Origin of the sequence: Mycobacterium sp., assembly GCF_019247635.1 — a bacterium.
Classification (GTDB): domain Bacteria; phylum Actinomycetota; class Actinomycetes; order Mycobacteriales; family Mycobacteriaceae; genus Mycobacterium.
In genome coordinates this window covers 1-57,671 of record NZ_JAFBAR010000018.1, presented here as the reverse complement: position 1 = coordinate 57,671, position 57,671 = coordinate 1, and the positions used below count along the sequence as shown (strand labels likewise).

General features: G+C 67.0%; 41 protein-coding genes and 1 pseudogene (1 of these 42 running past the window's edge). 23 read left to right on the top strand and 19 right to left on the bottom strand.

Annotated features, from left to right (window positions below; translation table 11 throughout):
- Positions 1-331 carry the 5' end (the start) of a cysteine desulfurase-like protein gene (locus tag JO236_RS02970; protein WP_293324510.1) on the bottom strand. Its footprint begins 866 nt before the window's first position, so 331 of the gene's 1,197 nt are visible here — the first part of the coding sequence; it begins with the start codon at positions 329-331; its stop codon lies off the left edge, out of view.
- Positions 332-447: 116 nt separating this feature from the next.
- Between JO236_RS02970 and JO236_RS02965 the strand changes: the two genes are divergently transcribed.
- The 5 genes from JO236_RS02965 to JO236_RS02945 all read left to right on the top strand — a co-directional run bounded on the left by JO236_RS02965 (position 448) and on the right by JO236_RS02945 (position 5,559).
- Positions 448-2,415, top strand: coding sequence for a DUF6541 family protein (locus JO236_RS02965; protein ID WP_293324508.1), 1,968 nt, complete (start codon positions 448-450; stop codon positions 2,413-2,415).
- 106 nt (positions 2,416-2,521) lie between these two features.
- Positions 2,522-2,980: a bacterial proteasome activator family protein gene (locus JO236_RS02960; RefSeq protein WP_293324544.1), complete on the top strand. Its 459-nt coding sequence runs from the start codon at positions 2,522-2,524 to the stop codon at positions 2,978-2,980.
- Positions 2,980-3,825 carry an ABC transporter ATP-binding protein gene (locus tag JO236_RS02955; protein WP_293324506.1) on the top strand — a complete coding sequence of 282 codons (846 nt, stop codon included), beginning with the start codon at positions 2,980-2,982 and terminating at the stop codon, positions 3,823-3,825. Before JO236_RS02960 ends, JO236_RS02955 begins: the two co-directional genes overlap by 1 nt.
- Positions 3,818-4,729: a glycosyltransferase gene (locus JO236_RS02950; RefSeq protein ID WP_293324504.1), complete on the top strand. Its 912-nt coding sequence runs from the start codon at positions 3,818-3,820 to the stop codon at positions 4,727-4,729. Before JO236_RS02955 ends, JO236_RS02950 begins: the two co-directional genes overlap by 8 nt.
- Positions 4,729-5,559 (top strand): ABC transporter permease, encoded by an 831-nt coding sequence (locus JO236_RS02945; protein ID WP_293324502.1) that lies wholly within the window; start codon positions 4,729-4,731, stop codon positions 5,557-5,559. The genes JO236_RS02950 and JO236_RS02945 overlap by 1 nt, the downstream gene beginning before the upstream one ends.
- A 10-nt stretch (positions 5,560-5,569) precedes the next feature.
- Here JO236_RS02945 and JO236_RS02940 read toward each other — a convergent pair whose 3' ends face one another.
- The gene (locus tag JO236_RS02940; RefSeq protein WP_293324499.1) at positions 5,570-6,328 is read right to left on the bottom strand and encodes a hypothetical protein; all 759 of its coding nucleotides are present in this window, start codon (positions 6,326-6,328) and stop codon (positions 5,570-5,572) included.
- A gap of 406 nt (positions 6,329-6,734) precedes the next feature.
- Here JO236_RS02940 and JO236_RS02935 point away from each other — a divergent pair, with 406 nt between their 5' ends.
- The 8 genes from JO236_RS02935 (at position 6,735) to JO236_RS02900 (ending at position 16,581) form a co-directional block, all read left to right on the top strand.
- Positions 6,735-6,959, top strand: a complete 225-nt coding sequence (locus tag JO236_RS02935; RefSeq protein WP_293324496.1) for a hypothetical protein — start codon at positions 6,735-6,737, stop codon at positions 6,957-6,959.
- A 28-nt stretch (positions 6,960-6,987) separates the two neighbouring features.
- The gene (locus tag JO236_RS02930; protein ID WP_293324494.1) at positions 6,988-8,124 is read left to right on the top strand and encodes an SPFH domain-containing protein; all 1,137 of its coding nucleotides are present in this window, start codon (positions 6,988-6,990) and stop codon (positions 8,122-8,124) included.
- A 118-nt stretch (positions 8,125-8,242) separates the two neighbouring features.
- The gene (locus JO236_RS02925; protein ID WP_293324491.1) at positions 8,243-8,740 is read left to right on the top strand and encodes a GreA/GreB family elongation factor; all 498 of its coding nucleotides are present in this window, start codon (positions 8,243-8,245) and stop codon (positions 8,738-8,740) included.
- Between the two features lie 47 nt (positions 8,741-8,787).
- Positions 8,788-9,207 (top strand): GtrA family protein, encoded by a 420-nt coding sequence (locus tag JO236_RS02920; protein ID WP_293324489.1) that lies wholly within the window; start codon positions 8,788-8,790, stop codon positions 9,205-9,207.
- Between the two features lie 32 nt (positions 9,208-9,239).
- Positions 9,240-10,634 (top strand): FAD-binding oxidoreductase, encoded by a 1,395-nt coding sequence (locus tag JO236_RS02915; protein WP_293324486.1) that lies wholly within the window; start codon positions 9,240-9,242, stop codon positions 10,632-10,634.
- Complete coding sequence (locus JO236_RS02910; protein WP_293324483.1) at positions 10,635-11,399, top strand: decaprenylphospho-beta-D-erythro-pentofuranosid-2-ulose 2-reductase; 765 nt, start codon at positions 10,635-10,637, stop codon at positions 11,397-11,399. It abuts the gene before it with no gap.
- Positions 11,400-11,401: 2 nt separating this feature from the next.
- Complete coding sequence (locus tag JO236_RS02905; RefSeq protein ID WP_293324481.1) at positions 11,402-13,303, top strand: galactan 5-O-arabinofuranosyltransferase; 1,902 nt, start codon at positions 11,402-11,404, stop codon at positions 13,301-13,303.
- Positions 13,303-16,581, top strand: coding sequence for an arabinosyltransferase domain-containing protein (locus JO236_RS02900; RefSeq protein WP_293324478.1), 3,279 nt, complete (start codon positions 13,303-13,305; stop codon positions 16,579-16,581). The genes JO236_RS02905 and JO236_RS02900 overlap by 1 nt, the downstream gene beginning before the upstream one ends.
- Positions 16,582-16,586: 5 nt before the next feature.
- Here the strand turns inward: JO236_RS02900 and JO236_RS02895 are convergent, their stop codons facing one another.
- On the bottom strand, positions 16,587-16,886 hold the full coding sequence (locus JO236_RS02895) for a hypothetical protein (protein WP_293324476.1): 300 nt from the start codon (positions 16,884-16,886) through the stop codon (positions 16,587-16,589).
- 82 nt (positions 16,887-16,968) lie between these two features.
- The gene (locus JO236_RS02890; protein ID WP_293324474.1) at positions 16,969-17,190 is read right to left on the bottom strand and encodes a hypothetical protein; all 222 of its coding nucleotides are present in this window, start codon (positions 17,188-17,190) and stop codon (positions 16,969-16,971) included.
- Between the two features lie 165 nt (positions 17,191-17,355).
- On the opposite strand from JO236_RS02890, the gene JO236_RS02885 reads away from it, so the two are divergent.
- Positions 17,356-17,979, top strand: a complete 624-nt coding sequence (locus JO236_RS02885; protein WP_293324472.1) for a maleylpyruvate isomerase family mycothiol-dependent enzyme — start codon at positions 17,356-17,358, stop codon at positions 17,977-17,979.
- A 2-nt stretch (positions 17,980-17,981) separates the two neighbouring features.
- On the opposite strand, the gene JO236_RS02880 is transcribed toward JO236_RS02885, so the two are convergent.
- Positions 17,982-19,124 carry a BTAD domain-containing putative transcriptional regulator gene (locus tag JO236_RS02880; RefSeq protein ID WP_293324469.1) on the bottom strand — a complete coding sequence of 381 codons (1,143 nt, stop codon included), beginning with the start codon at positions 19,122-19,124 and terminating at the stop codon, positions 17,982-17,984.
- 230 nt (positions 19,125-19,354) lie between these two features.
- Here JO236_RS02880 and JO236_RS02875 point away from each other — a divergent pair, with 230 nt between their 5' ends.
- Complete coding sequence (locus tag JO236_RS02875) at positions 19,355-22,696, top strand: arabinosyltransferase domain-containing protein (RefSeq protein WP_293324466.1); 3,342 nt, start codon at positions 19,355-19,357, stop codon at positions 22,694-22,696.
- Positions 22,693-25,893 (top strand): arabinosyltransferase EmbB, encoded by a 3,201-nt coding sequence (gene embB, locus JO236_RS02870; RefSeq protein WP_293324464.1) that lies wholly within the window; start codon positions 22,693-22,695, stop codon positions 25,891-25,893. Before JO236_RS02875 ends, embB begins: the two co-directional genes overlap by 4 nt.
- 18 nt (positions 25,894-25,911) lie before the next feature.
- Here embB and JO236_RS02865 read toward each other — a convergent pair whose 3' ends face one another.
- Complete coding sequence (locus JO236_RS02865; protein WP_293324461.1) at positions 25,912-26,658, bottom strand: AIM24 family protein; 747 nt, start codon at positions 26,656-26,658, stop codon at positions 25,912-25,914.
- Between the two features lie 456 nt (positions 26,659-27,114).
- Between JO236_RS02865 and JO236_RS02860 the strand changes: the two genes are divergently transcribed.
- Genes JO236_RS02860 through JO236_RS02850 form a run of 3 tightly spaced genes read left to right on the top strand, consistent with a single transcriptional unit; the run spans position 27,115 to position 30,184 of the window.
- On the top strand, positions 27,115-27,624 hold the full coding sequence (locus tag JO236_RS02860) for a hypothetical protein (protein ID WP_293324459.1): 510 nt from the start codon (positions 27,115-27,117) through the stop codon (positions 27,622-27,624).
- A 40-nt stretch (positions 27,625-27,664) separates the two neighbouring features.
- Positions 27,665-29,458: an acyl-CoA dehydrogenase family protein gene (locus tag JO236_RS02855; protein ID WP_293324456.1), complete on the top strand. Its 1,794-nt coding sequence runs from the start codon at positions 27,665-27,667 to the stop codon at positions 29,456-29,458.
- A gap of 12 nt (positions 29,459-29,470) precedes the next feature.
- On the top strand, positions 29,471-30,184 hold the full coding sequence (locus JO236_RS02850; RefSeq protein WP_293324453.1) for a DUF6597 domain-containing transcriptional factor: 714 nt from the start codon (positions 29,471-29,473) through the stop codon (positions 30,182-30,184).
- A gap of 85 nt (positions 30,185-30,269) precedes the next feature.
- Here JO236_RS02850 and JO236_RS02845 read toward each other — a convergent pair whose 3' ends face one another.
- The 11 genes from JO236_RS02845 to glf all read right to left on the bottom strand — a co-directional run bounded on the left by JO236_RS02845 (position 30,270) and on the right by glf (position 49,374).
- Positions 30,270-31,844: an acyl-CoA carboxylase subunit beta gene (locus JO236_RS02845; RefSeq protein WP_293324451.1), complete on the bottom strand. Its 1,575-nt coding sequence runs from the start codon at positions 31,842-31,844 to the stop codon at positions 30,270-30,272.
- Between the two features lie 8 nt (positions 31,845-31,852).
- Positions 31,853-37,189: a polyketide synthase Pks13 gene (pks13, locus tag JO236_RS02840; protein WP_293324448.1), complete on the bottom strand. Its 5,337-nt coding sequence runs from the start codon at positions 37,187-37,189 to the stop codon at positions 31,853-31,855.
- Between the two features lie 10 nt (positions 37,190-37,199).
- Complete coding sequence (gene fadD32 / locus JO236_RS02835; RefSeq protein ID WP_293324445.1) at positions 37,200-39,089, bottom strand: long-chain-fatty-acid--AMP ligase FadD32; 1,890 nt, start codon at positions 39,087-39,089, stop codon at positions 37,200-37,202.
- 169 nt (positions 39,090-39,258) lie between these two features.
- Positions 39,259-40,299: a cutinase family protein gene (locus JO236_RS02830; RefSeq protein WP_293324443.1), complete on the bottom strand. Its 1,041-nt coding sequence runs from the start codon at positions 40,297-40,299 to the stop codon at positions 39,259-39,261.
- A gap of 137 nt (positions 40,300-40,436) precedes the next feature.
- A complete protein-coding gene (locus tag JO236_RS02825) occupies positions 40,437-41,327 on the bottom strand; it encodes an esterase family protein (RefSeq protein WP_293324441.1) in 891 nt (296 codons plus the stop codon).
- 158 nt (positions 41,328-41,485) lie between these two features.
- Positions 41,486-42,523 carry a diacylglycerol acyltransferase/mycolyltransferase Ag85A gene (gene ag85A / locus JO236_RS02820; RefSeq protein WP_293324439.1) on the bottom strand — a complete coding sequence of 346 codons (1,038 nt, stop codon included), beginning with the start codon at positions 42,521-42,523 and terminating at the stop codon, positions 41,486-41,488.
- A gap of 357 nt (positions 42,524-42,880) precedes the next feature.
- Positions 42,881-44,851 carry a terminal beta-(1->2)-arabinofuranosyltransferase gene (gene aftB, locus JO236_RS02815; RefSeq protein ID WP_293324437.1) on the bottom strand — a complete coding sequence of 657 codons (1,971 nt, stop codon included), beginning with the start codon at positions 44,849-44,851 and terminating at the stop codon, positions 42,881-42,883.
- Positions 44,838-45,746 carry a decaprenyl-phosphate phosphoribosyltransferase gene (locus tag JO236_RS02810; RefSeq protein ID WP_293324435.1) on the bottom strand — a complete coding sequence of 303 codons (909 nt, stop codon included), beginning with the start codon at positions 45,744-45,746 and terminating at the stop codon, positions 44,838-44,840. Before JO236_RS02810 ends, aftB begins: the two co-directional genes overlap by 14 nt.
- The gene (locus tag JO236_RS02805) at positions 45,739-46,275 is read right to left on the bottom strand and encodes a phosphatase PAP2 family protein (protein ID WP_293324433.1); all 537 of its coding nucleotides are present in this window, start codon (positions 46,273-46,275) and stop codon (positions 45,739-45,741) included. Before JO236_RS02805 ends, JO236_RS02810 begins: the two co-directional genes overlap by 8 nt.
- Complete coding sequence (locus JO236_RS02800) at positions 46,268-48,163, bottom strand: glycosyltransferase (RefSeq protein WP_293324431.1); 1,896 nt, start codon at positions 48,161-48,163, stop codon at positions 46,268-46,270. Before JO236_RS02800 ends, JO236_RS02805 begins: the two co-directional genes overlap by 8 nt.
- Entirely contained in the window at positions 48,160-49,374 is a 1,215-nt protein-coding gene (glf, locus tag JO236_RS02795; protein ID WP_293324430.1) for a UDP-galactopyranose mutase, read from the bottom strand. Before glf ends, JO236_RS02800 begins: the two co-directional genes overlap by 4 nt.
- Before the next feature lie 250 nt (positions 49,375-49,624).
- Between glf and JO236_RS02790 the strand changes: the two genes are divergently transcribed.
- The 3 genes from JO236_RS02790 (at position 49,625) to JO236_RS02780 (ending at position 54,354) form a co-directional block, all read left to right on the top strand.
- Entirely contained in the window at positions 49,625-50,638 is a 1,014-nt protein-coding gene (locus JO236_RS02790; RefSeq protein ID WP_293324429.1) for a PirG, read from the top strand.
- A gap of 148 nt (positions 50,639-50,786) precedes the next feature.
- Complete coding sequence (locus JO236_RS02785; RefSeq protein WP_293324428.1) at positions 50,787-52,418, top strand: LGFP repeat-containing protein; 1,632 nt, start codon at positions 50,787-50,789, stop codon at positions 52,416-52,418.
- A gap of 10 nt (positions 52,419-52,428) precedes the next feature.
- Positions 52,429-54,354, top strand: coding sequence for an alanine racemase (locus tag JO236_RS02780; protein ID WP_293324426.1), 1,926 nt, complete (start codon positions 52,429-52,431; stop codon positions 54,352-54,354).
- Here the strand turns inward: JO236_RS02780 and JO236_RS02775 are convergent.
- Positions 54,340-55,578, bottom strand: coding sequence for a PE-PPE domain-containing protein (locus JO236_RS02775; RefSeq protein ID WP_293324419.1), 1,239 nt, complete (start codon positions 55,576-55,578; stop codon positions 54,340-54,342). The genes JO236_RS02780 and JO236_RS02775 overlap by 15 nt on opposite strands.
- Positions 55,579-55,718: 140 nt before the next feature.
- Positions 55,719-57,272 carry an HNH endonuclease signature motif containing protein gene (locus JO236_RS02770; protein ID WP_293324416.1) on the bottom strand — a complete coding sequence of 518 codons (1,554 nt, stop codon included), beginning with the start codon at positions 57,270-57,272 and terminating at the stop codon, positions 55,719-55,721.
- Between the two features lie 176 nt (positions 57,273-57,448).
- On the opposite strand from JO236_RS02770, the pseudogene JO236_RS02765 reads away from it, so the two are divergent.
- Positions 57,449-57,628, top strand: a pseudogene (locus tag JO236_RS02765) (helix-turn-helix domain-containing protein); the annotation flags it as partial.
- Positions 57,629-57,671: the final 43 nt, after the last annotated feature.

Genomic DNA, 57,671 nt, shown 5'->3' with positions numbered 1-57,671 from the left:
TGACGATCACCTCGTACCCGAGGCCGGCACGCGAGGAGGACGCCTCGGCCAATGAGGACAGCAGGATCGCGCGGTCGGCACCCAGTACGACGCCGGCCGGATCGGCGTTGAGCAGATCGGCCACCGCCGCCCGTGCCGCCTCCAGGACGGCCGCGCTGCGCCGCGCCGACGGATGACTACCCGCGGTACTGGCGCTGGACCGGCGGAAGGCCGTCGACACCGTCGTCGCAACCGAATCGGGAATCAGCATTCCGGCAGGCGCGTCGAAGTGCGCCCACCCGTCACCCAGCGACGGATGCAGGCCGCGCACCCGGGCGACGTCGTATGCCATGACAGCCACCTTAGAGCTTTCGCCATTCCGCGAAATTGTGACGGTAGCGGGCGTCCAAAGGATCCGGCCCTCGCAGGCTTTCGGGCCCATGTCACCCGGGCAGCCATACTAGTCGAGTGGGCTTGTGCTTCGGAACGCTGATCGCATTGCTTTTGCTGATCGCCCCGGGGACAATCGTCGCGCGTGTCGCTCAGCTAACTTGGCCGACAGCCATCGCAGTTGGCCCGGCGCTGACCTTCGGCATTGTCGCGTTGGCGATCATCCCTTACGGCGCGGTCGGAATCCCCTGGAACGGTTGGACGGCAATGGCCGCGCTTGCGGTCGTGTGCCTGCTGACGACGGGTCTGCAGCTACTGCTCGCCCGGTATCGCGACACCGAGGCTGAAGCCCTGGCACCGCGCGGTTGGCCGGCGGCCACGGTGGCCGCGGGGGTGCTACTGGGCGCCCTGCTGGTCATGTGGGCGGTCTACCGCGGGATCCTGCACTGGGAGTCCATCCCCAGTACGTGGGACGCGGTCTGGCATGCCAACACCATCCGCTTCATCCTCGACACCGGCCAGGCGTCGTCCACCCACATGGGTGAGCTTCGCAACGTCGAGACCCACTCGGTCCTGTACTACCCGTCGGTATTCCATGGGCTGGCGGCGGTGTTCTGCCAGCTGACCGGGGCGGCGCCTACCACGGGCTACACGCTGACCTCGGTGGCGGCCTCGGTTTGGCTGTTCCCGTCGAGTGCCGCCATTCTGACCTGGCGGCTGGCGCGGCCGGTGACAACGCAACGGCGGGCCGCTGGGGCGTCGGCCGTCGCCGCGGCACTGTCGGCGTCGTTCACCTCGCTGCCCTATGTCGAGTTCGGCGTCGCCGCGATGCCCAACTTGGTTGCCTACGGGGTCGCGGTCCCCACGATGGTCTTGATCACCTCCACGTTGCGGCATCGCGACCGCATTCCGGTGGCCATCCTGGCGCTGGTGGGCACCTTCTCGCTGCACCTCACCGGCGGCTTCGTCGTCGTGCTGTTCCTGGTGTTCTGGTGGCTTTTCGACGGGCTGCGGCATCCCGTGCGCGGCCGCCTCGGCGACGTGCTGATCCTGCTGGCGGTGGCGGTCCCGACCGCGCTGATTTTGGCGCCGCAATTCATCGGGGTGCTCAGGCAGGCCGACATCATCGCGGGTCACACGTTTCCGGCCTTCAAGTCCAGAAGGCAGTACGTGATCGACGCCGTGCTCCAGCACACGCGCCACCTCAACGACTTCCCCACTCAGTACTGGCTGGTCGCATTAGCGGGCATCGGGATGGCGATCCTGCTCTACAAGAAGGTCTGGTGGCCGCCGGCGCTATGGCTGTGGCTGGTCGTGGCGATCGTGTACTCGGGCGCCCCGTTTCGCGGCCCGATCGGTCGGGCCATCGAGGAGTTCAGCCAGTTCTTCTACAACGACCCGAGGCGGCTGACGGGAGTAGTGGCGATGCTGTTGGAGCCGATGGCCGGCGTCGCATTGTTCACTTTGGTCGGTGTGGCGGTGAAGGGCTTGGCCGCCGCCGCCGAGCGACTCGGCAGGCCGCTGCCCGCGCCCGCCTGGGTCGCGGTCACCGTGGTGCTGCTGGTGGTGACCGCCGTGGCCACGGCCCGGCATTACCTGCCGCGGCACCGCGTGTTGCTCGGCGACAAATACGACTCGGTGATGATCGACCAGAAGGACCTGGACGCGATGGCCTACCTGGCAACGTTGCCCGACGCGAAGAACACCCTCATCGGCAACTCCAACGTGGACGGCACGGCGTGGATGTACGCGGTGGCCGACCTGCACCCTCTGTGGACGCATTACGACTTCCCCCAGCAAACCGGTCCGGGCTACTTCCGCTATGCCTTCTGGGCCTACGCCAACACCGGCAATCCCTGGGTTGTCGAGGCGGTTCGGGTGCTCAACATCCGCTACATCTACACCAGCGAGCCCACGGTGCGCGGGTTCAAGGTGCCCGAAGGGCTAAGGTCACTGGAGAAATCCAAGGCGTGGGTAGAGATCTACAACAACGGCGGTGCCCAGATCTGGAAATGGCGCGGAAACCCCGAGCAAGCCCACTCCTAGCAGGCACGCAGGAGGATGGTGACTTCGATTGACTAACGGCAGAGATGCCTCAGACGGACCCGACGACGACGGCATAGAGGTGATCGGCAACGTCGACCCCCGGATCATGGCGCTCCACGATTCCGCGGGCGACGGCGACCCCGACGAACGTTCCCTGACCGACCTCGTCGAGCAACCCGCCAAGGTGATGCGGATCGGCACCATGATCAAGCAACTGCTGGAGGAAGTGCGTGCCGCGCCGCTAGACGACGCGAGCCGCAACCGGCTCCGCGAGATCCACGCCACCAGCATCCGCGAACTCGAGGACGGGCTGGCGCCGGAACTACGCGAGGAACTCGATCGCCTCACCCTGCCGTTCACCGAGGGCAGCGTGCCGTCGGACGCCGAACTGCGAATCGCTCAGGCACAGCTGGTCGGCTGGCTGGAAGGACTGTTCCACGGCATCCAGACCGCGCTGTTCGCCCAGCAGATGGCCGCCCGCGCACAGCTGGAGCAGATGCGCCAGGGCGTGTTGCCACCGGGAATAGGTAAGCCGGGCCAGTCCGGGCACGGGCAGTATCTGTAGTGTCTGGGCCGCACTCACCTCGTATCGAGACCCGCGACGCGTGGGTGGAATTCCCCATCTTCGACGCCAAGTCCCGATCGCTGAAAAAGGCCTTCTTGGGCAAGGCGGGCGGCACGATCGGGCGCAACACCTCCAACGTCGTCGTCATCGAGGCGCTGCGGGACATCACCATGTCGCTGAGCCTGGGCGACCGGGTGGGTCTGGTCGGCCACAACGGGGCGGGGAAATCGACTCTGCTGCGGCTACTTTCGGGCATCTACGAACCGACCCGCGGGTCGGCGACGGTGACCGGCCGGGTGGCGCCCGTCTTCGACCTCGGGGTCGGCATGGACCCGGAGATCTCCGGTTACGAGAACATCATCATCCGCGGCCTGTTCTTAGGGCAGACGCGAAAGCAGATGCTGGGCAAGGTGGATGAGATCGCCGAGTTCACAGAACTGGGCGACTACCTGTCGATGCCGCTGCGCACCTACTCCACCGGTATGCGGGTAAGGCTGGCGATGGGCGTGGTCACCAGCATCGACCCGGAGATCCTGCTGCTCGATGAGGGCATCGGGGCCGTGGACGCCGATTTCCTGAAGAAGGCCCAATCCCGACTGCAGAGCCTGGTCGAGCGCTCCGGAATCCTGGTTTTCGCAAGCCATTCCAACGAGTTTCTGGCCCGGCTGTGCAGGACCGCGATGTGGATCGACCACGGAGTTATCAAGCTGACCGGCGGCATCGAAGACGTGGTGCGCGCCTACGAGGGTGAAGACGCCGCCCGGCATGTGCACGACGTGCTGGCCGAGACGCAACCGGGAAGGCCGGTGGCACAACAAGCTACCGGGACCGCACAGGATGACTGAGTCGGTCTTCGCCGTCGTAGTCACCCACCGCCGCCCCGACGAACTGGCCAAGTCGCTGGACGTGTTGAGTACCCAGACGCGGTTGCCGGATCACCTCATCGTCGTCGACAACGACGGACCCGGTGATGGCCGGGTGAAGGAACTTGTTGCCGCCCAACCGGTTCCCACGTCCTATCTGGGATCGCTCCGAAACCTCGGCGGCGCCGGCGGTTTCGCGCTGGGCATGTTGCATGCGTTGGCGCAGGGCGCCGAGTGGGTGTGGCTGGCCGACGACGACGGACGCCCGCAGGACACCCGGGTGCTGGCGACCCTACTGGCTTGCGCCGAAAAATACGGCCTGGCCGAGGTGTCACCGATGGTGTGCAACATGGACGACCCGCAGCGGCTGGCTTTCCCCCTGCGCCGGGGTCTGGTATGGCGAAGGCGTGCAAGCGAATTGCGCACCGAGGCCGATCAGGATCTGCTGTCCGGGATAGCGTCGCTGTTCAACGGCGCGTTGTTCCGGGCGTCCACCCTGGAAGCCATCGGGGTACCGGATATGCGACTGTTCATCCGTGGCGACGAGGTGGAGCTGCATCGGCGACTGGTGCGGTCCGGCCTGCCATTCGGCACCTGCCTGGACGCGGTCTATCTGCATCCGTGTGGATCCGACGAATTCAAGCCGATCCTGGGCGGTCGCATGCACACTCAATATCCCGACGATCCCGCGAAGCGGTACTTCACCTACCGCAACCGCGGCTACGTGTTGTCGCAACGGGGCCTGCGCAAGCTTCTGCCACAGGAGTGGCTCCGCTTCGGCTGGTTCTTCCTGGTGACCCGCCGCGACCCTAAAGGCTTGGTCGAGTGGATTCGGTTGCGGCGCTTGGGGCGTCGCGAAAGGTTCAGCAAGCCGGGAGGGTCCTGATGACGTTCATCGACGCGGCGGCCCAGTCCCGGACGCTGGCCCGGGCCCGGGGCGATCTGGCCGACGGTTTCCACCGCCACGAGTTGTGGCTGCACCTGGGCTGGCAGGACATCAAGCAGCGCTACCGTCGCTCGGTGCTGGGGCCGTTCTGGATCACCATCGCCACCGGTACCACCGCCGTCGCGATGGGTGGGCTGTATTCGAAGCTGTTCCACCTCGATCTGGCGGTCCATCTGCCGTACGTCACGCTCGGGTTGATCATTTGGAACCTGATCAACGCCGCCATCCTGGAGGGCGCCGACGTGTTCGTCGCCAACGAGGGGCTGATCAAGCAATTGCCGACCCCGCTTTCCGTGCACGTCTACCGGTTGGTGTGGCGGCAGATCATCCTGTTCGCGCACAACATCGTCATCTACCTCGTCGTCGCGATCATCTTCCCCAAGCCGTGGTCGTGGGCCGATCTGTCAGTGCTTCCGGCGCTGGCGCTGATCATGCTCAATTGCATATGGGTGGCGCTGTGTTTCGGCATCCTGGCGACCCGCTACCGCGACATCGGCCCGTTATTGAATTCCCTTGTGCAGCTGCTGTTCTTCATGACACCGATCATCTGGAACGACGACACCCTGCGGCAGCAGGGCGCCGGACACTGGGCGCAGATCGTCGAACTCAACCCGCTGCTGCATTACCTCGACATCGTGCGGGCGCCGCTCCTGGGGGCGCACCAGGAACTGCGGCACTGGGCGGTGGTGGTGGTGCTGACCGTCGTCGGCTGGGTGCTGGCGGCGTTTGCCATGCGGCAATACCGCGCGCGGGTCCCCTACTGGGTCTAGCCGGCGCGAACTATTCGGTGACCGTCATCTCGTTGCCGCCGGTGGCCCAGGACTTGGCGAACAGCTCGATGGGCACCACCTCGTCGCGGCCCTCCCGGGTGCCGCTGTCGTTGAGGTGCACTGTGCGATTGGCGACGTCAATGCCCGTGACGACCACGGCGTGATCGGCCATCGGGTCGCCCGCGCGGTCCTTGACTTCCACCGGCTCGCCCCAGATGAGCTCCGCGTTGACCCCGACGATGACCATGCGACCGGCGGCAAGGTAGTGCTCGAGCGCGTCGATGCCGCTGCCGGCGCCGTTGGCGCTCGGGGAGTCGGAGTCTCCCGGGGTGGAATACGCGGCGGTGATGCCGTACTGCGCGAATAGCACCGGTAGGTCACTCGGGTCGGTGCCGTGTCCGGTCCGGTTCGGGTCGTTCAGGTCGCTCGGCAGGGTGTAGATCGGGCCGCGGTGGGCCTGGCTGGGCAGCCGTTGGGCCACCGCGATGATCTCGCTTTCGGTGGGCTCGTGCCCGGTCAGCTGGCCAATCACGTCGGCGGCGGCCATTAGCGCGCAGTCGTCGAGTGACTGTTTGCGCCAGTACGTGGCGGCCGCGGTGGGGTCACCGTACATCGTGACCGGCTTGAGGGCGCTGGCGTGCACCTGCGTTGCCGGAGAGGCGTGCGCCATCCCAGTGCCCAGGCCGAACGCTACCGCCGCTCCCACGGCGGCCAGGCCGGCGGCCCGTGCGGCCCTGCCAACTCCGAAGCCAATCTTGCTGGTGCCCACTACATTTCCTTTTCTCGTCTGCCACTTGGGGGCTGGGTGCGTGAGAAAAGGTTCTGCTACCGCCCTTCCCAAAAGCTCCACGGATCCTTGGAGGGGCGGGCGTGCTTGTCGCGGGATCCCTGGAGCGCGCGCCGCCAAGGATCCTTTGAGAAATCTTCAAGGCTGCGTTCAGAGGATCTGTCCGTGCAAGCGCGAATTGTCAGCGCTGCCAGGACAAGTGAAGGAGAACAAGGAAAACCACACTGATGGCGGGAGACGTCCTCAGCTCACAGTGTTCGAGTTGTGTGCCGAATGGGGCATCATCGATCCGCGGATCATGGGCAGCACCGGAACCGGGCGCGCGGCGGCCTGAATGTTTGCGACAAAACATGTCACCCGGACCGCGCAAAAGGAGGAGTATGCCATCGTGAGCGACGCCTCGCCGATCGGTTGCGTTGGGACGTTGATCGTGGCGACCCGTGGTGACCGCGGTGCCGGTGAAGTACTGCTGACCGTCCGGGGATCCAAAGAGGCTTTCCTGGCGTGGTCGGACGAACCGCTGCCTAAAGGCACCGAGGTGCTGGTGGTCGAGGTTCGGGGCGCGCGGACGGTGGTCGTCGAGCCGTGGAGCCATCCCACCCAGATTTCTTGATAACAGCGAAACACTAAGGAGTACAACAATGCTCGGTTACAAGGTGCCCGATCCGGACGAGGCGATGCTGATCTCGGGCGGCCGCGCAAAGGGCAACGCACCGTTCCGCGTGGTGACCGGCCACGGCGCCTTCGTCATCCCGTTGCTGCGCAAGGTCCGATTCCTGACGCTGGCCATGTGCGAGGCCGAGGTCGCCGAAAAGTGCGTCACCCAGCAGGGCATCACCCTTAACGTGCGGGCGGTGATCGCGTTCAAGGTCGGCAACGACACCGAGAGCATCATCAGCGCGGCACAGCGGTTCCTGTCCGAACAGGACCAGATGTCGGTGCTCACCGGTCGGATCTTCGCCGGTCACCTGCGCTCGATCATCGGCTCGATGACCGTCGAGCAGATCATTCGGGAACGCCAGAAGCTGGCAACCGAGGTGCTCGACGGGTCCAAGGAAGAGATGGCCCGGATCGGCCTGAACGTCGACGCCTTGCAGATCCAGTCCATCGATGACGACGGGCTCGGTTACATCACCGCGATGTCGGCGCCGCACAACGCGGCGATCCAGCAGCAGGCTCAGATCGCGCAGGCGCAGGCGAACCAGGCGGCCGCCGAGGCCGACCAGGAATCGCAGCGTAAGCAGGCGGAATTCGGCCGGCAGACCGCGATCGTCAAGGCGCAATACAAGGCGGAGGTCGACAAGGCCCAGGCCCAAGCCGCACAGTCCGGCCCGCTGGCCGAGGCACAGGCTCAGCGCGAGGTGCTCCAGATGCGCACCGAACTGGCCGAGCGGGCCGCCGAACTCCGCCAGCAGGAGCTCGTCGCCGAGGTGGTCAAGCCGGCCGAAGCCGAAGCCGAACGCGTCCGGATTCTGGCCGTCGCCGACGCGGAGAAGATGAAGATCCTGGCCGAGGCGGCGGCATCGCACAACCGGGTGGCACTGGACAAGGCGCTCATCGACCAGCTGCCCGACATCGTGGAACGGGCGGCCGCGGGCCTTGCCGGGGCAAACCTCACCGTGCTCAACGGCGCCGACGGGCTCAGCCAGGTCGCCAGCGGGCTCGTCGCGCAGGGCAAGGCCATCTTCGACGCGCTGCGCGGCGAGACCTTCGATTACGACGACGTCCAGGACAACGCCGTGCCGCCGCTCACCGGATTCGCGAAAGATGGTGCCTGACATCGCGACTAATAAAATCGCCGGCTTGTGGGTATACACGTGACTAATTGTCCGTTGCTGGTGTGCACCGGACGGGTGACCAGCAAAGGGGCCTAGGAGCGTGAAAGGTCGGCGGCACGTGAGTCAGGACAGCAAGAGCCGCGAGTCGACGGGTCTGGCGGACGCGGCGCGAAGCAACCTCGCGGCAGAGCTGGATCGGCTGCGGCAGCGGCACGATCGCCTCGAGGTCGAGGTCAAAAACGATCGCGGCATGGTCGGCGATCACGGAGACGCGGCCGAAGCGATTCAGCGAGCCGACGAGCTGGTCGTGCTGGCCGACCGGATCAACGAACTCGACCGGCGGCTGCGGGCCGGGCCGCCGGCGACGCCGAACGGGTCCGAGCAACTCCCCGGCGGAACCGAGGTCACGCTGCGGTTCCCCGACGGCGAGGTGGTCACCATGCACGTGATCTCCATCGTCGAGGAGACGCCGGTCGGTCGCGAAGCCGAGACGCTGACCGCGCGCAGCCCGCTCGGGCAGGCGCTGGCCGGACACCAAGCCGGGGACACCGTGACCTACTCGACCCCTCAGGGCGAGAACCAGGTCGAGCTGCTCGCTGTGAAGTTGCCCACGTGAGCCGCAACCAGACCCCGGCCGCACCGCCCTCGATAGACTGCCACGCGATGATCCCCCCAGAACCCGGTGCGGCGCAGCCACGGCACCATGTGCACCTCACCACGCAGGTTTGGCGTTTCATCGTCACCGGCGGGCTGGCGGCCATCGTCGACTTCAGCGTCTACGTGACGCTGTTGAAGCTGGTGCACTTGCAAGTAGACCTGTCAAAACTCATCAGCGTCATCATCGGCACCATCACCGCGTATCTCATCAACCGCCGCTGGACGTTTCAGGCGCCACCGAGCAGCGCCCGCTTCGCCGCGGTCATGGTTCTCTATGGGTTCACCTTTGCCGTCCAGGTCGGCATCAATCACCTGTGCCTGTTCCTTTTCCACTGGGCGATACCCGTCGCATTCGTCGCCGCCCAGGGCACCGCGACAGTGATCAACTTCGTCGTGCAGCGGGCCGTTATCTTCCGCATCCGCTGAGCCGAACCGCGTAAGCGGTACCCTCTGTGACGATGTTCAGCAGCGATATCCCGACCACCGCGACCCGGCTCACGGGCTTTGGCCGTACCGCACCGTCGGTGGCGCACGTGCTGTCCACGCCGGACCCCGAGGTGATCGCCAAGGCGATCGCCGAAATGGCCGACTCGGTAGGCCAGAAAGGCGCCCGAGGCGTGATCGCCCGCGGACTGGGCCGTTCCTACGGGGACAACGCCCAGAACGGTGGCGGTCTGGTGATCGACATGACGCCGCTGAACAACATCCACTCGATCAGCGCCGACACCTGCCTTGCCGAGGTCGACAGCGGGGTGAGCCTCGACCAGCTGATGAAGGCGGCCCTGCCGTTCGGGCTATGGGTCCCGGTCCTGCCGGGCACCCGGCAGGTCACCGTCGGTGGCGCGATCGCCTGCGACATCCACGGCAAGAACCACCACAGCGCGGGCAGCTTCGGCAACCACGTCGCCTCGATGGACCTGCTGCTGGCCAACGGCGAGTTGCGGCGCCTGACGCCCGACGGTGAAGACGCCGAACTGTTCTGGGCGACCGTCGGCGGCAACGGCCTGACCGGGATCATCCTGCGCGCCACCATCGCGATGACGCCGACCGAGACGGCGTACTTCATCGCCGACGGCATTGCCACCAAGGACCTCGACGAAACGGTGGCCGTTCACATCGACGGCAGCGAAGACCGGTACACCTATTCCAGCGCCTGGTTCGACCTGATCAGTCCGCCACCGAAGCTCGGCCGGGCCGCGGTCAGCCGTGGCAGCCTGGCGAAGCTGGATGAACTACCCAAGAAGCTTGCCAAGAACCCCCTGAAATTCGATGCGCCGCAACTGTTGACGGTTCCAGACATATTTCCGGTCAGTGCGATGAACAAGCTGTCGTTCATGGCGATCGGCGAGGTGTATTACCGGCTGGGGGGCACCTACACCGGCAAGATCATGAATCTGTCGCAGTTCTACCACATGCTCGACTTGGTCAGCGGCTGGAACAATGCTTACGGGCCAACGGGTTTTGCCCAACACCAGTTTTTGGTACCACCGGACGCGATGGACGAGTTCAAGGCCATCATCCGCTGGATCCAGACCCGCGGCCACTATTCGGCGCTCAACGTGTTCAAGCTCTTCGGGCCTGGCAACAGAGCACCGCTGAGTTTCCCGATGGCCGGGTGGAACGTCGCGATGGACTTCCCCAACAAACCTGGCGTCAACGAATTCCTCAACGAACTCGACCGCCGGGTAATGGAATTCGGCGGCCGGGTGTACACCGCCAAGGACTCCCGGGTCACCGCCGACAGTTTTCACGCCATGTATCCGCGCATCGACGAATGGATCGCGGTGCGCCGCAAGGTGGACCCGAACCAGGTGTTCGCCTCGGACATGGCCCGACGTTTGGAGCTGCTGTAAATGGTGCTCGACGCGATGGGTAACCCCCAGACCATCCTCCTACTCGGCGGCACCTCCGAGATCGGGCTGGCCATCTGCGAGCGTTACCTGCAGAACGCCCGTGCGCGAATCGTGTTGGCCTGCATGCCCGAGGACCCGGGACGAGACGACGCGGTGGCGCAGATGAAGGCCGCCGGCGCGCGGTCGGTGGAGATGATCGACTTCGACGCGCTGGAAACCGACACCCACCCGAAGGTGCTGGATCAAGCGTTTGCCAATGGAGACGTCGACGTGGCCATCGTCGCGTTCGGGTTGCTCGGCGACGCTGAGGAGCTGTGGCAGGACCAGCGCAAGGCCGTACAGATCGCCGAAATCAACTACACCGCCGCGGTTTCCGTAGGCGTTCTGCTGGGCGAGAAGATGCGCGCCCAAGGCTTCGGCCAGATCATCGCGATGAGTACGGTCGCCGGAGAACGGATTCGGCGGTCCAACTTCGTCTACGGCTCCACCAAGGCCGGTCTGGACGGCTTTTACCTCGGACTGTCAGAGGCGCTGCGCGAGTACGGCGTTCGCGTCCTGGTGATCCGGCCCGGCCAGGTGCGGACGCGGATGAGCGCGCACATCAAGGAAGCCCCGCTGACCGTCGACAAGGAATACGTCGCCGACCTTGCGGTGACCGCAGCCGCAAAAGGTAAGGAATTGGTTTGGGCGCCAGCAGCATTCCGCTACGTGATGATGGTGTTGCGGCACGTCCCGCGCCCCATATTCCGCAAGCTGCCGATCTGAGCATGCGCAATGTGCTGGCCACCCTCGGCCAGATGGCACTGGCCGCCCTGATCGCGGTCGCGGTATCGGTAGCCTCACTGATCGCCATCTCCAGGGTGCAGTGGCCGGCCTTCCCGTCGTCCAATCAGCTGCACGCGCTGACCACCGTCGGCCAAGTCGGCTGCCTGGCCGGGCTGATCGGCGCCGGCTGGGCGCGGCGCCGGTTCGCGCGCCTGGCCCAGCTCGGCGGGTTGGTGTTCGTGTCAGCGTTCTGCGTGGTGACGCTGGGCATGCCGCTGGGAGCCACCAAGCTCTACTTGTTCGGCATCTCCGTGGACCAGCAGTTCCGCACCGAATACCTGACCCGGCTCACCGATAGTCCGGCCTTGCACGACATGACCTACCTCGGGCTGCCGTCGTTCTACCCGCCGGGCTGGTTCTGGATCGGCGGACGGATCGCGGCGCTGACCGGGGCCCCCGCCTGGGAGGCCTATAAGCCCTGGGCCATCACCTCGATCACGATCGCGGTCGCGGTCGCGCTGGTGTTGTGGTGGCGGATGATCCGCTACGAGTACGCGCTGATCGTCACCACCACGACCGCGGCGGTGACGTTGGCCTACAGTTCCCCGGAGCCCTACGCCGCGATCATCACGGTGCTACTGCCGCCCGTGCTGGTGTTGACGTGGTCGGGCCTGCGCGCGGGTGCCCGCGAATTGGGGGCACCACCCGGTGGCGAGCCACCAGCCCGGGGCTGGGGCGCGGTGGCCGGGGCCGGCATATTCCTGGGCTGCACGGCCACCTGGTACAACCTGCTGCTGGCCTACAGCGCTCTGACCGTCACGCTGATGGCCCTGGCGGTGGCCGTATCGCGCTGGCGGAGCTCGGGCATCAAGGCCGCGATGGACCCGCTGCGCCGGCTGGCCGTCGTGGGCGTCATCGCGGCGTCCATCGCCGCGCCCACCCTGCTGCCGTTCCTGTTGCGGGCGGCTCATGACCCCGTCAGCAACACCGGCAGCGCCTATCACTACCTGCCGGCCGACGGCGCCGAGCTGACCTTCCCGATGCTGAAGTTCTCGCTGCTGGGCGCGATCTGCATGGCGGGCACGCTGTGGTTGATAGTGCGCGCCCGCACCTCGGTGCGCGCGGGGGCCCTGGCCACCGGCGTGCTGGCCATCTACCTGTGGTCACTGTTGTCGATGCTGGCCACGCTCGCGCGCATCACGCTGCTCTCGTTTCGACTGCAACCGACGCTGAGCGTGCTGCTGGTCGCCGCGGGGGCGTTCGGCTGCATCGAGAGCACGCGGGCGTTGGCCGCCCAGAGCCGGGCCGTCCTTCCGGTGGCCGGCGCGATCGGCCTGGCCGGCGCGATCGCGTTCAGCCAAGACATCCCCGACGTGCTGCGCCCGGACCTCACCATCGCCTACACGGACACCGACGGCTATGGCCAACGCGGGGACCGACGCCCGCCCAGCTCGGAGAAGTATTACTCCGCGATCGACGCCACCATCCGGCACGTCACCGGCAAGCCGCCCGATCAAACCGTGGTGCTGACCGCCGACTACAGCTTCCTGTCGTATTACCCCTACTGGGGCTTTCAGGGGTTGACGTCGCACTACGCCAACCCGCTGGCCCAATTCGACAAGCGCGCGGCCCAAATTGAGACATGGTCCAAGCTCAAGACGGCCGACGAGTTCGTCCACGCGCTGGACACCCTGCCGTGGGCCCCGCCCACGGTGTTTCTGATGCGCCGCGGGTCGAGCGGCACTTACACCCTGCGGCTGGCCGAGGACGTCTATCCCAACCAGCCAAATGTCCGCCGCTACACGGTGGACCTGAAGTCCGAGTTGTTCGCCCAACCGCATTTCATCGTCCAGACCATCGGCCCGTTTGTGCTGGCCATCCGCACACCCGTGGCGGGTAGTTGATGGCCACGCATACCTCTCCCACCCCACCTGACGTGGGAGAACTACCATCTACCTCCGTGAGCGACGCGGCCCCTAACCACCGGATCGCCCGGATAGTCGCTGTGATCGCCGGACTGCTCGGGGCTGCGCTGGCGCTGGTCACCCCGCTGCTGCCGGTCAACCAGACCACCGCCCAGCTGAACTGGCCGCAGAACGGCGCCTTCGGCAGCGTCGAGGCGCCGCTGATCGGCTATGTGGCCACCGACTTGACCATCAACGTCCCGTGTGCGGCCGCCGCCGGCCTGGCCGGACCGCAGAGCAGCGACAAGACGGTGCTGTTGTCCACGGTGCCCAAACAGGCGCCCAAGGCCATCGATCGCGGGCTGTTGCTGCAGCGCGTCAACGACGACCTGGTGCTGATCGTGCGCAACGTTCCGGTGGTCGCCGCTCCCTTGAGCCAGGTCCTCAGCCCCGCCTGCCAGCGGTTGACCTTCACCGCGCACGCCGACAGAGTCACCGCCGAATTCGTCGGCCTGACCCAGGGGCCGAACGCCGAACATCCCGGCTCGCCGCTGCGCGGTGAGAAGAGCGGTTACGACTTCCGGCCGCAGATCGTCGGCGTGTTCACCGATCTGTCGGGACCGGCGCCACCGGGCCTGAGCTTCTCGGCGACCGTCGATACCCGTTACAGCAGCAGTCCCACGCCGCTGAAAATGGCCGCGATGATCCTCGGGGTGCTGCTGACCGCGATCGCCCTGATCGCCCTGCACGTCCTGGACACCGCCGACGGCACCCGGCACCGGCGCTTCCTGCCGGCACGGTGGTGGTCGATCGGCGGCCTGGACGCCCTGGTGATCGCCGTGCTGGTCTGGTGGCATTTCGTCGGCGCCAACACCTCCGACGATGGCTACATCCTGACCATGGCCCGGGTGTCCGAGCACGCCGGCTACATGGCGAACTACTACCGCTGGTTCGGCACGCCCGAGGCGCCCTTCGGTTGGTACTACGACCTTTTGGCGGTGTGGGCGCACGTCACCACGACCAGCGCCTGGATGCGGCTGCCCACTTTGGCGATGGCGCTGACGTGCTGGTGGGTCATCAGCCGCGAAGTCATCCCGCGGCTGGGTCATGCCGTGAAGAAGAGCCGGGCCGCCGCCTGGACCGCGGCCGGCATGTTTTTGGCGGTCTGGCTGCCGCTGGACAACGGGCTAAGGCCCGAGCCGATCATCGCCCTGGGCATCCTGCTGACCTGGTGCTCGGTGGAGCGCGCCGTGGCCACCAGCAGACTGCTGCCGGTGGCGGCGGCCTGCATCATCGGAGCGCTGACCCTGTTTTCCGGGCCGACGGGAATCGCCTCCATCGGCGCGCTGCTGGTCGCGATCGGCCCGCTGCGGACCATCCTGCATCGACGCTCCAAACGGTTCGGCATACTGCCGCTGCTGGCGCCGCTGCTCGCCGCGGCCACCGTCACCGGGATCCTGATCTTCCGCGACCAGACACTGGCGGGCGAATACCAGGCCAGCGTCCTCAAGCGCGCCGTCGGGCCCAGCCTCAAGTGGTTCGACGAACACATCCGCTACGAGCGGTTGTTCATGGCCAGTCCCGACGGGTCGGTGGCCCGTCGCTTCGCCATGCTGGCGCTGTTCGTCGCGCTCGGGGTAACCGTGGCAATGTCGTTGCGAAAGGGGCGTATTCCAGGCACCGCCGCCGGTCCGAGCCGACGCATCGTCGGCATCACCATCATCTCGTTCCTCGCGATGATGTTCACCCCCACCAAGTGGACACACCATTTCGGGGTGTTCGCCGGGCTGGCCGGATCGCTGGGCGCGTTGGCCGCCGTCGCGGTCAGCGGTACCGCGATGCGCTCCCGACGCAACCGAACCGTGTTCGCCGCACTGGTGCTCTTCGTGATGGCTCTCTCATTCGCCAGCGTCAACGGCTGGTGGTATGTGTCCAACTTCGGTGTGCCGTGGTCGAATTCATTCCCGAAATGGCGCTGGTCGCTGACCACCGCACTGCTCGAACTCACGGTCCTGGTGCTGCTACTGGCGGCGTGGTTCCACTTCGTGGCCACCGACAACGGTCCGCCAAAAACCCGGCGTGGGGCGCGTCTGTCACGAATCACTCAGTCCCCGTTGGCCATTGCTGCTTGGCTGTTGGTGGTCTTCGAGGTGGTGTCACTGACTCAGGGGATGGTCACCCAGTACCCCGCGTGGTCGGTGGGCCGGTCGAACCTGCAGGCACTCACGGGCAAGAACTGCGGACTGGCCCAGGACATCCTGGTCGAGCAGGATCCCAACGCCGGCATGCTGCCGCCGGTGAGCGCGTCGGTGGCCGACGCGCTGGGAGCGGGCCTGTCGGAAGCCTTCACGGCCAACGGTATTCCCGCCGACGTCTCTGCTGACCCGGTGATGGAACGCCCGGGTGACCGCAACTTCATCAACGACGACGGGCAGATCAAGGGTGGCGAGGCCGGCACCGAGGGCGGCACCACCGTCGCGCCGGGCATCAACGGATCGCGTGCCATGTTGCCCTATTCCCTGGATCCGGCGCGCACGCCCGTGCTGGGCAGCTGGCGATCCGGTATACAGGTGCCCGCCACGCTGCGTTCGGGCTGGTACCGGCTGCCTCCGGCGGATCAACGAGCGAAGGCGGGACCGTTGCTGGTGGTCAGCGCGGCCGGCCGGTTCGACCCCCGTGAGGTGCAGCTGCAGTGGGCCACCGATCAGGAAGCGGCCTCCGGAAAGCCGAGCGGCTCAATGCAATTCGCTGATGTCGGAGCGGTGCCGGCGTGGCGCAACCTGCGGGCGCCGCTGTCGCAGATCCCAGACAGTGCCACCCAGGTCCGCCTGGTCGCCGACGACCAGGACCTGGCGCCACAGCACTGGATCGCGGTTACGCCGCCGCGGATTCCACAGCTGCGCACCCTGCAGGACGTCGTGGGCTCCCAGGACCCGGTCTTCCTGGACTGGTCGGTGGGTCTGGCGTTCCCGTGCCAGCGACCGTTCGGCCATCAAAACGGCGTGGACGAAACACCGAAGTGGCGCATCCTGCCGGACCGGTTCGGCGCCGAGGCCAACTCCCCGGTAATGGACAACAACGGCGGGGGCCCGCTGGGCGTCACCGAATTGCTGGTGCGCGCCACCACCGTCGCCAGCTACCTGAAGGACGACTGGTTCCGTGACTGGGGAGGGTTGCAGCGGTTCACGCCTTACTACCCCGACGCCCAGCCCGCACTGCTCCAGCTCGGCAGCGTGACGCGCAGCGGCCTTTGGAACCCTGCGCCGCTCAGGCACTAGGGCTCCTACAGGCCGGGCAGGCAGAGGCCGGGAATGCAGCCCAGATTCGGCGGCGGGCTGTCACCCTCATAGACGAAATGACCGCGATTGGCCTGGAACCCGTAGTCGACCCAGTACCAGGTGTGACATACGTTCATGTCCCATCCGACGTCGGACTCCGGCAGGTGCTGGCCTGGGCACCACTGGTAAGGGCCCCTGGTGTTGGCGTCGGCGGTACCCGCGGCCAAACCAAGTCCGGCCACCGCGACACCGCCGGCCAGGACCGCCCCGAAGGCGATCCGCTTAAGAGGGTGAGGGGTCTTCATGGCTGCGTCCTTGTGCTCCGTACCGCCCCGCTTCCGGTCGACCTCCCCAGCAATCCGGAAACGGGGCAGCAGGTATTTGGGGTTACGGGACCAAAGCCCGCAGGGGATGGGTGATCGACCAGATCGGGTGCAGAACGTCACCGGCGTAGTGGCGAACCGGGTGCAGCGGCCCACTGGCCGGGTCCCACGGGTCCGCTGATGCGGTGGCCGGCACGAGCGACGCGAGCAGTGACAATGCGACGGTGCCCAGCAAGACACCAGCCCCGATGCGTAGCTTCGACACCTTCTTTGACGTGGCATTCATGTCGCGATTCCTCCCTTTGCGGTGTCGGTTCAGTCCCCGACAACATGAGGGTGGCGCGGACCACTTGCCGCTTTTTCGCGAAATTCTTGCGCAATTCTTGCGCGCCTGTTCAGACAATGTTGGGTAGTACACGCAGCTGGTCGGCGTAAGCGAAGGGGATGCCCGATGTCCGCGACTTTGATGGAGATGGCCCGCGCCGAGCGGACCGACCTCGCGGCGTTCCTGGCCACCCTAACCCCGGAGCAGTGGGAAACCCCGAGCCTCTGCATCGGCTGGACCGTCAAAGATGTTGTCGCGCATATAGTCAGCTACGAGGAACTCGGGGTCGTCGGGCTGATCAAGCGATTCGCCAAGGGCCTGGTGGTGCGGGCCAACCAGGTGGGTGTCGACGAGTTCGCGGCGCTGAGCCCGCAGCAGCTGCTCGAGTTCCTCGATGACCACCTCAGCCCCACGGGTCTGACCGCGGGCTTCGGGGGCATGATCGCACTCGTCGACGGGACGATCCACCACCAGGACATTCGGCGCACGCTGCAGCAACCCCGCACCGTGCCCGCCGACCGACTTCGGCGCGTGCTCGATCTGGTGCCGAACAACCCGCGGCTGGGAGCGCGCAAATGGATCAAGGGCCTACGGCTGCGCGCCACCGACCTCGACTGGGCACACGGCAGCGGCCCCGAGGTAACCGGCCCCGGCGAAGCCCTGCTGATGGCGATGGCCGGCCGGCCCGCGGCGCTCGCAGACCTCGCCGGTCCCGGCCACCCGATCCTGGCCACCCGGTTAGCGAAATAGCCTCACCCTGAACGGATTTCGAAGGTGAACTCGTGGTTGCCCATGCGGATGTGGTCGCCGTCGGCCAGCGGGGACGTGTGGCGAATCTGCTGGCCTCGCACCTCGACGCCGTTGGTCGACCGAAGATCGGTGATCACGAAACCGCTTCCGGTGTCGATGATTACGGCGTGATACCGGCTGACATCGTTGTCGACGAGAACGATGTCGTTGTCGTCGAGGCGCCCGATCCGGGTGGACGCGCCGTTGAGCCGATATTGGCGTCCCGTCTTGTCGCGCAGGCGGGCCACCACGGACTCGCTGGCCGCGGGTATCTCTGGGATCTCCGGCTCGGTCCTGAAGACGCTTTGCTTGTGGGTGGCCAGCGCGGATCCTCTGGTGCCCAACGGTTCCTGGCGCAGGATCCGCTCGTGCAAGGTGCTCACCGTCGGACCGGGGTCGATGCCGAGCCCCTCGGCCAGGGCCATCTTCAGCCGCCGATAGGCGCCTAGCGCGTCGGATTGACGCTCGGTGACGTAGTAGGCCGTGATCAGCTGCGCCCACAGCGGCTCGCGGTAGGGGTGTTCCGCGGTAAGCGCCTCGAGCTCGCCTATCACGGCTTCGGCCCGGCCGCATGCGATCTCGGCCTCGGCGCGAGCGGTGTGGGCGGCCACTTTGTCTTCCAACAGCTTGGCGGCGAATGTCTCGACGAACGTGAAGTCACGCAGATCGTCCAGCACGGGTCCCCGCCATTGGGCCAGCGCCCCAGACAGATGACTGCTGGCCTCTTCGAATCGCCCGGCCGCGGCGGCCTGGACGCCAACGGCTTTCTCGGTGAGGAAGCGACCCAGATCGCAGTCGGTGTCGGGGACGCTGAGCCGGTATCCCGGCGGCGCGCTGGCCAGTACCTGATACGGGTCGACACCGGCGGTACGCAACAGTCGGCGCAGGTTGGACACGTGGGATTGGATGCTTGTGCGCGCCGCCGGAACGGGGAACCCATCCCACACCGCGTCCGTCAACGAGTCGACGGATACCGGCCGGTTGCGGTTGATCACCAGCACGGCCAACACCGCCCGCTGCTTGGCTGCCCCCAACGGCACCGAGGCGCCGTTGACGAGCAGCTGCAGCGGCCCGAGAACACCAAACTCGAGGGGTGCGTTCCGCATCGCGCTGCCAGCCTTCCGGGATATCGACTATTCCTCAGCTCATCCCCAGAACAATATTGTGACCACGGCCGCCGAGTCTGCGCTGGCGGCACCGAGTCTGCGCCCAGATCGTGTCGCGGGCGCGGAACCACGCCCTGACCGCAGGCTCGGTTCGTCTTCCTGCGCCTCAGGCCCGCTCAGCGGCCCTGCATCCTCACCGCGCTAAGCCGCGTCGCTTACGATCGACCCTCGTGTCCCACGACGGTGAAGCGCGATCCCATCGGATCGCACGGCTGGTGGCCGTCGGCGCGGGAATCACCGGCCTGCTGTTATGCCTCATGGTTCCGCTGCTGCCGGTGCGGCAGACCACCGCGACCATCCTGTGGCCGCAGGGCACCACCGCGGACGGCAAGGTAACCCAGGTCACCGCCCCGCTGGTTTCCGGGGCGCCGCGAGCCCTGGACATCTCTATCCCCTGTTCGGCGATGGCGACCCTGCCGGCCAGCGGCGGCCTGGTGCTATCCACCCTGCCGACCAACGGCTTCAACACCGGCAAGTACGGGCTGTTCGTGCGCGCCGACAAGGACACGATCGTGGTCGCCTTCCGCGACACCGTGGCCGCGGCGGCGCCCCGGACGGCGGTGGCCACCGACGCCTGCAAGGTGCTGCACATCTGGGCCGACGCCGCGGTCGCGGGCGCGGATTTCGTCGGCATTCCCGGTGCCACGAAAGTCCTGCCCGGCGAGAAGAAACCCCAGGTGGGCGGCATTTTCACGGACCTGAAGGTCGCCGCGCAGCCGGGGTTGTCGGCGCGCGTCGACATCGACACCCGGTTCGTCACGGCGCCCACCACCGCCAAGAAGATCGTGCTGGTGCTCGGCGCGCTGGCGGTGTTGATCTCAATCATCGCGTTGGGCGCGCTGGACCGGCAGAGCCGCGGCGGAGACACGCTGCGTGACTGGCGCTCCCCGATCGCGTGGCTGTCCCGGTACCGCCCGCGTGAGCACCGGCTTTGGGGGACCACGTGGTGGCGCGCCGGCCTCACCACCTGGATCGCCGACGCCGGGGTGATCGCGACGTTATTGCTCTGGCATGTCATCGGCGCAACCTCGTCCGACGACGGCTACAACCTGGTCATAGCCCGCGTGGCGCCGCACGCGGGCTATGTGGCCAACTACTACCGCTACTTCGGCACGACGGACGCGCCATTCGACTGGTACGCCGGGGTGCTGGCCCAGCTGGCGTCGGTGAGCACGGCAGGCGTGTGGATGCGGCTGCCGGCGACGCTGGCCGGGATCGGCTGCTGGCTGCTGATCAGCCGTTTCATTTTGCGCCGGCTCGGGCCGGGCAGGGGCGGCCTGGCGTCCAATCGGGTGGCCGTCTACACCGCGGGCGCGGTGTTCCTGGCCGCCTGGTTGCCGTTCAACAACGGTCTGCGGCCCGAGCCGCTGATCGCTTTCGGCGTGCTGGCCACCTGGATCCTGGTGGAACGCTCGATCGCCCTGCGCCGGCTCGCACCGGCGGCGGTCGCGATCATCGCCGCGTCGCTCACGGCCACGCTGGCACCGCAGGGCCTGATCGCGGTCGCCGCCCTGCTGACCGGGGCCCGCGCGATCGCCCTTACGATCCGCCGCCGTCGCGCGACGGACGGGCTGCTGGCCCCGCTGGCGGTCCTGGGGGCGTCGTTGTCGCTGATCACCGTGGTGGTGTTCCGCAGCCAGACGCTGGCCACGGTCGCCGAGTCGGCCCGCATCAAGTACACGGTGGGTCCGACGATCGCGTGGTACCAGGACTGGCTGCGCTACTACTTCCTCACGGTCGAAAGCAATGCCGAGGGCTCGATGGCGCGGCGCTTCGGAGCCCTGGTGATGCTGCTGTGCCTGTTCGGAATGCTGGTGGTGCTGCTGCGGCGTGGCCGCGTCCCGGGGCTGGCCAGCGGGCCGGCGTGGCGGTTGATCGGCACCACGGCCGTCGGTCTGCTGCTGCTGACGTTCACCCCGACGAAGTGGGCCGTGCAGTTCGGCGTCTTCGCCGGGCTGGCGGGCGCCCTGGGCGCCGTGACCGCCTTCACCCTCGCCCGCATCGGCCTGCACAGCCGCCGCAACCTGACGCTGTACATCACCGCCTTGCTGTTCGTGCTGGCGGTGGCGACCTCCGGGATCAACGGCTGGTTCTACGTAGCCAACTACGGGGTCCCCTGGTACGACATCCAGCCCGTCATCGCCAGCCACCCGGTGACCACCATGTTCCTGACGCTGTCGATCCTCACCGGCCTGCTGACCGCCTGGTACCACTTCCGGATGGACTACGCGGGGCACACCGAGGTCAAGGACAACCGGCGCAACCGCTTCCTGGCCTCCACACCGCTGCTGGTGGTCGCGGTGATCATGGTGCTGGGCGAAGTCGGCTCACTGGCCAAGGGCGCCGTATTCCGCTACCCGCTCTACACCATCACCAAGGCCAACCTGGCGGCGATCGAATCCGGACTGTCGCCTAACAGTTGTGCGATGGCCGACGACGTGCTGGCCGAACCCGACCCCAATGTCGGCTTCCTGCAACCGGTTCCGGGGCAGACCTTCGGACCCGACGGACCGCTCGGCGGCGTCGGGCCGGTCGGCTTCAAACCCGACGGCGTGGGCGAGGACCTCAAATCCGACCCCGTCGTGAGCAAGCCCGGCGTGGTCAACTCCGACGCGTCGCCCAACAAGCCCAACGCTGCCATCACTGACTCCGCGGGCACCGCCGGTGGCCCCAAGGGCCCCCCGGGGGTGAACGGGTCGCACGTGCCGCTGCCGTTTGGGCTTGACCCGGCGCGCACCCCGGTGATGGGCAGCTACGGCGAGAACTCGCTGGCCGCCACGGCCACTTCGGCGTGGTACCAGCTGCCGCCACGCAGCCCGGACCGGCCGCTGGTGGTGGTGTCCGCGGCTGGCGCAATCTGGTCCTACAAGGAGGACGGCAACTTCACCTACGGCCAATCGCTTCGGCTGCAATGGGGCGTGGCCCGGCCCGATGGCACCACCCAGCCGCTCGGGCTGATGTTCCCGATCGACATCGGGCCGGACCCGGCGTGGCGCAACCTGCGGTTCCCGCTGACGTGGGCGCCGCCGGAAGCCAACGTGGCGCGCATCGTCGCCTATGACCCGAACCTGAGTTCCGAGCAGTGGTTTGCGTTCACCCCGCCGCGGGTGCCGGTGTTGCAAACGCTGCAGCAGCTGATCGGATCCCGGACTCCGGTGCTGATGGACGTGGCGACCGCCGCCAACTTCCCGTGCCAGCGGCCGTTCTCGGAACACCTTGGCGTGGCCGAGCTTCCGCAGTACCGCCTCCTGCCCGACCACAAACAGACCGCGGTGTCGTCGAACCTGTGGCAGGCAGGCCCTACCGGCGGGCCCTTCCTGTTCACCCAGGCGCTCCTGCGGACGTCGACGATCCCCACGTATCTGCGCGGCGACTGGTACCGCGACTGGGGCTCGGTCGAGCAGTACTACCGCCTGGTGCCCGCCGATCAGGCGCCGGAGGCCGTGGTCCAGCAGGGCGTGATCACCGTGCCCGGCTGGGGCCGGCAGGGACCGATCAGGGCGCTTCCATGAGCGTCGAACACGATGCGGGCCGTGACGTGCGGCTGACGCGCTGGGTGGCCACGGTCGCCGGGCTGATCGGCTTCGTCCTGTCGGTCGCCACACCCCTGCTGCCGGTCGTGCAGAGCACCGCCATGCTGAACTGGCCGCAGAATGGGCAGTTGAATAGCGTTACGGCACCGTTGATTTCGCTGACGCCCGTCGACTTCACCGCCGCCGTGCCGTGCAGTGTGGTGCGGGACATGTCGCCCGCGGGCGGCGTGGTGCTCGGCACGGCACCCAAGCAGGGCAAGGACGCCAACCTCAACGCGCTGTTCGTCGTCGTCAGCGCCCAACGGGTGGATGTCACCGACCGCAACGTGGTGATCCTGTCCGTGCCACGAGACCAGGTCACCTCCCCGCAGTGTGAACGCATCGAGGTCACGTCCACCCTGGCCGGCACCTTCGCCACGTTTGTCGGGCTGAAAGATCCGGCGGGTGCGCCGCTGCGCAGCGGCTTCCCCGACCCGAACCTGCGCCCGCAGATCGTCGGGGTGTTCACCGACCTGACCGGTCCCGCGCCCCCGGGACTGCAGCTCTCGGCAACCATCGACACCCGCTTTTCCACCACCCCGACGACGCTCAAGCTGTTTGCCATGGTGGTGGCGATCGTCGCCACTATCGTCTCGCTGATCGCGCTCTGGCGCCTGGACCAGTTGGATGGCAAACGGCTGCGCCGCCTGCTTCCGGCAAACTGGCGTACATTTACGCTGGCCGACACCGCGGTGATCGTCGCGTTTGTGCTCTGGTGGGTGATCGGGGCGAACTCGTCCGACGACGGCTACATCCTGGGCATGGCCCGCGTCGCCGACCGTGCGGGCTACATGTCCAACTATTTCCGCTGGTTCGGTAGCCCCGAGGATCCGTTCGGCTGGTACTACAACCTGCTCGCGCTGATGACCCACATTAGCGACTCCAGCCTGTGGATGCGGGTGCCCGACCTGATCGCCGGGTTGCTGTGTTGGTTGCTGCTGTCGCGAGAAGTGCTGCCCCGACTCGGCCCGGCGGTGACCGGCAGCAAAGCCGCCAACTGGGCGGCCGGCCTGGTCCTGCTCACCGCGTGGATGCCGTTCAACAACGGGCTACGTCCCGAACCGATCATCGCGCTCGGTTCGCTGGTCACCTACGTACTGATCGAGCGCTCGATGCGCTACAGCCGACTGACGCCGGCGGCGCTGGCGGCCGTCACCGCAGCGTTCACCCTGGGCGTGCAGCCCACCGGTCTGATCGCGGTCGCCGCGCTGGTGGCCGGCGGCCGCCCGATCCTGCGAATTCTGGTCAAACGGCATCGCCTGGTCGGGACCTGGCCGCTGGTGGCCCCGATGCTGGCCGCCGGTTTTGTCATCCTCACCGTGGTGTTCGCCAACCAGACGCTGTCAACGGTGTTGGAAGCCATCCGGATTCGCGCCGCGATCGGGCCCAGCCAGTCGTGGTACACCGAGAACCTGCGCTACTACTACCTGATCCTGCCGACCGTCGACGGTTCGCTGTCGCGCCGGTTCGGCTTCCTGATCACCGCGTTGTGCCTATTCACGGCGGTGTTTATCATGTTGCGGCGCAAGCGAATTCCCGGTGTGGCGCGCGGGCCGGCATGGCGACTGATGGGTGTCATCTTCGGCACGATGTTCTTCCTGATGTTCACCCCCACCAAGTGGGTGCACCACTTCGGCTTGTTCGCCGCGGTCGGGGCGGCGATGGCGGCGCTGACGACGGTCTTGGTGTCGCCGTCGGTACTGCGGTGGTCGCGCAACCGGATGACGTTCCTGGCGGCGCTGCTGTTCCTGCTGGCGTTGTGCTTCGCCACCACCAACGGCTGGTGGTATGTCTCCAGCTACGGGGTGCCGTTCAACAGCACCATGCCGAAACTCGCCGGAATCACCGTCAGCACAATATTTTTCATCTTGTTCGCCATCGTCGCGCTCTACGCGATGTGGCTGCACTTCGCGTCGCGCAACCACGGCGAGGGCCGGTTGGCGCGCGCGCTGACGAGGGCGCCAGTGGCTGTGGCGTCCGGCTTCATGGCCCTGGTGTTCATCGCGTCGATGGGGATCGGGATCGTGCGGCAGTACCCCACCTACTCCAATGGCTGGTCCAACCTGCGCGCGTTCGCCGGAGGATGCGGCCTGGCCGACGACGTCCTGGTCGAACCGGACACCAACGCCGGCTTCATGCCGGCACTGCCCGGCAATTACGGTCCGCTCGGACCGCTGGGTGGGGTCAATCCGGTCGGCTTCAGCCCCAACGGGGTGCCCGAACACACGGTCGCCGAGGCGATTGTGATGAAGCCCAACCAGCCCGGCACCGACTACGACTGGGACGCGGCGACGAAGCTGACGACGCAGGGCGTCAACGGGTCCACGGTGCCGCTCCCCTACCAGCTTGACCCAGCGCGGGTTCCGCTGGCCGGCACCTACACCGCCGACGCGCAGCAGCAGAGCAAGCTCGCGTCGGCGTGGTATCAGCTGCCCAAGGCCGACGCCGGGCATCCGCTGGTGGTGGTGACCGCCGCCGGCAAGATCGCGGGCATCAGCGTGTTGCACGGGTTCACCACCGGGCAGACCGTGGTGCTCGAATACGGCAAGCCTGGGCCCGGTGGCGACCTGGTGCCGGCCGGGCGGCTCATCCCCGACGACCTGTACGGCGAGCAGCCCAAGGCGTGGCGCAACCTGCGCTTCGCTCGCGACAAGATCCCCGCCGATGCGACCGCCGTGCGTTTGATCGCCGAGGACCTGTCCCTGACCCCGGAGGACTGGATCGCGGTGACTCCGCCGCGGGTGCCCGAGTTGCGCTCGCTGCAGGAGTACGTCGGCTCGGCGCAACCGGTGCTATTGGACTGGGCCGTCGGGCTGGCCTTCCCCTGCCAGCAGCCGATGCTGCACGTCAACGGCGTTACCGAAATCCCGAAGTTCCGCATCACGCCGGACTACAACGCCAAGAAGCTGGACACCGACACCTGGGAGGACGGTGTCAACGGCGGCCTGCTCGGCATCTCCGACCTGCTGCTGCGCGCCCACGTGATGGCCACCTACCTGTCGCGCGACTGGGCCCGGGACTGGGGCTCGCTGCGCAAGTTCGACACGCTGGTGGACGCCCCTGCCGCGCAGCTGGATCTGGGCACCGCGACCCGCAGCGGGTTGTGGTCGCCGGGCCAGATTCGGATCAAGCCCTAGCCGGTCAGGCGTGGGCGATCAATCGGAGATGAGGTTGCCGACCGTCCGGACCCAGCCGCCGCCGCGTGACTCCCCCGAAGGTTGTGGGAGGTAAGGCGTAATGGCGTGGGCAAGATTGCTGACGGTCAGGGTTTGCAGCCAGATGCGTCCTGGTCCGGTCAGGGTGGCGAGAAACAGGCCGTCGCCGCCGAACAACATGTTCTTGATTCCTGGGACGCGGGTGATGTCGAACGTCACCGAGGCGTCGAACATACCGACGTGACCGGGATGCACCCGCAAGGTTTGTCCCGGACCCAGCGTGTAGGCGACGGTCTCGCCGGATAGTTCGATCCACGCCTGGCCGTTGCCGCTCAGGTGTTGCAAAACGAACCCGGCGCCGCCGAATATGCCGGCGCCAAGCTTGCGCTGAAACGCGATCGACAGCTGCACATCGCCGACGCCGCAGAGGAACCCGTGCCGGTGCACCAGATACGGCGTGTCCGGGCGCAGGTGCACCGGCACGATATGGCCGGGCAGCTTGGCGGCAAACGCGACGTTGCCCGGCCGATCGACGGCGCTGTATTCAGTCATGAATAGGCCGCCGCCGCCCACCGCACGTTTGATCCCGCCGAGAAACCCTGTCGAACCTGCCATCCGGGTCGACGTTCGCAGCTGGATCGACTCGCTGATCCAGGACAGCTCTCCAGCTTCGGCGGTGAGGATCTCGCCCGGGCTCAGTGATACTTCCAGGACGGGCATGACGGTACCGGTGATCTTGGCGTCCATGTCGCAATGTCTCCTGCTCTCCCGGACTCACAATAAACAAACCCGGACAGGATTGTGCCGGACGAATTCGCAAACCGACACTGGCCTGGCGCCCGATCATCGGACCTGCCGGTGACCCCTCGTCGCAACCGGGTACAGCCCGGTCAGCGCCATGCACAGCTGGGGGCCCCTCGCGCCGACTGCGGCCAGGCGTTGACGGCAGCGTCGATTTATTCCGACGACGATTTCCGCCCAGTTAGCGCGGCACGACGCTGCGACCGCCCTGGTCCACGTACAGGCGTCGAATCCGAGAATTTTGCCGGCAAATGTCGACGACAAATAAAGCGATTCCGACCCGCGAGGCTGAACGCCTTTATTTGACACTAATACACTTGATGTCTTCTTGTTTAATTTGACAAATACGGTCAATATCAACCGCGGGTCGGCAGTTCATCGGGCACAAGATAGTAGGGACAGATGGACACGACTACCCGCGTCAAAACATCCGCTGCCGTATTCGTGCTGGCGGCCTCCTCGACGGGGATGTTCGCGGCGGGCACCGCCGCCGCCGCGCCCGGCGTCACGCTCGTGGTCCTGGACGCATACCAACGCGCATGCGATTTCAGTCGGGACGGAATTGCTCCCATGACGCCTCGGGCCACCCTGGGCGGCGGCACCGCCCGCATACGCACGGCGGGCTCACAGGTGATCGCCGAGGTGCAACTGGTCGACGCGCCGGATCCAGGCACCCACTTCGACGTCGAGCTGATCCAGGCGCCGCGACCGGCGTCGGCCGGATGCGCTCCCGGACAACCGGGCGTCGCCGCCGCCGGCATGGACACCGACGCATCGGGCGTTGGGACGGTGACCATCCAAGACACCATCCGGTCGGGCACCACAGGCGTCTGGGTGAGCATCTCGCGCCCGAACGAGCATTCCCAGAATCCCGCGGAGGCCTACACCTCGGAATTCGTGGCACCCGTGTAGTGAGCTTCACCTGATGCCGCGGCTGTAATACCGTCGCGGCATGAGTGAGTACGACTTGGAAGCCGTCGACAGGCTGCCCTTCTCGACTCCCGAGAAGTCGCAACGCTATGCGACCGAGCACTACCACGGCGCTGTCGGCCTCAACTGGTACCTCACCGATCCCACGCTGCGGTTCACCATGGCGTACTACCTGCAACCGGACGAACTGGCCGTCGTCGAGCCGCACCTGGGGCGCATCGGCGAACTGATGGGCGGGCCGGTGGCGCGGTGGGCCGAGGAGACCGACCGCAACCCGCCCCGACTCGAGCGGTACGACCGGTGGGGACACGACGTCAGCCGCGTCGTCATGCCGGCGTCGTTCACCGAATCCAAACGCGCAGTGCTGGACGCGCAGTCGGCGCTGCGTTCCGAGGCTCGAGCCGGTGGCTTCAGCTCGTCGCTGGCGATGTTCGCGTCGAATTATCTGCTCAACCAGGCCGACATCGGTATGGGCTGCGCACTCGGCACCGGCGGGGGCATGGTCCAGTCGCTGGTGGCGGCCTACGCCCCGCCCGACGTGCGGGACCACGTGCTGGCCAAGTTCGACTCGGGCGAGTGGGCGGGCGAAACGGCCCAGCTCTTGACCGAACGGACCGGCGGCTCCGACCTGGGGGCGCTCGAGACCACCGCGACCCGCGACGGCGACGCCTGGGTGCTCAACGGCTTCAAGTGGTTCGCGTCGAACTGCGCCGGCGAGGCGTTCGTCGTCCTGGCCAAGCCCGAGGGCGCACCCGACTCCACCCGTGGCGTCGCCACCTTCCTGGTGCTGCGCACCCGCCGCGACGGTTCGCGCAACGGGGTACGGATCCGTCGGCTCAAGGACAAACTCGGCACCCGCTCGGTCGCATCCGGCGAGATCGAGTTCGTCGACGCCGAGGCCTTCCTGCTTTCCGGCGAACCCAGCGGTCCGGAAGCTCAAGCGGGCCCGGCCGACGGCAAGGGCCTCGGCCGCATGATGGAGCTGACCAACGCCGCCCGCCTCGGCATCGCCCTGTTCGCGCTGGGCAACGCACGCCGCGCCCTGGTCGAGTCGCTGTGCTACGCCCGTCAGCGGCAGGCGTTCGGCGCGGCGCTGATCGACAAGCCGCTGATGCGCCGCAAGCTCGCCGAAATGATCGTCGACGTCGAAGCGGCGCTCGCGTTGGTGTTCGACGGCACCGGCGCCGCCAACCACCGCCAGCCGAGGGGCATGCGGCAGCGCATCGCGGTGCCGGTCACCAAGCTCAAGGTCTGCCGGCTCGGCATCACCGCGGCGTCGGACGCGATCGAAATCCACGGCGGCAACGGCTACATCGAAACCTGGCCGGTGGCAAGGCTTTTGCGCGACGCACAGGTCAATACCATCTGGGAGGGGCCCGACAACATCCTCTGCCTGGACGTGCGCCGCGGCATCGAGAAGACCAGCGCGCACGAGACGCTCTTGGCGCGGATGCGGGACGCCGTGTCGGTCTCCGATGACTGCGAGACCACCCGCCTGGTCGCCGAGCGCATCGAGGATCTCGACGCGGCGATCACCGCCTGGACGAAACTCGACGGCTGCCGGTTGACGGGGCTGGCCGAGGCGCGGCTCTTCCCGCTCGCGATGTTCATGGGCGACGTCTATGCCGGCGCGCTGCTCATCGAGCAGGCCGCCTGGGAGCGCGAGGCCCGCGGGGGCGACCGCAAGGCGCTCGTCGCGCGGCTGTACGCGCAGCGGTATCTCGCCGATCGCGGGCCGTTGCGCGGGATCGACGCTGACTCCGACGAGGCGCTGGAGCGTTTCGACGAGTTGGCCGGCGGCGCGCTGGCGGTTTAGGCGCGGGATGCGATGACCGGTCCGCGGATATTCAAACCGAACCCACCGCTTGCCGACCACATCGAGTATTTCGGCTACTGGGACGGCGACAGCGCCGCCGGCGCACACACCAGCCGGGCGCTGCCGCGCGGAGCGGTCACGGCGATCATCGATGTCGACGGCCGCACCGGACTCGGGTTTTACACGTCCGACGGCCGTGCGCCGCTGGCGGTACCGTCGGCCTTTGTCGCCGGCGCGGGCGCGGCCTCCTACGTCGTCCGCGTCGAACCCATCTATACCGTCATCACCATCCACTTCCGGCCCGCCGGAGCGCTGGCGTTCCTCGGATGTCCATTGGGAGATCTGGAGAACGCGCTCGTGGGTCTCCCGGACCTTTGGGGTTCGAACGCAGATCTGCAGTATCTGGACGAGACCGCGGTCGGCACGCTGTTCGACCGTGTCGACGCGCTGTCGGCGCCCGGCTCGGTCCTGCTCTACGACGTCGTCGGCAAGACGCTACTCGAGGCGGCGTTCATGGCGCCGGTGCTGCAGTCCATGGCCGACAACGGCGCCCCCTGGCTGTTCGGCACCGACGAGCCGGGACGGTTGTCGCAACGCCTCGGCTGGTCGGCGACCGTGACCGATATCGCGGAACCCGGGAATCGGTACAACCGCTGGGATGCGCCCGTCGTGCCGATGGACGTCGCGGACGTACCGCGCGGCTATTTCGTGGAGGCGACGAAGTAGGGCTGCCGGCTGCCCTGGTGAACAGACGCAAAAGCACCCGACACGCCGACGAAATGAGTGCTTTTGTGTCTGCTCGCGCCAGAAACTAGATCGGCAGCAGGCTGTGCTTGCGGCCGACACGGAACCACAGTTGCTTGTCCCGCAGCAGATGCAGCGACCTGCGAAGCAGCAGCCGGGTGACGTGCGGGTCGATGACCGCGTCGATGAACCCGCGTTCGGCGGCGGTCCACGGGATCGCCATGTTCAGGTTGTAACCCTCGATGAAGTCTTTTTTGATCTTCTGCGCCTCGGGCGCCGTCGGGTCGGGGAACCGCTTCATCAGCAACTGCGCGGCTCCCTCGGCGCCGATCACCGCGATGCGCGCGGTCGGCCAGGCGAAGTTGAAGTCCGCGGTCAGCTGCCGAGACCCCATCACCGCGTAGGCACCGCCATAAGACTTGCGGATCGTGATCGTCACCTTCGGCACATCAGCCTCGACGACCGCGGAGAGGAACCGTCCGCCGCGTTTGATAATGCCGTTCTTCTCCTGCTCGGCCCCGGGCAGGAAGCCGGGCGTATCCACCACAAAGACCAGCGGGAGTTCGAACGCGTCGCAGAACCGGATGAACCGTGCGGCCTTGTCGGAGGCTTCGTTGTCGATCGACCCGGACAGATGCATGGGCTGGTTGGCGAGCACGCCGACCGGCCGTCCGTCGACCCGGGCGAACCCGGTGATGATCGCCGGTCCGGCCTGCGCCGCGACATCGAGGAAGTCGCCGTCGTCGAAGATCCGCAGCAGGATCTCGTGCATGTCGTAGGCCATGTTGTCGGAATCCGGCACGATCGAGTCGAGCTCGAGGTCGGTCGGGGTGATCTCCGGCTCGAGTCCGGGGTTGACGATCGGCGGCTTGTCGAAGCAGTTGGACGGCAGGAACGACAGGAAGTCCCGCACGTACTGGAACGCCTCGGCCTCGGAGTCCACTACCTGATGGAGGTTGCCGTAGCGGGCCTGGGCGTCGGCGCCACCGAGCTCGTCGAGGCTGACCTCCTCGCCGGTGACCTCCTGGATCACGTCGGGCCCGGTGACGAAGAAGTAACCCTGATCGCGCACCGCGACCAGCAGGTCGTCCTGGATCGGCGAATACACCGCTCCCCCAGCGCATTTACCGAAGATGAGGGAGATCTGCGGCACAATCCCGGACAGGGCCTCGTGACGGCGGCCCAGCTCGGCATACCAAGCCAGCGAGGTGACGGCGTCCTGGATGCGGGCGCCACCGGAATCTTGGATGCCGATGATCGGGCACCCGACCATCGCGCACCATTCCATCAGGCGGGCCACCTTGCGGCCGAACATCTCGCCGACCGTGCCCTGAAACACCGTCTGGTCGTGGGAGAACACCCCGACCGGCCGGCCGTCGATCAGCGCATGCCCGGTGACCACGCCGTCGCCGTACAACGCGTTGGGGTCGTTGGGGGTCTTGGCCAGCGCGCCGACCTCCAGAAAGGTGCCCGGGTCCACCAGCGCATGCACGCGGGCGCGGGCGCTCGGGATCCCCTTCTTGTCGCGCTTGGCGACGGCCTGCTCGCCACCGGGCTCCTTGGCCAACTCCAGGCGATCACGCAGCTCGGCCAGCTTCTCGGTGGTGCTGTGGACAACGGGAGCCGGCGCTGTGTCTGTCACCTGCGTGCCTACCTAACCTGTCTTGACTCGCCCGGCTGCCATGCAGCCTCGATATCTCCCAGCGCGCGAGTCATGTGTTCGCCCACCTTGGCGATGATCGGCTCGTCGATGGCCTGGATGTGCTCACCACCGATCGGCACGACCTCGAGGTCGGAGACGTACTCGCCCCAGCCGCCGTCCGGCTGCCGAAAACCGTACCGCGGCTCCATCTCGACGACCTCGTCATGGTAGCGATCGGCCATGTAGAGCGTGACGTGCCCGTCATACGGCTCGATCTGGACGGTCTCCAATGCCCGGTTGTCCAGGTACGACGTGCGCTGGTGCTCGATGATGCCGCCCGGTACCTGCACACCGCTCTGGCTGATGACCTCCAGGACGAACTTGACCTGGCCCTCGTCGTCGAGCCCCTCGAGGTGCTCGTAGGGGATCGCGGGAATCTCGACATTGAAGGTGCGCTCGGCGAACCTCGCGTACCGGTCCCAGCGCTTGCGGGTCTCTTCCTTGGTTTGCGGGATCTCCTCGCCGGCGCGGACGGTGTCGATCATGCCGACGAACGCCACGTTCGCGCCCAGCTGCTTGAGCCCGATCGCACAGGCGTAGGCCAATGCGCCACCCAGCGACCAGCCGGCCAGGACGAAAGGTTTGTCCCCGTTCATCTCCAGCAGTTTGGGAACGTACTGGGCGGCCCGTTCCTGCACGGTGCCCTCGACCCGCTCCAAGCCATACATCGGGGTGTCCGCCGGCAGCCGATTGAGCAGCGGCTCGTAGACCACCGTCGAACCGCCGGCCGGGTGAAACACGTACACGGGTACCTGCGAGTCGTCCTGCGGCGCCCGAAGCGTCCGGACGAACCCGTCGATCCGGCCGGCCTCCAGATACTGGCGCACCTTCTCGGCCAGCGCCTCGATGCTCTCCGAGCCGAGCACGTCGTCGGCGGTGATCGGGCCTTCGGCGCGCTCGGAGAGCCGCTGGGCCAGCTTGGCGGCAGTGGCTTCGTCCAGCTTGGGCAGCGGGTTGAAAATCCCGCCGGCGGACTTGCCGGTGACGATCGCCCAGGTGGCGAAGGTGACCCGCTCGGCCGCGTCGCGCGGCGGCACGTCGGAGTTGAGCGCTTTGGCGACGGCCTCCTGGTTGAGCGCCTCGGCCGCGCCCTTGAGGTCCGGGGCCGCAGTGGGGCGGCCACCGTTCGCCGACGGACCCGACGGATCGGTCGGCGGCGGTGGGATGGGCACGTCCGAAGGCGGCGGCGCGGGTTCGGGTGGCCCGGTTTCTTCGACGGGCGCCTCCGCGGCGCGCTTACCGTGCAGCAGTTCGGCCTGCGCCCGCGCGATTTCCTCGGCGGTCTGGGTCTTCTGGTGCTCGTGCAGCTCTTCCACCTCGTCGCGATGCTCGATCGCGTACTCGATCAGCTTCTCGACGTTGTAGAGGTTGGCGTCGCGCACCGCGGTCAGCTGGATGGGCGGCAGGTCGAAGTCGTACTCGACCCGGTTCTTGATCCGCACCGCCATCAGCGAGTCCAGGCCCAGCTCGATCAGCGGTACCTCCCAGGGCAGGTCCTCGGGCTCGTAACCCATGGCCGCCGCGACGATCGCGCCGAGACGCTCGGCGATGGTCTCTCCCGACTCGGGTGACCACTTTACGAAGTCGCTCGGCATGTAGCGGTTGGTCAGGCTGTCCGACAGCGTCTCGGCGTCGTCTTCGGCGGACGCTTCCGACACCGGCGCCTCCGACACCGGCGTGACGGTCGCGGCGACGACCGCCGTCCCCGCGCCGACCGCGGTCGGAAGCACCGATCCGGCACCGGCCCGGGTAACCAGCGCGTCGTACACCAGGGTGAAGGACTCGTCGATGCGGGCATGGATCTGAACCGAAGCGCCGCCCGGGTGCCGCGTCAACGTCGTTACCAACCGGGCACCCTCACCGGGCACGGCACGCTGTTCGCTGGCGGTCAGCTGTGCGTCCGGAAGGACTGCGACGGCAGCGCTTTTCACCAACTCAGCCAAATCCGTCAGGCCGCGCGCAGCGTACTCCCAGACGTGCCGACCGTCGGGCAGGGCGACGTGGGTACCCGGCATCAGCACCGAGCTGCTGGCGGAGGAGAAGTGCGCGTCCAGCCAGTGTTCTTTGCGCTTGAACCGGGTCGGCGGGATGTTCGCATAGTCCTGTGGTCCGGCCGCGCGGGTGAACAGGGTCCGCACGTCCAGGTCGTGGCCGTGCACGTAGAGCTGGGCCATGGTCGAGGTCATCGACTCGACCTCGTCCTGCTTGCGGGCCAGCGTCGGGATCAGCTGGGCATCATGAAGACCGGCCGATGCCGTGGTCAGACCCACCTGCATCAGCGCCACCGGGTTGGGCGCCAGTTCCAGGAACGTGGTGTACCCGCTGTCGACGGCATTGCGGATGCCGTGGGTGAAGTAGACGCTGTGCCGCAGGCCCTTCTTCCAGTACTCGACGTCATGGATCGGGTCGCTGCCCGGTTTGACGTAGCTGCCCTCGTGCACGGTGGAGAAGATGCCGGCCGTCGGGCTCGTCGGCTTGATGCCCTGCAGCTCGGCGGTGAGCTCGCCCAGCAGCGGATCCATCTGCGAAGTGTGGCTGGCGCCCTTGGTCTGGAACTTGCGGGCGAACTTGCCCTCGGCCTCGGCACGGGCGATGATCGCGTCCACCTGGTCGGGCGGACCGCCGATGACGGTCTGGGTGGGTGCGGCGTAGACGCACACCTCCAGGTCGGGAAAGTCGGAGAACACCGTCTTGATCTCGTCGGCGGAGTACTCCACCAGCGCCATCAACCGGATGTACTCGCCGAACAGCATCGCCTCGCCCTCACCCATCAGGTGCGAGCGCGAGCAGATCGCGCGGGTGGCGTCGCCCAGTGACAGGCCGCCGGCGAAGTACGCCGACGCGGCCTCACCCAGCGACTGCCCGACGACCGCGGCGGGCTTGGCACCGTGGTGCTTGAGCAGCTCGCCGAGCGCGATCTGAATCGCGAAGATGGTGACCTGCGTGGTCTCGATGCCGTAGTCCTGCGAATCGTCCAGGATCAGCTCGAGCACCGAGTAGCCCAGCTCGTCCTGGACCAGCGCGTCGACCTTCTCGATCCACTCGGCGAACACCTGGTTGCGCAAATACAGGCTCTTGCCCATCTTGCGGTGCTGCGCGCCGAACCCAGCCAACACCCACACCGGGCCGTTGGTCACCGGGCCGTCGACGCTGAACACATTGGGCCGCTGCTTGCCCTCGGCGATCGCCCGCAGGCCCTTGACGGCCTCCTCGTGGTCGTGGGCCAGCACCACCGCGCGGGAGCGTCCGTGGTTGCGCCGCGACAGCGACCGGCCGATCGCCTCGAGCGGCGCCGCCTGACCCTCGGGGCTTTCCATCCAATCCGCCAGTTCGGCCGCGGCGGCCTTCTTGCGCGAAGTCAGGAACGCCGACACCACCAATGGAACCAACGGCTTCGGGTAATCCGGCGAAACCTCTTGTGCGGCAAGCTCTTCCAACGCAATCTCTTTGAGCCGTAGCGCCTCCTCGGTCACGCCGGGCAGCTCGGGCTCTGCCTCGCCGGCCGCGGCCGCGGCCGCGTCGGTGATGATCTCGCCGTACTCGTCGAACCGCAGCGAGTGACCCTCGAACGTCGGCGTCTCGGTCTCTTCAGCGGCTGCCGGTGCGGCCGGCTCCGGTTCCGGCTCGCGCGCTTCTTTCTCCACCACGTCGCGCGGCAGGACCTCGCGCACCACCAGGTGCGCGTTGGCGCCCCCGAAGCCGAAGCTGGACACCCCGGCCAGCGCGTAACCGCCGTACCGCGGCCAGTCGGTGGCGGTGTCGATCACCTTCAGACGCATCGCGTCGAAGTCGATGTAGGGGCTGGGTCCGGCGAAGTTGATCGACGGTGGCAGCTTGTCGTGCTGCAGCGCCAGCACAACCTTGGCCATGCTCGCCACACCGGCCGCCGACTCCAGGTGTCCCACGTTGGTCTTCACCGCCCCCAGCAGCGCCGGACGGTCGGCAGGACGGCCCCGGCCGACGACGCGGCCCAGCGCCTCGGCCTCGATCGGGTCGCCCAGGATGGTGCCGGTGCCGTGCGCCTCGATGTAGTCGACGGTGCGCGGGTCGATGCCGGCGTCCTTATAGGCCCGGCGCAGCACCTCGGCCTGCGCGTCCTGGTTGGGTGCGATCAGGCCGTTGGAGCGGCCGTCGTGGTTGACCGCGCTGCCGGCGATGACGGCAAGGATCTGGTCGCCGTCGCGGCGGGCGTCGTCGACCCGCTTGAGCACCAGCATGCCGGCACCCTCGGAGCGGGTGTAGCCGTCGGCGTCGGCGGAGAACGACTTGATCCGGCCGTCGGGCGCCAGGACCGCGCCGATCTCGTCGAACCCGAGCGTCACCATCGGGGTGATCAGCGCGTTGACGCCACCGGCGACCACCACGTCGGCCTCGCCGTTGCGCAGTGCTTGCACGCCCTGATGCACAGCCACCAGCGAACTCGAGCACGCGGTGTCGACGGTGACCGATGGCCCGCGGAAGTCGTAGAAGTACGACACCCGGTTGGCAATGATCGAGCTGCTGGTGCCGGTGATCGCATACGGGTGCGCGACCGTCGGATCCGAAACCGCCAGGAAGCTGTAGTCATTGGTAGAGCTGCCGACGTAGACGCCGACGGCCTCACCGCGCAGGCTCGAGGCCGGGATGCGGGCATGCTCGAGCGCCTCCCAGGTCAGCTCCAAAGCCATCCGCTGCTGGGGATCGATGTTGTCGGCCTCGGTCTTGGCGACCGCGAAGAACTCCGAGTCGAAGCCCTTGATGTCCTTCAGGTATCCGCCGCGGGTGCGGGCGCTCTCGACGCGCGCGGCCAGCCGCGGCTCTTCGAGGAATTCCGACCAGCGGCCCTCGGGCAGGTCGGTGATCGCGTCGCGGCCTTCCAGCAGCGCCTGCCAGGTTTCCTCGGGCGAGTTCATGTCGCCGGGGAAGCGCGTGGACAGGCCCACGATCGCGATGTCGACACGTTCGGCGGGGCCGGTGCGCGTCCAGTCGGCATCGCCGAGGCCGTCATCGGGCCTTTCGGGTTCGCCCTCGATGATGCGGGTCGCCAGCGACTCGATGGTCGGATGCTGGAAGGCCACCGCGACCGACAGCGTGACGCCGGTCATGTCCTCGATGTCGGCGGCCATCGCTACGGCATCGCGCGACGACAAGCCGAGCTCCACCATGGGCATCGACTCGTCGATGTCGTCGGGTGACTGCCCGACGGCCTTGCCCACCCAGTTGCGCAGCCATTGCCGCATCTCGGGGACCGTCATCTCGGTCTTGTTGGCGGGCGGGTTCTCCTGCGGTTCGGCTATCTCAGACATGGCTCCCTGCTCAGGATTCGGTGGCGAACGCCGTCGGCGAACCGACACCGCTGCGCAGGCTGCCGTCGAGGTAGGCGGCCAGGCAGGCGCGGCGGCCGATTTTGCCGCTGGACGTGCGCGGGATGGACCCGGCCTGCACCAGCAGCACGTCGCGGACTGTCACCCCGTGCCGCACGGCGATGGCGGCGCGGATGTCGTCGGCGATGGGCTGGTAGTCGAGCTTGTGCGTACCGGCGGCGCGCTCGCCGACGATCACAAGCTGCTCCGAGGTGTCCTCGGCGTCGAACTTCAGGCCGGCGTGCGGGTTGTCGAATACTGCCTGCGGCAACTGGTTGGCCGGCACCGAGAAGGCGGCCACATAGCCCACCCGCAGCGCCTTGGTGGATTCCTGCGCCGAGTACTCCAGGTCCTGTGGGTAGTGGTTACGGCCGTCGATGATGACGAGGTCCTTGATCCGGCCCGCTATATAGAGGTCACCGTTGAAGTAGGTGCCGTAGTCGCCGGTGCGGACCCACAGCCCGTCGTCCGCGGCACCCTCGGCGTGCGACTCCTGGATGCGCGACTTCAGGATGTTTTTGAAAGTCTGGGCGGTCTCTTCTTCTTTGTTCCAGTAGCCGGTACCGAGGTTCTGACCATGCAACCAGATCTCGCCGATTTGGCCGTCCGGCACCTCACTGGCCGAATCGGCATCGACGATGACCGCCCACTCGTCCACACCGACCTTGCCCGCGGACACCTGCGCGACGGCGTTCGGCGAGTCGGGGGCCACCTCGACGAAGCGTTGGTTGTTCAGCTCGTCCCGATCGACGTAGATGACCTTCGGCGGCTCGTCGCTGGGGGTGGTGGAGACGAACAGGGTCGCCTCGGCCAGGCCGTAGGACGGCTTGACCGCGGTGTCCTTCAGACCGTAGGGCTTGAAGGCGTCGAAGAACTTGCGCATCGAGGCGGGCGACACCGGCTCGCTGCCGTTGAGGATGCCCTTGACGTTGCTCAGGTCCAGCGGCGGCTCGTCGTCGCGGGGCAGGCCGCGTACGGCGGCGTGCTCGAACGCGAAGTTCGGTGCGGCCGAGAAGACGCCGCCGGTCTCGCCGGGCTTGCGCGCGAGTTCGCGGATCCAGCGACCGGGCCGGCGCACGAACGCGGCGGGCGTCATAAAGGTGAAGCTTTGGCCGAGCACCGGGGCGCACAGCGCCGTAATCAGGCCCATGTCGTGGAAGAACGGGAGCCAGCTCAGGCCGCGGTCACCTTCGGCACCCTCCAGGGCGACCAGGGTTTGCAGCACGTTGGTGGGCAGGTTCAGATGGGTGATCTGCACGCCCGTCGGTGTGCGGGTGGAGCCCGACGTGTACTGCAGGTAGGCGATGGTGGTCTCGTCGGCCTCGGGCTCCAGCCAGGTGGAGGCGACCTCGGTGGGCACCGCGTCGACGGCGATGACGCGGGGGCGTTCCTTGGCCGAACGGGCGCGGATGAACTTGCGGACGCCTTCGGCGGAGTCGGTGGTGGTCAGGATCGTCGACGGGGAGCAGTCGTCAAGAACGGCGTGCAGCCGGCCGACGTGACCGGGCTCGGCCGGATCGAACAACGGCACCGCGATGCGGCCGGAGTACAGCGCGCCGAAAAAGGCGACGAGGTAATCCAGGTTCTGCGGGCACAGGATGGCGATGCGGTCCCCGGGTTGGGTGACCTGCTGCAGGCGGGCCCCCACAGCGCGGTTGCGGGCGCTGAATTCGGACCACAGAATGTCGCGCTCGACTCCGTCGCGTTCGGTGGAGTAGTCAAGGAACCGGTAGGCCAGCTTGTCGCCACGCACCTTCGCCCACTTCTCAACGTGACGCACCAGGTTCGTGTTGTCCGGGAACCTGATCTTTCCGTTCACGATGAACGGGTTGTGGTAAGCCATCCCACTCTCCATCTATTCGCTGCTTCTCGGCCGGCCTCGCCGACGCTACATCCGCGCGGGCAGCCCCTCACCGCGCACAATCCTCTTACTTTTTTCTTAATGTTAGGTGGAGGCGCGCGGCAGACCAAATCACAAGGTACCGCCGAAACCGCCCGCTATCGCCGCCCCATCACCCGTGTTTCGGCTGCGGTGCGGTTTCGATCAGCCCATGCGTCCAGTTCAGGGTCCATACCGTGGCCGGTTGGCCATCGGAGTTCCAGAAGTCGGGTGTGGCATACATCGCGTGCACAGGCTGGCCTGCCCCACCGGCCAGCGTGTTCAGTGTGGTCGGCAGGTTGGCGAGACTGAACGCCTCCTGCGGGGCGGCGCAGATCAAGTCGCCCGGGGCGCAGATCTCATTGATTTTGGTGTTGAGCACGCCGAAACCGTCGGGCCGGGGGCCCGTCATGGTCAATCCCATCCCGGCCAGGATCGGCACTTCGTGCAGGGTGACCTCGGCGCCCTCGCCCGGAGGGTTGGGCGGAATGTCGTTGCCCACACCCTGCTGCCGGCGGCCGTCGGCGATCAACGTCACACCGAGCACCAGGTCGTCGTCGACCGGTCCGCGGCCGTTGCCGATATCGCTGGCGATATCGCCCGCGATCACCGCGCCCTGCGAGAAGCCGACCAGCACATAGCTGGTCAACGGGCACTTGGCGTTCATATCGGTCAGCGCTTGGACCGCCGCTTTGGTGCCTTCGGCCCGGCTCTCGTTGTAGGACATCTGACCGTCGGTGCTCATCGGATTGTGGAACTGGGCGGTGTAGGGAACGGTGTACGTCTGCACGCGGCTGGCCGGGAACTGCTGGGAAATCGGCCCGGTCACGTTGAGCAGCAACGCCTTTGGGAACTGTGTCGGGTTCAGCGGGTCCTGCGTCGGCCAGGACTCCCAGGTGCCGGGAACGGCGAGCAGCTGCACATCGGGGCACGACGCGTCCTGCGAAGCGGGTCGGGGCTTGTGCGGATGGGTGGTGGTCGAGCCCGGCGGTAAGACACCCGGCGGCACCGCCGACGGTGGTGCTCCGTTGCCGCTGCGCAACATGATCACCACGGCGAGGATCACTAGCCCGACGACGGCGGCCATCGACCCAGCCGCGACCCACGCGAGGACGCGGCGGCGTTGGCGCTCGGTGCGCTTGGCCTTACTGGCCTTGGTGGCCTTCTTGACCATCGGGGCGGTCTCCTGCTGGCAGAGTCGTTAGGTCGCAGCTCGATCGCAAGGAAGCGGCCATCCCGCCCTCTGCTGCACCGCCCTACACGGTACCGGCTGACGATGAGCGTCCCGTCCAGCCGCGACGGGCCCCGGCGTCAGCGGATGGCGCCGACGATATCGCCCGACATGGCACCGAGCTGGCCCGCCCAGGAGCCCCAGCCGTTGTCCCCACCGGGGAAGTCGAAGTGCCCGTTGTGCCCACCGACGCTGCGATACTGCTGGTAGAACGACAGGCCGGTGCCGGTCGCCTGGTCCGGGACGCCGAGCACGGCCGCCGGATCGCTGGCGCCGCCCTTGGCGCTCCACACCCAGACCCGGCTGTTGTTCTGCGCCAGCAGCGAAGCGTGCACAAACGGGTCGTGCCACTTCCACCGGCCCAGCTGCGGCGCACCCCACATGCCGTTGCCGTCCACGCCGCCGTATTGCTGCAGGCCGGCCAGGATCGCACCGTTGAAGGTGGTTTCCGACGGGTACAGGAAGCCCGACAGCGACCCGGCGTAGCCGAAGCGGTCCGGGTGGAAGGCCACCAGCGCCATCGCCGCGTAGCCGCCCTGGGCGGCGCCGACGAGGGCGTTGCCGCCGGGGGCTATTCCCTTGTTGGCGGACAGCCAGTCGGGCAGCTCGCTGGTCAGGAAGGTCTCCCACTGCTTGCTGCCGTCCTGCTCCCAGTTGGTGTACATGCTGTACGCCCCACCGGCCGGCGCCACCACCGAAATTCCCTGGCCGGCCAGGGTGCTCATCGCGTTGCCCGCGGTGACCCAGTTGCTGACGTCGGGACCCGCGTCGAAGGGGTCCAGCAGGTACACCGCGTGCGATCCGCCGGCCAGGAAGGCCACCGGGATGTCCCGGTTCATCGCCGCGGAGTGCACCATGAGCGATTCGTAGCCCGCCGCGCGGGCCTTGCCGGAGGCGCCGGCCACCACCGTCGCCCCGATCGCCAGTACGGCCACGCAGAACACCCGCAACATCGCCGACACGCCCCTCATGTCTCACCTCCGCGTGGTTATCGTTCTGAGCACCCTATCCAGCGGCGCACGTCGACCGGAAGCAGGGTAGTGAAGTGCGCCACATTTCCGCCACGCGCGGGGCCGCAGACGATTAACGGCGGCGACCCCGCAGGATCGCCGCCGTCAAGCGCGTTCGCTTAGTTGCCCTGACCGTTACCGGCTGCGGTCGCAGTAGCGGGACCGGTGCCCGGGGTCGCGCCCAGTGCCGACTGCAGATCAGGTTTCATCGCCTGCAGCTGCGCACCCCAGTAGGGCCAGTCGTGGGTGCCGTTGGCGTCGAAGTTCCACACCGCGTTGTGGCCACCGGCCGCGTTGTAGGCGTCCTGGAACTTCAGGTTGCTGGTCCGCACGAAGCCCTCGAGGAACTTCGCGGGCAGGTTGTCACCACCGAGGTCCGACGGCTTGCCGTTACCGCAGTACACCCAGATCCGGGTGTTGTTGGCGACCAGCTTGCCGACCTGAAGCGACGGGTCGTTGCGCGCCCAGGCGGGGTCCTCCTTCGGGCCCCACATGTCGTCCTTCTTGTAACCACCGGCGTCACCCATGGCGAGGCCGATCAGCGTCGGGCCCATGCCCTGGGACGGGTCGAGCAGCGCCGACAGGGAGCCCGCATAGATGAACTGAGCGGGGTGGTAGGCCGCGAGGATCAGCGCCGACGAACCGGCCATCGATAGACCGACCGCGGCGCTTCCGGTCGGCTTGACCTGCTTGGTGCTCTGCAGGTAAGCCGGCAGCTCGCTGGTCAGGAAGGTCTCCCACTTGTAGGTGGTGCAACCGGCCTTACCGCAGGCGGGCTTGTACCAGTCGCTGTAGAAACTGGACTGCCCACCGACCGGCATGACGACCGACAGGCCCGACTGGTTGTACCACTCGAACGCCGGGGTGTTGATGTCCCAGCCGTTGAAGTCGTCCTGGGCGCGCATACCGTCGAGCAGGTAGAGCGCGGGCGAGTTGGCACCGCCGCTCTGGAACTGGATCTTGATGTCGCGGCCCATCCCTGCGGAGGGCACCTGCAGGTACTCCACCGGCAGGCCTGGCCGAGAGAACGCCCCCGCCGTCGCCGTGCCACCGACCACGCCGATCAGACCCGACAGCAGGGCCGCACCCACGGCTCCCACCACGAGGCGGCGCGGCATGCCGGTCACGGCACCGCGAAACCTGTCAACAAGCTTCATCCCTGTTTTCCTCATCCTTCTCAGGCCTCATCGTTGTAGGCGCATCCTGGTGTTTAGGCGCATCCCCGAATTGGTCGGACTTGCAGACGTGAGACGCTGCAGCGCCCGTGTAGTCAACCACAGGTTCGCGGGTTCGCTCACATCGAGCATGTTCCGGAAAGCGTTATCCGGCGGTCGATCACAGAGATTTTCGGGCCTGACGAAGTCGTAAAACCGGGTGTTTTCGCATGTGCACGGCGGTCGTGGTGCGCAGGTGAACGCCTACTTGTGATCTTGCTGTCAGTCTCTGGCAGGCCGCCACTCGGCCGGTTTCACGGAGCGCTCCGGATCCGTCCGAAATGATCCGTCCCGCGCGGTCTATTCGCGGGGTGCGGCAGCGGGCACGTCGGGCACGGGCAGCCCGCACCGGGCGAGTTCATAGAGCGGCACGCGGTCGATCCGATACTGGGTGAACTCGAAGGAATGCACGACGTTGGACACGAACCGGTGCAGCGTCATCGGCGCGCGCACCGAATTCAGGACGGCCTTGGTGTCCGGACACTGCAGCGCCGCCGCCGCTTGCGCGACCCAGGCCGGGTCGAGGTAACCCGGAATGCCGGGGGGCCACTTCACCCAGGGACCGTCGGCGACCACCCAGTCCGGGAAGAGGTTTTTGTCGTGCCCGATCCGACCGTGCCTAAGCCGCTCGGTGTGCTGCGCAATCGGGTTGGCCAGACCGATCTGGTCGATCACCCTGACATCGAGCCCGACGTTCATGCCCACCATCCCGAGGTTGGTGAAAAACACTGCGTGTTGCGGCTTTTGGGTGGCCGGAACGCCGGGGGCGGTTCCCGGCGGAATCATCGGCACCAGATCCCATTGGGTGTAGTTGCCCGACGGCAGCAGTAACGCCCCCTCGGGGGTGTTGTCGATCGCGGTCAGGACGGCGGCCATCCGCGGGTAGTCCAGGTAATCGGCGGCGGTCACCGGGTGTGCATGCCCGGTGGCCTGAGCGTAGAAGCGGCGCTCGTCGACGATGCCCGAATACGTCACGCGGGTGGCGTCGTCACCCATGCCCGGTGAGTTGGCCGCCCACAGCGACCAGCCCGCCAGCCCCAGCCACAACACGCCGACGGCACCGGCCAGCCAGTAGCCCGTTTCCCGCGAGAAGTCCTTGCCGTCGGCGATCGCCACGGGGATGACGGCCACCGGCGCCAGCAAACAAAACAGCGGGGCCAGCAACACGCGGCCGTGCATGAAATCGCCACCTTGCCGGATCCAGTACAGGGCCTGCAGTAGCCCACCGAGCACCATGAACACCACTACCGCCGGCGGGCTTTGGACCGCGCGCGCCACCCGCCCGTAGTCAGGCGCCAGAGCGGGACGCAGGAACGACGGCCGGCGGCGGATCAGCACCAGCAGCGCTCCCAGTGGTATCAGGATCAACACCGGCACCCAGAGGGCATAGGGCTCGTCGAAATTCGCCAGGTAGATCATGCCCTGCGACCATTTGTCGCCGGCCGCATCCTTGGCCAGCGCGGTCCCCGGCACCAGCAGCCCGTAGTAACCCATCCGGAAGACCTGGTAGGCCACCGGCAGGAAGCCGCCGGCGACCACTATTACAGCGCGCCGGCGCCAACTCCGGGCCGCGACCAACATCATGATCAGCGCCGCGATGCCGAGCAGCGCCAGATCGGGCCGGACCAGCACGCTGCACCCCGCGACGAAGGCGAGCGCCGAGATGAACACCCGGCTCTCGGGTCGGTTCCGCAACGGCTGCGACCAGCTGACCATCATCCACCACAGCAAACCCAGATACGCCAACACCAGCCCGCTCTCCAGGCCGGACGTCGCGAAGTCACGCGCGGGCGGTAACGCGATGTATACCAGCGCGCCGGCGGGCAGCATGACGGCGCGACGGCCCCGCAGGCTGGGCGCGTACAGCCGGCCGGTCCCCAGCATCACAAATGCGACACCGGCGATCGACAGCGTCAGCGCGAGTGCCAGCGCCACGTACTCCATGCGCGTCGTGCCGCCGACCCAGCTGCCCACGTACATCATGTAGGTCCACACCGTCGATGTGTTGGCCTCCACCCGCTCGCCCGCGTTGAACACCGGCCCGTTGCCGGCCAACAGATTACGCACGGTGCGCAGCACGATCAGGCCGTCGTCGGCGATCCAGCGCCGCTGCCAGGCGCCCCAACCGAACAAGACCGCGACGATAAAGACGCTGAGCCACAAGCTGATTCGAACGACTGCGGCGTAGGGGAACAGCGGCCGGCCGACCCGCCTGACCATCAGCCGGCGGGGGACCAGCCCCGCCACCAGACCCGGGCTAGCCGAAGGCAACAGCGGCACCAACTGTCCCGATACAGGCGAGCGCCAGCAGCTGGAACACCCGGTCCCGCAACACGATGTCTTCGGGCTCACCGGCCAACCCGCCGTCGACGTCGACGGCGTAGCGCAGGATCGCGATGGTGAACGGGACCATCGACACCGCGTACCAGGACCCCGAGTACCGGTCCCGCTCGAACGCCCAGAGCCCGTAGCACATCACCACCGCGGTGGCCGACAACGTCCAAACGAACCGTAGGTAGGTGCCGGTGTAACTTTCCAGCGACTTGCGGATCGCCGCCCCCGTACGCTCGGCGAGTTGCAGCTCGGCGTAGCGCTTGCCCGCCACCATGAACAGCGATCCAAACGCCGCCGTCAGCAAAAACCACTGCGACAGAGGGATATTCGTGGCCGCACCGCCGGCGATAGCCCGGATCAAATACGCCGACGACACGATGCAGATATCGATGACGGCCTGGTGTTTGAGGCCAAAGCAGTACCCCAGTTGGATCCCGATGTAGACGGCCATGACTACCGCCAGGTTGGGAGTCAGCCACCAGGACAGCGCCAGCGAAGCCGTGGCAAGCACCAAGGCCAGGCTGTAGGCCAGCCATTCGGGGACCACCCCGGCCGCGATCGGCCGGAATCTCTTGGTCGGATGCTCACGGTCGGCGTCAACGTCGCGGACGTCATTGACCAGGTACACCGCGGACGCGGCCAAGCAGAACACCACAAAGGCGATGCCCACTTTGCCGAGCGTGTCGGCGTAGTCGTAGCGGACGCCGCGACCCGCGGCGGCCACCGGCGCGGCCAGCACGAGCACGTTCTTCACCCACTGCCGGGGCCGCATCGCCTTGACCACTCCGATGATCAGGTTGCCCGGCGGCCGGGTCACCACGTCTTCACTCATACGGCGCACCTCTATCGATTCGTACCGCCACCGCCGCGACCGAGGCACCCAGCGCAATGCCGGCCGCGACGTCGCTGGGATAGTGCACACCCAACACGATCCGGGACAGCGCCATGGGAGCGATCAGCACCGCCGCGCCGGCCTTGGGAGACAGCCCGCTGGCACGACCCACCAGGATGGCCGCTGCTGTGGTGGAAGTGGCGTGTGCCGAGGGGAAACTCAGCTGGCTGGGCGTGCCGACATTCACCGCGACGGCCGGATGCTGCGGTCGTCGTCGCCGCACCACGCGCTTGACCAGCACCGCGGTCGCGTGCGCCAGCAACGCACCGGCCCCGGCGATCGCCCACTCCCGGCGCCTCCGCGGCACCAGGAGCACCCCGAGCGCCGACACCACGAGCCAACCGATGCTGTGCTCGCCGAAGTAAGACAGCACGCGCGCCGCGGTCAGCACACCCGGGCGATCGCCCAGCGCCGACTGGACGGCCACCATCGCGGCCACCTCGCCGCGCGGGGCTGTGCTGTCAGGCATGCTCTGTAGCCGGCAGCAGCGCCGTCTCCCATTTCTGCATGCTGGACAGCACCGGCAAGGCGTCGCGGTACAACCTGCGCATCTCGTCGAACCTGCTCGCGAGCCGACGCTGCCGGCGCAGGGACTGGAACAGTAGCGAGAACATCTTGGCCCGGTCACGCTGGCGGTAAACCACCCCACACCCGTCGGCCGTCGTGACGGTGGCACCGTCAACGGTGCACAGCCGGAACCAGCGTGCGTCCTGCGTCGACACGTTGTATTCGGGGCGCTGATGGTGGGCCGGATCGGCAGCGGTCATGTTGTGCAAGATCCCGCGGGTCAGCCGGTAGCCGATGGACGCGGGATTGACCGGCGGCTTCATCGCCTTGGTCTTGTTCAACGGCCGCGGCAGCTCGCTGGCCGCCGGAAGGATGACCGCGTCCGGGTAGTCCTTGCGCATGCGGTGCACTTCGGGCAGCGCCGATTCCAGGATCGAGAAGATGTGCTCCGGGCCGGCCAGGAAGTCGTCGATGGCTCTGTTCTGGATCGCCACCGTCGAATATTCAAGGCAGGCAAGGTGTTTCAGTGTTGCCTTGAGGTGGCTGCGGACCAGGCCGCCGATATCGCCGTTCCAGTGCATCGCGGCGACCACCAGCCGGTTGCGTAGGTGGAAATAGGCCTGCCAGTCGATGGCGTCGTCCTTGTCGCTCCACGCCATGTGCCAGATCGCCGCGCCGGGCAGCGTCACGGTGGGGTAGCCGTGTTCAGCGGCCCGCAGGCCGTAGTCGGCGTCGTCCCATTTGATGAACAGCGGCAGCGGCTGCCCCAACTCCTCGGCGACCTGCCGCGGGATCATGCATGTCCACCAGCCGTTGTAGTCGACGTCGATGCGCCGGTGCAGCAGCCTGCTCTTTTCGTCTTTGTCGCTCAGCGGATATTCGGCGAAATTGTGGTCGTATTCGGCGTGCGGCGCGGCGGTCCACATGAAGTTCGACCGGTCCACCACCTCGCCCATGATGTGCAGGTGCGACGGCTCCTGCAGGTTGAGCATCTGGCCGCCGACCAGCATCGGACCCTTGGCGAAGCGGTGCATCGCCAGCACCCGCAGGATCGAGTCCGGCTCGATGCGGATGTCGTCGTCCATGAACAGGATCTGTTGGCAGTCAGTGTTTTTCAGCGCCTCATACATCACCCGGCTGTAGCCGCCCGAGCCGCCCAGGTTGGGTTGGTCGTGGATGGAGAGACGGTTGCCCAGCCGGGCCGCCGCGGCGGGAAAGTCCGGATGGTCCCGTACCTTGCGGACCCCTTGATCGGGCACGATCACCGCACCAATCACCTCGTCCACCAACGGGTCCACGGTCAGCTCGCGCAGCGCGTTGGCGCAGTCGGCGGGGCGGTTGAAGGTCGGGATCCCGACCGCGATTTTGGCGATCCCGGGAGCGGGCTCGGCCGCATACCAGCCGCCGCCGCATAGTGTGACCGCGGTGTCGGTGGTGATGTCGAACCAGATCCAGCCGCCGTCCTCGAACGGTCCCAGACCCACCTCTATCTCGACAACCTGCGGCTCACCGGAATCGTCTCCGCTGCCGACGAATTGGCGGCCCTCGACAAGAATGCGGGCGCCCGTGGCCTTGGTCCGGTAGACGTCGACGCGGCCGGCGCCGGTGACCTCGACCCGCAGCACCACGGACTTGCAGATGGTCCAGCGGCGCCAGTAGCTGGCCGGGAAGGCATTGAAGTAGGTGGCGAACGACACCTCGGACTCCTTGCCGATCTGCAGCGACGTACGGCTGGTCGCATGCGCGCGCCGGGAGTTGGTGGTCGACTCCTCCAGGTACAGCTTGCGCACGTCGAGGGGCTCGCCCGGACGCGGCAGGATGATCCGGGACAGCAGGCTCACAGCGGTCACGCGCTCGCCTCCTCGCCGAGCAGCGGCGCCCCGTCGCGCAGGTGTGGCGCGAGGACGTTGTCATACATGTTCAAAGCGCTGGCAATGGCCATATGCATATCCAGATATTGATAGGTGCCCAAGCGGCCGCCGAACAGAACTTTCCCCGACGCGGTCTCGGACTTCGCCCTGGCTCGATAGGCGGCCAACAGGGCGCGGTCGGCCTCGGTGTTGATCGGATAGTAGGGCTCGTCGTCGTCTTCGGCGAACCGGGAGTATTCCCGCATGATGACCGTCTTGTCGGATGGGTAATCGCGCTCGGCGTGGAAGTGACGGAATTCGTGGATGCGCGTGTAGGGCACGTCGAGGTCGTTGTAGTTCATCACCGGCGTGCCCTGGAAGTCACCAACCGGTAGCACCTCCACCTCGAAGTCCAGTGTGCGCCAACCCAGCCGCCCCTCGGCGTAGTCGAAGTAACGGTCCAGCGGGCCGGTGTACACGACAGGTGCCTCCCGGTTGTCGGCGCGCAGCTGGTCACGCACGTCAAACCAGTCGGTGTCCAACCTGACCTCGATCCGGTCGTCGGCGGCCATCTTGGTAAGCCACGCCGTGTAGCCGTCGACGGGCAGGCCTTCGTAGGTGTCGCTGAAGTACCGGTTGTCGAACGTGTAGCGCACCGGGAGCCTGTTGATGACGGCAGCCGGAAGCTCAATGGGGTCGGTCTGCCACTGCTTGGCGGTGTAACCCTTGACGAACGCCTCGTACAGCGGCCGGCCGATCAGCGAGATCGCCTTCTCCTCGAGGTTTTGCGCGTCGGCGGTGGGTATCTCGGCGGCCTGTTCGGCGATCAGCTGCCGCGCCTGCGCGGGGGTGAAGTACTTGCCGAAGAACTGCGAGACCAACCCCAGGCCCATCGGGAACTGGTAGGCCTGCCCGTTGTGCATCGCGAACACCCGATGCCGGTAATCGGTGAACTCGGTGAACTGCCGCACGTAGTCCCAGACCCTCTTATTAGAGGTATGGAAGAGGTGCGCGCCGTACTTGTGGACTTCGATGCCGGTCTGCGGCTCCGGTTCGGAATAGGCGTTGCCGCCGATGTGCGGGCGCCGCTCCACGACGAGCACGCGCTTGTCGAGTTGAGTGGCCACGCGCTCGGCAATCGTCAGGCCGAAGAATCCGGAGCCGACGACTAGGAGGTCGAAACGAGCGGGAGGGTCGAAACGCGCGGTCATCGGTTGCCTAGGGTATCCGACCTTGCTAACAAAACCCGACTTGACGGCTCGGGACCGATTCGGGACCTCGCCATCAAGGTCACACTCCGGGACGCGATTGCCTCACGATTCGATATAGCCACTCTAGTCACAGCATTCACACTCGTACCATCAACGGTGTGTGGTTCACGGAATGCGCTCGGGACTTCCGAGGCAGGAGAAATCCACACGGGACATAGTCCAGGCATATTCAGCTATTGAGGAGACTTCCGTGCCGAACCGACGCCGACGCAAGCTTTCGACAGCCATGAGCGCGGTCGCCGCCCTGGCAGTCGCGAGTCCTTGCGCATTTTTCCTTGTTTACGAATCGACAGCAGCCACCAAGCCGACCGAACACCACGAGTTCAAGCAGGCTGCGGTGATGACCGACCTCCCGGGTGAACTGATGGGTGCTCTGTCGCAGGGCCTGTCGCAGTTCGGGGTCAACCTGCCACCCTTGCCAGGCCTGACCGGCGGCACCACCGGCGGCACCGGCCTGACCAGCCCGGGCCTCGGCACCACCGGGCTGACCAGCCCCGGGCTGGGCACCACGCCCGGCCTGACGACCACGCCCGGCCTGACCAGTCCGACTCTGCCGGGTACGAGTCTGCCGGGGGCCACGACGCCGGGCGCCACGACACCCGGGCTCACCACGCCGAGTGCCGCCCTGCCGTCGACGGGTGTGACCACCCCGACCCTGCCCGGGGTCACCAGCCCCAACCCCGCGCTGACCAGCCCGACCGGAGCCTTACCCGGACTGACCAGTCCGACCGGTACCGGCGAGGTTCCGATCAGCACGCCTACCGGGTTGGACCCGGGTAGCGACGGAACCTATCCGATCCTCGGTGACACGAGCGGCCTTGGCGGCGTGGGTGGCACATCGCCCGCAGCGGCCGCCGCACCCAGCGGTGGTGGCGGGCTCGTCAATGACGTCATGCAAGCCGCCAACCAGCTGGGCGCCAGCCAGGCCATCGATCTGCTCAAGGGCCTGATCATGCCGGCGATCATGCAGGGCGTGCAGAACGGCGGAGCGGCCGCGCCGGGCGCTGCCGCAGCATTGCCGGGCGCCGCCGGTGCCATTCCAGGTGCCGCCGCAGCAATCCCGGGCGCCGCCGGTGCCATTCCGGGGGCCGCCGCAGCGGTACCCGGCGCCGCCGCAGCAGTTCCGGGCGCCGTCGCACCGGCCGCTGCCGGGGCAGCCGCAGCCGTCCCGGGGGCGTTGACCCCGGTGCTGCCGACCCGCTGAGGCATGGCCAGCTAGAGAACCCGTCACCGGACGGCACCGCAGAGTCGAGTTCACTCTCTGCGGTGCCGTCGACGGTGTTCGCGAGTTTGTGCCTGCATATACCGTGTCGCCTCACTAATAACAATAGGAACACACGTAACATCGCCTGGTGACGTCTCGCAGCCGCGCGCCGACGATGTTGCTGACCGCCTTCGCGGCGACTGTCGTCATCGTCGCGTGGGTGCTGAACCGTCCGGCAGCTGATCCCGGTGAGTTGGCCCCCGCCCGCGATACCCGACTCTCCGAGCAACCGCTGATCGGACTCGGCGGCGGTGTCACGGTACGCGAGGTCACGCAGGACACCCCATTTTCGTTGGTCGCATTGACCGGCGACCTCGCCGACACCTCCACCCGAGTGCGTGCCAGGCGCCCCGACGGCTCCTGGGGACCCTGGTATCAGACCGAGTACCAGACTTCGGCACCTGACACATCACCCGAGGCTCCCGCCGGGCCACGCAGCACCGACCCGGTGTTCGTGGGCGCCACGACGACCGTGCAGATCGCGGTCACCCGCCCCGCCGACGCTCCGGTGACACAGGCGCCGGCCGGCCCGCCGCCCAGCGATCTGGGCTACCGCCCCGCGAGCAAAGACCAGCCCTTCGGGCAGAACATCTCCGCGATCCTGATATCCCCGCCGCAGGCCCCGGCTGGATCGCATTGGACGCCCCCGACCGGAGTGGTCACCCCGGGCCAGCCGCCCACCATCATCAGCCGCGCCGAATGGGGCGCCGACGAGTCACTGCGCTGCGGAACTCCCCAGTACGGCAACGGACTTCGCGCCGCGGTGGTACACCACACCGCCGGCAGCAACGACTACACGCCGCAGGAGTCGGCCGGTATCGTCAAGGCGATCTACACCTACCACAGCAGGACGCTGGGCTGGTGCGATATCGCCTACAACGCCCTGGTCGACAAGTACGGCCAGGTGTTCGAGGGCAGTGCCGGCGGATTGACCAAACCGGTCGAGGCGTTCCACACCGGTGGATTCAACCGCAACACCTGGGGGGTGGCGATGATCGGGAACTTCGACGACGTGCCGCCGACCCCGCTGCAAATCAGGGCCATCGGCCGCCTGTTGGGCTGGCGGCTGGGTATGGACAATGTTGACCCCAAGGGCACGGTGTCCCTGGTGTCGGCCGGTAGTCGGTACACCACCTTCCCGGCCGGGGCCACCGCCACGTTGCCCACCATTTTTACCCACCGCGACGTCGGAAACACCGACTGCCCCGGCAATGCCGCGTATGCGCTGATGGACGAAATCCGTGACATCGCATCGCATTTCAACGATCCGCCCGAAGAACTACTCAAGGCACTGCAGGGCGGCGCGATCTACGACCGCTGGCAGGCGCTGGGCGGGATGAACAGCTTCCTGGGGGCGCCGACCTCGCCGGAACAAGACGCCGTGGGGGACGCGAAATACGTGACGTTCGCCAAGGGTGCCATGTACTGGTCATCGGTCACCGGCGCCGAGCCTGTCACCGGAGCGATCTATGACGCCTGGGCCTCGCTGAGTTACGAGCGGGGTCCGCTTGGGTTGCCCACCAGCGCGGAGATACAGGAGCCACTGCGGATCACGCAGAATTTTGCGCATGGGGTGCTGAACTTCGAGCGGCTCAACGGCGACGTCACGTCGGTCATCGACGGGATCGCGTCGCCTATGACGTCGTCGTCGCCGCCGACCGCGAGCGGGCCGTCGGTGCCGCCCGAGCACTTCTCGCTGCCGGCGCACCCGGCGGGCTAGGCTCGCTCATGTGCGCGAAACGCCTTACCTGACGATCGATCTCGGGCGGGTACGCAAGAACTTCCGCGCGTTGCGTACCGTGTTGCCGGACGCGTCGATCCGCTATGCGGTCAAGGCGAATCCCGCCGGCCCGATCCTGCGGCTGCTCGCGGCCGAGGGGGCCTCGTTCGACGTCGCCTCGATCGGTGAGATCGAAGCGTGCGCCACCGTCGGCATCGACGGCTCCCTTCTGGCGTTCGGTAACACCATCAAAACGCCGTCGACGGTAGGTGTGGCCTATGCCCGCGGGGTGCGGCGGTTCGCGTTCGACACCGAGGACGGATTGACCGGGATCGCCGAGAACGCGCCAGGTTCGGTCGTGGAATGCCGTATCGCACCGGCATTTCCGTCATCGGTGACGCCGTTTGGGCACAAGTTCGGCTGCGCCCCGGCCGAGGCGGCCGACATGCTGATTCGCGCCCGGCGGCTCGGTCTGCGGCCGGAGGGCGTGTGCTTTCATGTCGGCTCACAGCAGGTGGACGTCGCGGCGTGGGAGCTCGGGATACGTTATGCCGCTGAGATTTTCGCCGCTGTGGACGGCCTGACGACGATCAACGTCGGGGGCGGCTTTCCGATCGTGTATGCCGCCGACGTGCCGTCGCTTGACGCCATCGGCGACACCGTCGCGGCCGCGCTGAGGCGCTATTTCGGCGGCGATCGACCACAGCTCGCGGTGGAACCCGGCCGCGCGATCGTGGGCACGGCCGGCACCATCCACTGCCAGGTCGTGTCGGTGCGTATCGGCACCGACGGCCGGCGATGGGTCTACCTCGATATCGGTCGCTACGGAGGTCTCGCGGAGGCCGAAAACGAGTACATCCGGTACCGGTTGCGGACCGGTCGCGACGACGACCCGACCGACGACGCCGTCCTCGCGGGTCCGACGTGCGACGGCGACGACGTGCTCTACCAGAAATATCCGCTCCCGGTGACGCTGGTTTCCGGCGATCGCGTGGAGATCGACCACGCCGGTGCGTACACCGCCAGTTACGCGTCGGTATCTTTCAACGGATTCGACCCGCTGCCAACATATTTCGCGGGTGCCCCGCCCGCCTCGGCTGGCAAGGTCGTCGAGCGGTTGGGACCCGGGCTCAGCCGCACTTGGTCACTGTCGGAGGTCATCTGTGACGTGCGGACCGATTTTCAGCATGTGGTGATCGGCCGGACCACGCAGGGCGTCGCGCTGTTCAGCGATGGTGAACGGCAGAGCACCGAGTTCAGCCAACTCGTCTATCACGAGGCCCTGCTGATGCCGGCGCTGCTGTTGGCCGGCAAGGCCGAGCGGGTTCTCGTCATCGGGTCCGGCGAAGGGGTGGTGAGCCAATTGGCGGTGTCCGCGGGCGCGCTGCACGTCGACCATGTCGACATCGACCGCGCGGCGGTTCGGCTCTGCGCGCAGCACCTGCCGTACGGTTACTCGGTCGACGAATTAGCCAGGGCGGAAAGCGGACTGGGCCGGGTCACCATGCATTACCGCGACGGCTGGAGCTTTGTGGAGCAGTCCCTGGCGGCCCATGCCGCCTATGACGTCGTGGTGATAGACCTTCCCGACGAGCAAACCGTGCCCGCACAGCACAACCGGCTCTACGATGCAGACTTTCTCGAGAAATGCCGCAGCATTGGTCATGTCGTCGTCGGACAGGCCGGCTGCCCGACACTGTGGCGCAACGAGTCGCTGCGTCGATCGTGGCGACGCTTCCACGAAATCTTCGGCACCGTAGTCTATTTCGGCAGCGACGAGCACGAGTGGGCCTTCCTGTCCGGCATGTCGACGGTCACCGAGGACCCGGTTGCCGCCATGTCGGCTCGTTTGGCGAGACTGGGTTACCGCCCGCAAACGATCGACGCCGAGACGTTGATCGCATGCACGGTTCCACCAAAGTCATTGCGGGGCTGAGCCAAAGAGTCCGGGTAAGCCGACCAGCGACCCTTCGGAGAAGTACGGTCCGGCGTCCGGTGTCAGAGACGAATAGCCGTCGTCGACGATCGGCTGCAGCACCGAATTGAGGCCGCCGATGATCGGTTGCGGGACACCGATCTGCTCGAGTGGCAACAACATCGGCAGAGTCGGTGAGGGGATCATGTACGTGGTGATCGTGCCGCCCGCGGAGTCGGTCACGCTGGACACCACCACCGCGTCCGACCTCGTGGCAAGAGACGCCGTGTCGTGGTAGTAGGCCGCCCCGAACAGCGAGTTCACATCCGCAAGCAGATTCCAGGGCCGGTCTGGCGGATTGCCCCAGAAGTCGTACTGGCCGTACACCACGCTGACGTCGTACTGCGTGTTCGGGAGGCCCGCAGCCGTGTAGTTGACGATGGGCAAGGTAAACCCGTTAGGCAGGTAGATGTGAAATAGGCCGAGCTCCGGGTCGGAGAACAGGGCGAACTTCAGGTCATGGGCCGGCGGAGCACTGGGATCGGTTGCCAGGTAGGCCAACTCGCGATTGGCAACGAGGGTTCCCTCGGACAGCGCGGCTATGCTCACCGGTGCACCGCCGCCGTTGGCCACCGCGCTCATGATCTGGCCGTTGAGCATCTGCTGTCCGATGGTGACGGCGGTGTTGACATCGGGGGCGGTCGGACTGCCGCTGATGATGCCCATGCTGGCCGGGTAGTTGACGACCTGAGCGACGGTGCCGGGGAACCAGTTCTCCCCGATGGCCTGGTTGAGCAGGTCGTAGCCCTGCAGGATCGACACGGAACTCGGCCCGGGTATGCCGCCCTCGAGGTATACCTGTCCGAGGTAGGGCAGCTGGGTAATGATGCCCGGAAAGTAGAGCGGCCCCGCGCCGGGGACGGTAATCCTGGTGGCCGCCGCCGCGCCCGACATCGAGACGGCGCTGGCGGTCTCGGTGCCCAGGTAGGCGTTCCCGGCCGCCGCTAGATTGAGCACGAACTGCTCATGAAGCTGCGTCGCTTGCCCGCTGAGCGCCTGATAATCCAAGCCGTACGCGCCGAACAACTCCGAAATGCGCGTCGACACCTCGTCGGCGCCCGCGGTCAGCAACGACGTAGTGGAGTTGGCAGCCGCCGAGTTCGCCGCGCCGACCGCCGACCCGATCGCGGCCAAATCCGTAGCGGCACCCGCCAAGAAGTCAGGCGTTGCCACGACGTAGGACACAGGTGTCTCCTTGGGGGACCTGGCGAGGGGTGAGCAGCGCTGTGACGACCCCCCGCGGCGCAACCGGTGGCTGCGAGGTTACTCGCGACCGGGATCCGCAACGCGGGTTTTGCCGTGAAGTTCGGGACCGCTGATTGCCCCTAGAAGGGCGGCGGTTCGTCGTCCGGACCGGGAGGCGGGTGCGGCGCGAAGTAGTCGTAGCTGGGGCGTTGGGCTCGCTCTGCGGTGCGGGCGTTGCGGTTGGCGCGGCGTTCGGTGGCGACGCGCGCGGCACGGTTTTGGGTGCGGGTGCGGCGGCGTTTGGGCATCATCGCCGCCCGATTACCGCAGTCGCGTGAAGGCGGTCGGGGGTCGGTTTCGGGGGTGGGCATGCCGCCCACGGCGTAGCACAGGCTGGGGAATAGCAGCGCACTGCCCGGGGTGGTGACATGGGTCGTGCCAGCCGGTGAGGTCAGGATCAGCGTCCCGTCAGCGAGTTGTTGCTCTTTCCAGCCCCAGAAAGTTTTGGTCAAATGGTGTGTGCGGCAATAGCATTTGAGATTCCCCGCATGCGTGGGACCACCCCCGTCGTAGGGAATCGTGTGGTCGAGGTCGCAGCGGACGGCGGGCACGTCGCAGCCCGGCCAGCGGCACGTCAGGTCGCGGCAGCGCACGAAATCGGCCAGCGCTTTCGACGGGATGTACTGCGGCTCGGGGGCGGTGCATCCGGGGTGGACCAGCGGGACCAGCTTCGCGGTGGTGGCGAGTTCGGCGATCAGCTCAGGGGGGATCAGCCCGTCGGCGCCGAGCTCCCACGCCCCGGTGTCGCTGGCACCGGTCAGCGTGGCTTGGTCGGCGATCACGTGAATCGTCACCGGGCAAGCCGCCGGGCGTTTGCCGGCCGCGCAATCCCTAAGGCCGCAGCGACACCCCAGCCGATCCGCACCGGCGGCCAGCGCCCCCAAAGCATCCGCGCGGCGCTGCTCAGCGGTGCGCGGGTCGTGTCCGCACACGGTGGCCGCCAACTCGTTCAGGCGTATGTCCAGCGCGTGCGCATCCACGGAGTACAGGCTGCCCTCGATGCGCGAGATGCCGTCCTGCTCGGATCCGAGGTAGATCTCGCGGTTGGTTTGGCGTTCTTTGCGTCGGCGCACCGCATCCAGATCGATGCGGGCCACGATCGCATCCAGCTTGCCCGACAATCGGCCCCGGCTCATCGAGGGCCACCGGGCCACATTCGCGGCCACCACCTTGTCGACCTTGGCCAAGACGTCAGGGTTCTCGATCAGATCGGTGCGGTACACGATCGTGGAAAACGCCAGAAAATCGATGTCACCGGCAATGAACACCTCGGCGGTCTTGGGGAGGCGCTCGCGCATCGCCCGGGCATACTCCACCAGAGTCACCGCCCGGCGCTGCCCTATCCGCAATCCCGCCGCCACCTCCGCGGCGACGGCCGCCATGGTGTCGATCGCCCAATCATCAGACGCCGGCGCCTGTGTGAACCGATACGCGAACAACTCCCCCAACGCCACTAACTGCGCCGCCGCCGCCTGATTCTCGATACGCGCCGCCGCACATATCCGCTGCACAAACCCCACCGACTCGTTCGTCGGGGTCCGCTGCCGATACCGACGCTCGATCTCCTCGGCCAACGCATCCATGTGCGCCAGCGACTGCGGCGAGGGCTGCCGACCGCTACATCCTTCGAACATGTTTTCGATTATGCCACAGCCGGCCGACAGGCCGACTGTCATCTCCCAAGACATCGGTGACAGTTCTGTATCAGGACATCGGTGATCGTTCGGGCGGTCTTTGGTGGTGACACTCCTGCCCCGAGGCTCGGGCGGTGGCTGTTAATGAACCCATCGATCCTCGTGTCCGCCTCGCGATCTCGCAGTGGCCCGATGACGCGCCCCGCGGGGCGGTCTCAACGTTTTGCGCCGAGCACGGCATCTCCCGCAAGTCGTTCTACGAATTGCGCAAGCGCGCGAAGACCGACGGACCGGCCGCGGTGCTCGAACCTAGGACCAGACGGCCGAAGTCGAGCCCGTCGAAGTTAAGCGATGAGGTCCCAAGCCCGACCCGCCCTTCTTCGTCCAAGCCGCAATAAA

What these genes read in the sequence shown, in the direction of transcription:
- JO236_RS02860 (WP_293324459.1), top strand. Translation starts at nt 27,115, where the DNA reads ATGGACACGACTACCCGCGTCAAAACATCCGCTGCCGTATTCGTGCTG.
- JO236_RS02945 (WP_293324502.1), top strand. Translation starts at nt 4,729, where the DNA reads ATGACGTTCATCGACGCGGCGGCCCAGTCCCGGACGCTGGCCCGGGCC.
- JO236_RS02830 (WP_293324443.1), bottom strand. Translation starts at nt 40,299, where the DNA reads ATGGTCAAGAAGGCCACCAAGGCCAGTAAGGCCAAGCGCACCGAGCGC.
- JO236_RS02930 (WP_293324494.1), top strand. Translation starts at nt 6,988, where the DNA reads ATGCTCGGTTACAAGGTGCCCGATCCGGACGAGGCGATGCTGATCTCG.
- JO236_RS02900 (WP_293324478.1), top strand. Translation starts at nt 13,303, where the DNA reads ATGGCCACGCATACCTCTCCCACCCCACCTGACGTGGGAGAACTACCA.
- JO236_RS02950 (WP_293324504.1), top strand. Translation starts at nt 3,818, where the DNA reads ATGACTGAGTCGGTCTTCGCCGTCGTAGTCACCCACCGCCGCCCCGAC.
- JO236_RS02855 (WP_293324456.1), top strand. Translation starts at nt 27,665, where the DNA reads ATGAGTGAGTACGACTTGGAAGCCGTCGACAGGCTGCCCTTCTCGACT.
- JO236_RS02850 (WP_293324453.1), top strand. Translation starts at nt 29,471, where the DNA reads ATGACCGGTCCGCGGATATTCAAACCGAACCCACCGCTTGCCGACCAC.
- JO236_RS02770 (WP_293324416.1), bottom strand. Translation starts at nt 57,272, where the DNA reads ATGTTCGAAGGATGTAGCGGTCGGCAGCCCTCGCCGCAGTCGCTGGCG.
- fadD32 (WP_293324445.1), bottom strand. Translation starts at nt 39,089, where the DNA reads ATGGCTTACCACAACCCGTTCATCGTGAACGGAAAGATCAGGTTCCCG.
- JO236_RS02910 (WP_293324483.1), top strand. Translation starts at nt 10,635, where the DNA reads ATGGTGCTCGACGCGATGGGTAACCCCCAGACCATCCTCCTACTCGGC.
- JO236_RS02810 (WP_293324435.1), bottom strand. Translation starts at nt 45,746, where the DNA reads ATGAGTGAAGACGTGGTGACCCGGCCGCCGGGCAACCTGATCATCGGA.
- JO236_RS02905 (WP_293324481.1), top strand. Translation starts at nt 11,402, where the DNA reads ATGCGCAATGTGCTGGCCACCCTCGGCCAGATGGCACTGGCCGCCCTG.
- JO236_RS02865 (WP_293324461.1), bottom strand. Translation starts at nt 26,658, where the DNA reads ATGGACGCCAAGATCACCGGTACCGTCATGCCCGTCCTGGAAGTATCA.
- JO236_RS02805 (WP_293324433.1), bottom strand. Translation starts at nt 46,275, where the DNA reads ATGCCTGACAGCACAGCCCCGCGCGGCGAGGTGGCCGCGATGGTGGCC.
- JO236_RS02960 (WP_293324544.1), top strand. Translation starts at nt 2,522, where the DNA reads ATGGCGCTCCACGATTCCGCGGGCGACGGCGACCCCGACGAACGTTCC.
- embB (WP_293324464.1), top strand. Translation starts at nt 22,693, where the DNA reads ATGAGCGTCGAACACGATGCGGGCCGTGACGTGCGGCTGACGCGCTGG.
- JO236_RS02920 (WP_293324489.1), top strand. Translation starts at nt 8,788, where the DNA reads ATGATCCCCCCAGAACCCGGTGCGGCGCAGCCACGGCACCATGTGCAC.
- glf (WP_293324430.1), bottom strand. Translation starts at nt 49,374, where the DNA reads ATGACCGCGCGTTTCGACCCTCCCGCTCGTTTCGACCTCCTAGTCGTC.
- ag85A (WP_293324439.1), bottom strand. Translation starts at nt 42,523, where the DNA reads ATGAAGCTTGTTGACAGGTTTCGCGGTGCCGTGACCGGCATGCCGCGC.
- JO236_RS02915 (WP_293324486.1), top strand. Translation starts at nt 9,240, where the DNA reads ATGTTCAGCAGCGATATCCCGACCACCGCGACCCGGCTCACGGGCTTT.
- JO236_RS02895 (WP_293324476.1), bottom strand. Translation starts at nt 16,886, where the DNA reads ATGAAGACCCCTCACCCTCTTAAGCGGATCGCCTTCGGGGCGGTCCTG.
- pks13 (WP_293324448.1), bottom strand. Translation starts at nt 37,189, where the DNA reads ATGTCTGAGATAGCCGAACCGCAGGAGAACCCGCCCGCCAACAAGACC.
- JO236_RS02880 (WP_293324469.1), bottom strand. Translation starts at nt 19,124, where the DNA reads ATGCGGAACGCACCCCTCGAGTTTGGTGTTCTCGGGCCGCTGCAGCTG.
- JO236_RS02890 (WP_293324474.1), bottom strand. Translation starts at nt 17,190, where the DNA reads ATGAATGCCACGTCAAAGAAGGTGTCGAAGCTACGCATCGGGGCTGGT.
- JO236_RS02885 (WP_293324472.1), top strand. Translation starts at nt 17,356, where the DNA reads ATGTCCGCGACTTTGATGGAGATGGCCCGCGCCGAGCGGACCGACCTC.
- JO236_RS02825 (WP_293324441.1), bottom strand. Translation starts at nt 41,327, where the DNA reads ATGAGGGGCGTGTCGGCGATGTTGCGGGTGTTCTGCGTGGCCGTACTG.